This window comes from Pantoea sp. SM3 (assembly GCF_000963995.1).
GTDB classification, from domain to species: Bacteria; Pseudomonadota; Gammaproteobacteria; order Enterobacterales; family Enterobacteriaceae; genus Pantoea; species Pantoea rwandensis_B.
Map to the genome: position 1 here is coordinate 230,686 of NZ_JZRD01000013.1, position 57,671 is coordinate 288,356.

The 57,671-nt window shown below is 52.5% G+C and carries 52 protein-coding genes, 1 tRNA gene, 3 pseudogenes and 1 riboswitch (2 of these 57 only partly in view); of the genes and pseudogenes, 27 read left to right on the top strand and 29 right to left on the bottom strand.

Features of this window, described 5'->3' with window-relative positions; genetic code table 11:
• Positions 1-28: the 3' end of a 2,5-didehydrogluconate reductase DkgA gene (gene dkgA / locus VI01_RS08490; RefSeq protein WP_045814792.1), read on the top strand. 800 nt of this gene lie to the left of the window's left edge; the window shows 28 of its 828 coding nt (coding positions 801-828); its start codon lies off the left edge, out of view; its stop codon occupies positions 26-28.
• A gap of 156 nt (positions 29-184) precedes the next feature.
• Here the strand turns inward: dkgA and ftsP are convergent, their stop codons facing one another.
• The 3 genes from ftsP to parC all read right to left on the bottom strand — a co-directional run bounded on the left by ftsP (position 185) and on the right by parC (position 4,771).
• Entirely contained in the window at positions 185-1,612 is a 1,428-nt protein-coding gene (gene ftsP, locus VI01_RS08495) for a cell division protein FtsP (RefSeq protein ID WP_038644703.1), read from the bottom strand.
• 109 nt (positions 1,613-1,721) lie between these two features.
• Positions 1,722-2,459, bottom strand: a complete 738-nt coding sequence (locus VI01_RS08500) for a 1-acylglycerol-3-phosphate O-acyltransferase (RefSeq protein WP_045814793.1) — start codon at positions 2,457-2,459, stop codon at positions 1,722-1,724.
• Between the two features lie 38 nt (positions 2,460-2,497).
• Positions 2,498-4,771: a DNA topoisomerase IV subunit A gene (parC, locus tag VI01_RS08505; protein ID WP_045814794.1), complete on the bottom strand. Its 2,274-nt coding sequence runs from the start codon at positions 4,769-4,771 to the stop codon at positions 2,498-2,500.
• Between the two features lie 411 nt (positions 4,772-5,182).
• On the opposite strand from parC, the gene VI01_RS08510 reads away from it, so the two are divergent.
• The 6 genes from VI01_RS08510 to VI01_RS08535 all read left to right on the top strand — a co-directional run bounded on the left by VI01_RS08510 (position 5,183) and on the right by VI01_RS08535 (position 10,647).
• Positions 5,183-6,745: a transcription antiterminator gene (locus VI01_RS08510; protein ID WP_045814795.1), complete on the top strand. Its 1,563-nt coding sequence runs from the start codon at positions 5,183-5,185 to the stop codon at positions 6,743-6,745.
• Positions 6,746-6,763: 18 nt separating this feature from the next.
• Entirely contained in the window at positions 6,764-7,234 is a 471-nt protein-coding gene (locus VI01_RS08515; RefSeq protein ID WP_034828413.1) for a PTS sugar transporter subunit IIA, read from the top strand.
• Positions 7,235-7,258: 24 nt separating this feature from the next.
• Entirely contained in the window at positions 7,259-7,573 is a 315-nt protein-coding gene (locus tag VI01_RS08520; protein ID WP_034828411.1) for a PTS fructose transporter subunit IIB, read from the top strand.
• Between the two features lie 11 nt (positions 7,574-7,584).
• Positions 7,585-8,676: a PTS fructose transporter subunit IIC gene (locus tag VI01_RS08525; protein WP_034828408.1), complete on the top strand. Its 1,092-nt coding sequence runs from the start codon at positions 7,585-7,587 to the stop codon at positions 8,674-8,676.
• Between the two features lie 9 nt (positions 8,677-8,685).
• Positions 8,686-9,537, top strand: a complete 852-nt coding sequence (locus VI01_RS08530) for a class II fructose-bisphosphate aldolase (RefSeq protein ID WP_045814796.1) — start codon at positions 8,686-8,688, stop codon at positions 9,535-9,537.
• 246 nt (positions 9,538-9,783) lie between these two features.
• The gene (locus VI01_RS08535) at positions 9,784-10,647 is read left to right on the top strand and encodes a ketose-bisphosphate aldolase (protein WP_045814797.1); all 864 of its coding nucleotides are present in this window, start codon (positions 9,784-9,786) and stop codon (positions 10,645-10,647) included.
• Positions 10,648-10,749: 102 nt separating this feature from the next.
• Here VI01_RS08535 and VI01_RS08540 read toward each other — a convergent pair whose 3' ends face one another.
• Both VI01_RS08540 and VI01_RS08545 read right to left on the bottom strand, forming a co-directional pair.
• On the bottom strand, positions 10,750-12,012 hold the full coding sequence (locus VI01_RS08540) for a hypothetical protein (protein WP_045814798.1): 1,263 nt from the start codon (positions 12,010-12,012) through the stop codon (positions 10,750-10,752).
• 188 nt (positions 12,013-12,200) lie between these two features.
• Positions 12,201-12,965 (bottom strand): transporter substrate-binding domain-containing protein, encoded by a 765-nt coding sequence (locus VI01_RS08545; protein ID WP_038644689.1) that lies wholly within the window; start codon positions 12,963-12,965, stop codon positions 12,201-12,203.
• A gap of 163 nt (positions 12,966-13,128) precedes the next feature.
• Here VI01_RS08545 and VI01_RS08550 point away from each other — a divergent pair, with 163 nt between their 5' ends.
• Both VI01_RS08550 and VI01_RS08555 read left to right on the top strand, forming a co-directional pair.
• Complete coding sequence (locus VI01_RS08550) at positions 13,129-13,710, top strand: NAD(P)H-dependent oxidoreductase (RefSeq protein WP_045814799.1); 582 nt, start codon at positions 13,129-13,131, stop codon at positions 13,708-13,710.
• Positions 13,711-13,741: 31 nt separating this feature from the next.
• Positions 13,742-14,050, top strand: coding sequence for a putative quinol monooxygenase (locus VI01_RS08555; RefSeq protein ID WP_038644686.1), 309 nt, complete (start codon positions 13,742-13,744; stop codon positions 14,048-14,050).
• Positions 14,051-14,082: 32 nt separating this feature from the next.
• On the opposite strand, the gene VI01_RS08560 is transcribed toward VI01_RS08555, so the two are convergent.
• From VI01_RS08560 to nudF, 6 genes are all read right to left on the bottom strand, one after another.
• Positions 14,083-14,982: a LysR substrate-binding domain-containing protein gene (locus VI01_RS08560; RefSeq protein WP_045814800.1), complete on the bottom strand. Its 900-nt coding sequence runs from the start codon at positions 14,980-14,982 to the stop codon at positions 14,083-14,085.
• Positions 14,983-15,047: 65 nt separating this feature from the next.
• Positions 15,048-16,943, bottom strand: coding sequence for a DNA topoisomerase IV subunit B (gene parE / locus VI01_RS08565; RefSeq protein ID WP_045814801.1), 1,896 nt, complete (start codon positions 16,941-16,943; stop codon positions 15,048-15,050).
• Positions 16,944-16,990: 47 nt separating this feature from the next.
• Entirely contained in the window at positions 16,991-17,572 is a 582-nt protein-coding gene (gene yqiA, locus VI01_RS08570) for an esterase YqiA (protein WP_045814802.1), read from the bottom strand.
• A 3-nt stretch (positions 17,573-17,575) separates the two neighbouring features.
• On the bottom strand, positions 17,576-18,403 hold the full coding sequence (cpdA, locus tag VI01_RS08575; protein ID WP_038644678.1) for a 3',5'-cyclic-AMP phosphodiesterase: 828 nt from the start codon (positions 18,401-18,403) through the stop codon (positions 17,576-17,578).
• A gap of 37 nt (positions 18,404-18,440) precedes the next feature.
• Complete coding sequence (locus VI01_RS08580; protein ID WP_034828381.1) at positions 18,441-18,866, bottom strand: DUF1249 family protein; 426 nt, start codon at positions 18,864-18,866, stop codon at positions 18,441-18,443.
• Positions 18,863-19,498: an ADP-ribose diphosphatase gene (nudF, locus tag VI01_RS08585; protein ID WP_045814803.1), complete on the bottom strand. Its 636-nt coding sequence runs from the start codon at positions 19,496-19,498 to the stop codon at positions 18,863-18,865. Before nudF ends, VI01_RS08580 begins: the two co-directional genes overlap by 4 nt.
• Before the next feature lie 212 nt (positions 19,499-19,710).
• Between nudF and tolC the strand changes: the two genes are divergently transcribed.
• From tolC to VI01_RS08600, 3 genes are all read left to right on the top strand, one after another.
• Positions 19,711-21,183 (top strand): outer membrane channel protein TolC, encoded by a 1,473-nt coding sequence (gene tolC, locus VI01_RS08590; protein WP_038644675.1) that lies wholly within the window; start codon positions 19,711-19,713, stop codon positions 21,181-21,183.
• A gap of 141 nt (positions 21,184-21,324) precedes the next feature.
• Positions 21,325-22,014, top strand: coding sequence for a DUF1190 family protein (locus VI01_RS08595; protein WP_038644673.1), 690 nt, complete (start codon positions 21,325-21,327; stop codon positions 22,012-22,014).
• An 8-nt stretch (positions 22,015-22,022) separates the two neighbouring features.
• Entirely contained in the window at positions 22,023-23,186 is a 1,164-nt protein-coding gene (locus tag VI01_RS08600) for a glutathionylspermidine synthase family protein (RefSeq protein ID WP_045814804.1), read from the top strand.
• Between the two features lie 37 nt (positions 23,187-23,223).
• On the opposite strand, the gene ygiD is transcribed toward VI01_RS08600, so the two are convergent.
• Both ygiD and ribB read right to left on the bottom strand, forming a co-directional pair.
• Complete coding sequence (gene ygiD, locus VI01_RS08605) at positions 23,224-24,009, bottom strand: 4,5-DOPA dioxygenase extradiol (protein WP_045814805.1); 786 nt, start codon at positions 24,007-24,009, stop codon at positions 23,224-23,226.
• 220 nt (positions 24,010-24,229) lie between these two features.
• A complete protein-coding gene (ribB, locus tag VI01_RS08610) occupies positions 24,230-24,886 on the bottom strand; it encodes a 3,4-dihydroxy-2-butanone-4-phosphate synthase (protein WP_034828370.1) in 657 nt (218 codons plus the stop codon).
• A 111-nt stretch (positions 24,887-24,997) separates the two neighbouring features.
• A riboswitch (FMN riboswitch) is annotated at positions 24,998-25,147 on the bottom strand.
• A 171-nt stretch (positions 25,148-25,318) separates the two neighbouring features.
• On the opposite strand from ribB, the gene VI01_RS08615 reads away from it, so the two are divergent.
• A complete protein-coding gene (locus VI01_RS08615) occupies positions 25,319-25,624 on the top strand; it encodes an accessory factor UbiK family protein (protein WP_034828368.1) in 306 nt (101 codons plus the stop codon).
• A 240-nt stretch (positions 25,625-25,864) separates the two neighbouring features.
• Here the strand turns inward: VI01_RS08615 and hldE are convergent, their stop codons facing one another.
• The 3 genes from hldE to VI01_RS08630 all read right to left on the bottom strand — a co-directional run bounded on the left by hldE (position 25,865) and on the right by VI01_RS08630 (position 31,619).
• Complete coding sequence (hldE, locus tag VI01_RS08620) at positions 25,865-27,289, bottom strand: bifunctional D-glycero-beta-D-manno-heptose-7-phosphate kinase/D-glycero-beta-D-manno-heptose 1-phosphate adenylyltransferase HldE (protein WP_045814806.1); 1,425 nt, start codon at positions 27,287-27,289, stop codon at positions 25,865-25,867.
• 129 nt (positions 27,290-27,418) lie between these two features.
• Entirely contained in the window at positions 27,419-30,277 is a 2,859-nt protein-coding gene (gene glnE / locus VI01_RS08625; protein ID WP_045814807.1) for a bifunctional [glutamate--ammonia ligase]-adenylyl-L-tyrosine phosphorylase/[glutamate--ammonia-ligase] adenylyltransferase, read from the bottom strand.
• Positions 30,278-30,308: 31 nt separating this feature from the next.
• Entirely contained in the window at positions 30,309-31,619 is a 1,311-nt protein-coding gene (locus tag VI01_RS08630) for an inorganic triphosphatase (protein ID WP_045814808.1), read from the bottom strand.
• Positions 31,620-31,823: 204 nt separating this feature from the next.
• Between VI01_RS08630 and VI01_RS08635 the strand changes: the two genes are divergently transcribed.
• Entirely contained in the window at positions 31,824-32,447 is a 624-nt protein-coding gene (locus tag VI01_RS08635; RefSeq protein ID WP_034828360.1) for a TIGR04211 family SH3 domain-containing protein, read from the top strand.
• A gap of 140 nt (positions 32,448-32,587) precedes the next feature.
• On the top strand, positions 32,588-33,820 hold the full coding sequence (locus VI01_RS08640; protein WP_045814809.1) for a multifunctional CCA addition/repair protein: 1,233 nt from the start codon (positions 32,588-32,590) through the stop codon (positions 33,818-33,820).
• Between the two features lie 17 nt (positions 33,821-33,837).
• Here VI01_RS08640 and bacA read toward each other — a convergent pair whose 3' ends face one another.
• Both bacA and folB read right to left on the bottom strand, forming a co-directional pair.
• Positions 33,838-34,656 carry an undecaprenyl-diphosphate phosphatase gene (gene bacA, locus VI01_RS08645; protein ID WP_038644661.1) on the bottom strand — a complete coding sequence of 273 codons (819 nt, stop codon included), beginning with the start codon at positions 34,654-34,656 and terminating at the stop codon, positions 33,838-33,840.
• 191 nt (positions 34,657-34,847) lie between these two features.
• On the bottom strand, positions 34,848-35,207 hold the full coding sequence (gene folB / locus VI01_RS08650) for a bifunctional dihydroneopterin aldolase/7,8-dihydroneopterin epimerase (RefSeq protein ID WP_045814810.1): 360 nt from the start codon (positions 35,205-35,207) through the stop codon (positions 34,848-34,850).
• Between the two features lie 107 nt (positions 35,208-35,314).
• Between folB and plsY the strand changes: the two genes are divergently transcribed.
• Entirely contained in the window at positions 35,315-35,911 is a 597-nt protein-coding gene (gene plsY / locus VI01_RS08655) for a glycerol-3-phosphate 1-O-acyltransferase PlsY (protein WP_045814811.1), read from the top strand.
• Between the two features lie 30 nt (positions 35,912-35,941).
• Here plsY and tsaD read toward each other — a convergent pair whose 3' ends face one another.
• On the bottom strand, positions 35,942-36,955 hold the full coding sequence (tsaD, locus tag VI01_RS08660; protein WP_045814812.1) for a tRNA (adenosine(37)-N6)-threonylcarbamoyltransferase complex transferase subunit TsaD: 1,014 nt from the start codon (positions 36,953-36,955) through the stop codon (positions 35,942-35,944).
• 278 nt (positions 36,956-37,233) lie between these two features.
• Here tsaD and rpsU point away from each other — a divergent pair, with 278 nt between their 5' ends.
• The 3 genes from rpsU to rpoD all read left to right on the top strand — a co-directional run bounded on the left by rpsU (position 37,234) and on the right by rpoD (position 41,518).
• Positions 37,234-37,449 (top strand): 30S ribosomal protein S21, encoded by a 216-nt coding sequence (gene rpsU, locus VI01_RS08665; RefSeq protein WP_001144069.1) that lies wholly within the window; start codon positions 37,234-37,236, stop codon positions 37,447-37,449.
• Positions 37,450-37,567: 118 nt separating this feature from the next.
• Positions 37,568-39,313 (top strand): DNA primase, encoded by a 1,746-nt coding sequence (gene dnaG / locus VI01_RS08670; protein WP_045814813.1) that lies wholly within the window; start codon positions 37,568-37,570, stop codon positions 39,311-39,313.
• A gap of 360 nt (positions 39,314-39,673) precedes the next feature.
• A complete protein-coding gene (gene rpoD, locus VI01_RS08675) occupies positions 39,674-41,518 on the top strand; it encodes an RNA polymerase sigma factor RpoD (protein WP_034828348.1) in 1,845 nt (614 codons plus the stop codon).
• A 48-nt stretch (positions 41,519-41,566) separates the two neighbouring features.
• Here the strand turns inward: rpoD and VI01_RS08680 are convergent, their stop codons facing one another.
• The 3 genes from VI01_RS08680 to VI01_RS08690 form a co-directional block, all read right to left on the bottom strand.
• Positions 41,567-42,325, bottom strand: coding sequence for a substrate-binding domain-containing protein (locus VI01_RS08680; protein WP_045814814.1), 759 nt, complete (start codon positions 42,323-42,325; stop codon positions 41,567-41,569).
• An 88-nt stretch (positions 42,326-42,413) separates the two neighbouring features.
• Complete coding sequence (mug, locus tag VI01_RS08685; RefSeq protein WP_045814815.1) at positions 42,414-42,929, bottom strand: G/U mismatch-specific DNA glycosylase; 516 nt, start codon at positions 42,927-42,929, stop codon at positions 42,414-42,416.
• Positions 42,926-43,513, bottom strand: coding sequence for a TetR/AcrR family transcriptional regulator (locus VI01_RS08690; protein WP_045814816.1), 588 nt, complete (start codon positions 43,511-43,513; stop codon positions 42,926-42,928). Before VI01_RS08690 ends, mug begins: the two co-directional genes overlap by 4 nt.
• A gap of 136 nt (positions 43,514-43,649) precedes the next feature.
• On the opposite strand from VI01_RS08690, the gene VI01_RS08695 reads away from it, so the two are divergent.
• From VI01_RS08695 to VI01_RS08705, 3 genes are all read left to right on the top strand, one after another.
• A complete protein-coding gene (locus tag VI01_RS08695; RefSeq protein ID WP_045814817.1) occupies positions 43,650-44,432 on the top strand; it encodes an SDR family oxidoreductase in 783 nt (260 codons plus the stop codon).
• Between the two features lie 203 nt (positions 44,433-44,635).
• Positions 44,636-44,711: transfer RNA gene (locus VI01_RS08700), tRNA-Ile, on the top strand.
• Between the two features lie 515 nt (positions 44,712-45,226).
• Complete coding sequence (locus tag VI01_RS08705; RefSeq protein ID WP_231638484.1) at positions 45,227-46,258, top strand: SIR2 family protein; 1,032 nt, start codon at positions 45,227-45,229, stop codon at positions 46,256-46,258.
• A gap of 189 nt (positions 46,259-46,447) precedes the next feature.
• Here the strand turns inward: VI01_RS08705 and VI01_RS08710 are convergent, their stop codons facing one another.
• The gene (locus tag VI01_RS08710; protein WP_013510553.1) at positions 46,448-46,666 is read right to left on the bottom strand and encodes an ogr/Delta-like zinc finger family protein; all 219 of its coding nucleotides are present in this window, start codon (positions 46,664-46,666) and stop codon (positions 46,448-46,450) included.
• A 144-nt stretch (positions 46,667-46,810) separates the two neighbouring features.
• Between VI01_RS08710 and VI01_RS25720 the strand changes: the two are divergent.
• Positions 46,811-47,110 (top strand): annotated as a pseudogene (locus VI01_RS25720) (capsid portal protein); the annotation flags it as partial.
• A gap of 98 nt (positions 47,111-47,208) precedes the next feature.
• Here the strand turns inward: VI01_RS25720 and VI01_RS08720 are convergent.
• Complete coding sequence (locus VI01_RS08720) at positions 47,209-48,768, bottom strand: hypothetical protein (protein WP_045814820.1); 1,560 nt, start codon at positions 48,766-48,768, stop codon at positions 47,209-47,211.
• Between the two features lie 786 nt (positions 48,769-49,554).
• On the opposite strand from VI01_RS08720, the pseudogene VI01_RS08725 reads away from it, so the two are divergent.
• The 3 genes and pseudogenes from VI01_RS08725 to VI01_RS08735 form a co-directional block, all read left to right on the top strand.
• Positions 49,555-50,198 (top strand): annotated as a pseudogene (locus tag VI01_RS08725) (tyrosine-type recombinase/integrase); the annotation flags it as partial.
• A gap of 37 nt (positions 50,199-50,235) precedes the next feature.
• On the top strand, positions 50,236-50,850 hold the full coding sequence (locus VI01_RS08730) for a hypothetical protein (protein WP_045814821.1): 615 nt from the start codon (positions 50,236-50,238) through the stop codon (positions 50,848-50,850).
• Positions 50,851-51,195: 345 nt separating this feature from the next.
• A pseudogene (locus tag VI01_RS08735) lies at positions 51,196-51,552 on the top strand (Presumed portal vertex protein); the annotation flags it as partial.
• Positions 51,553-51,582: 30 nt separating this feature from the next.
• Here the strand turns inward: VI01_RS08735 and VI01_RS08740 are convergent.
• The 3 genes from VI01_RS08740 to VI01_RS08750 all read right to left on the bottom strand — a co-directional run bounded on the left by VI01_RS08740 (position 51,583) and on the right by VI01_RS08750 (position 54,468).
• Positions 51,583-51,882 carry a DUF1493 family protein gene (locus VI01_RS08740; RefSeq protein WP_045814823.1) on the bottom strand — a complete coding sequence of 100 codons (300 nt, stop codon included), beginning with the start codon at positions 51,880-51,882 and terminating at the stop codon, positions 51,583-51,585.
• 832 nt (positions 51,883-52,714) lie between these two features.
• Positions 52,715-53,419, bottom strand: coding sequence for an MgtC/SapB family protein (locus tag VI01_RS08745; RefSeq protein WP_034828565.1), 705 nt, complete (start codon positions 53,417-53,419; stop codon positions 52,715-52,717).
• Positions 53,420-53,724: 305 nt separating this feature from the next.
• On the bottom strand, positions 53,725-54,468 hold the full coding sequence (locus VI01_RS08750) for an HAD-IIB family hydrolase (RefSeq protein ID WP_045814824.1): 744 nt from the start codon (positions 54,466-54,468) through the stop codon (positions 53,725-53,727).
• Between the two features lie 142 nt (positions 54,469-54,610).
• Between VI01_RS08750 and ddlA the strand changes: the two genes are divergently transcribed.
• A complete protein-coding gene (gene ddlA, locus VI01_RS08755; RefSeq protein ID WP_045814825.1) occupies positions 54,611-55,705 on the top strand; it encodes a D-alanine--D-alanine ligase in 1,095 nt (364 codons plus the stop codon).
• Positions 55,706-55,873: 168 nt separating this feature from the next.
• Here ddlA and VI01_RS08760 read toward each other — a convergent pair whose 3' ends face one another.
• Together VI01_RS08760 and VI01_RS08765 are read right to left on the bottom strand one after the other, a co-directional pair.
• On the bottom strand, positions 55,874-57,298 hold the full coding sequence (locus VI01_RS08760) for a GGDEF domain-containing protein (protein WP_045814826.1): 1,425 nt from the start codon (positions 57,296-57,298) through the stop codon (positions 55,874-55,876).
• Positions 57,299-57,592: 294 nt separating this feature from the next.
• A protein-coding gene (locus VI01_RS08765) for a SulP family inorganic anion transporter (RefSeq protein ID WP_045814827.1) crosses the window boundary here: on the bottom strand, positions 57,593-57,671 show its 3' end. The gene runs 1,397 nt beyond the window's last position; 79 of the gene's 1,476 nt are visible here — the last part of the coding sequence; its start codon lies beyond the right edge, outside the window; its stop codon occupies positions 57,593-57,595.

Genomic DNA, 57,671 nt, shown 5'->3' on the forward strand with positions numbered 1-57,671 from the left:
GCCGGATCCCGAGAACTTTAACGGGTAAGTCGGCACAGTTTAACCGCCAGGCGGATACGGCTAGCGCGTGCTTGCCTGCATTGGCTTCACAACAGGCGTGCGGTCATGTGTGGATCGCTATGCATCGTGACCCTGTCAATTTGACGGTCTCTTGTAAGGTGCGCATCGCTGCGCACCTTTTTTCTTAAGGGACGGGATTGACCTGTAGCTGCCCCGCCGTGCCGCGATCGGCTAACTCCAGCGTCTGGCTGTAGTAGACAAACGGGAAGTGATCCGACGAACTCTGCGGGAAGCTCACCAGCAATTCGACATCACCATCCACCCACACCGTATCTTTCCAGCCCCGATCCTCGCCCATCGGCTGTGCGCCATTGACGCTCTTGATCAGGAACATCACGCCCTGAATATGCAGCGACTGCGGGCGATCGGCATGGATAATCCAGCGTTCAAAGGTGCCCTGCTGCACCGTGGTGTCGATGCGGCTCATGTCCCAGAGTGCGCCATTGATGCCCGGCACACTGTCGCCAATGCGGAATTCGCGCGTGCGCACCGCCACACCATCCAGAATCTGATCCGCTAATAAGCGCATCGGCAGATTGTCGGTAACCAGCGGCAGTAAGCCGGTCGGGCGCAGGCTCAGAACCAGCGTGTTGGCGAGAATGGAGGAAGGTTCAAACAGACCGCGCAGGCGATCCATCAGGCCCGCCGCAGTCCCTGCCGTAATTGAGACTTCATCGCCCTGCGACATATCCACCAGCACTTCACGGCGTTCACCGGGTGCCAGCGACAGCGTTTGCACCGCAACGGGCGCAGGCAGGAAGCCTTGATCGCTGGCAATCACGGTAAACGGACGATTATCCGAGAAGCTCAAATCAAAGCGACGCGCGTTCGACGCATTCAACAGTCGCAGACGCACCCAACCACGCGACACCTCGACATACGGATTCTGCACGCCGTTGACCAGCAACGTATCCCCGAGGAAACCGCCGTCTGAGGGTGGGTTATAAACCGGCGTGGCAAAGTTATCGAGACGCTTGTCCTGGATAATCAGCGGGAAGTCATCAACGCCATAGTGCTTAGGTAACGGCAGCGCTTTGCTGACGTCATCTTCAATCAGCCACATGCCCGCCAGGCCGTTGTAGACGTGTGGCGCCATACGATTTGGCGTATTGGCGTGATACCACAAAGTCGATGCACCCTGACGAACCGGCAATACCGGCGCCCAGTCAACGCCGGCTGACATCATGCGCGGTGCACCGCCCATTAAGGCGCCCGGCACCTGCAATCCGCTGACCGTCATCGCTACCGGTTCGTTGAGACGGTTGCTGTAAATCAGCTTCACATCATCGCCGCTGTAGACGCGCACCGTGGGGCCGAGATACATGCCATTAATGCCCCAGACCGGCACTTTATTGCTATTACCGCTAAATGACCAATGGCTGCGTTGCAGCGTCAGAAAGAGCGGCTGGCCACGGCGAGATTCAAGCAGTGGCGGAACAGGAAGCGGCACATCGCCCATCGGGGCCGCAGCGTAGGCGGCATAAGGCATGCTACTGGTCGCCAGCGCAACACCGGCGGAAAGCTGAATAAACTGACGTCTGCTGCAAGACATAAAACTTCAGACCTTTTGAGCGGGGCGTGAAGACGCCGTGTCCATGTTGTTCTTGTTAGTGAGTTTTTGCTGTGATGAGCACGGGGCAGAAACTCTGCCCCGTGGATGGCTAGAGTTTACCGTTTTTTTCGCGTTCGGCGACTTCGGCGTTCAATTCTTCCAGCTTAGCAGACATTAATTCGCGGCAGTGGGTGGCTAATTTGCGCACCGAGGTGGTTTCAAACTGCCTGGTGTCCACTGGCGGCAGCATTTCAACAATCACCAGGCCGTTGTTCCAGCGATTAAGTTTCACTTTGCCGTGGGTATTCGACACCACCACAGGGATGATCGGCACACCTGCTGCTACTGCAGCATGAAACGCACCGGTTTTAAACGGCAGTAAACCACGGCCACGGCTGCGGGTGCCTTCCGGGAACATCCAGAATGAAATCTTCTTTTTATTAAACTGCTCGACCAGTTCACCGATGGTGCCATGCGCTTTGGCACGGTTATCACGGTCAATCAGCAAATTACCGGTCAGCCAGTAGAGTTGACCAAAGAACGGGATCCACAGCAGGCTCTTTTTGCCGACGGTGACCGTGGTCGGCTGCACGATCTTCGCCGCCGTGATCATGTCGTAATTGTTCTGATGGTTGGCAATGTAAATCGCATTGCCATAGTTCTCCGCGTCGGCGGGTTTGCGCAGTTCGACTTTGACGCCAAACACCGTCGACAGGCGACCAAACATATGGCCGAACGTCGCCACATGGCGGGGATTACGCGGTGAGAACAAACACCAGATACTGCCGAAGATGCACACCAAAATCGAATAAACGATAACAATAATCGTGCGTAAAATTAGTAACATAGCTTCCTCAAGTTGGGCAATCCATTGCCTGGTCAGTCTTATTCTTCGCTACTGGCGTCACTTTTCGGGCGCGCTGGCGCGTTCACTTCCACGCTATCAATGCGCTGCAGGCCTCGCGACACGCTGCCACGACGACCGCGATCGGCACGCACTTTTTGCAGATCCTCATCACGCATGATCAGCTTACGTTTGCCGACATACAGAGTGATCGAACTGCCCGGCGGCAGAATCAGCAACCACTGCAGCTTATCCACGCCCGCAGCGGCATCCGCTGATGGAATAGAGATGATTTTATTGCCTTTGCCTTTCGACATCTGTGGCAGATCGCCCACCGGGAACATCAACATACGTCCGGCCTGGGTAATCGCCAGCAGCATATCATCGCCCGAATGCACCGCCATTGGCGTCATCACTTTGGCATTGTCTGGCAACGTTAGCAGCGCTTTACCGGCGCGGTTGCGCGAAATCAAATCGGCAAAGGTACAGATAAAGCCGTAACCCGCATCGGAGGCCATCAACAGTTTCTGGTCGTCCGCTTCCATCAGCACCTGTTCAAACGCGGCACCTGGCGGTGGCGTCAGTTTGCCGGTTAGCGGCTCGCCCTGCCCGCGCGCCGACGGCAACGAGGTCGGATCCAGCGTATAACTACGGCCGGTGGAGTCGATAAAGGCCACGGGCTGATTGCTCTTACCGCGGGCGGCGGCGAGGTAACTGTCACCGGCTTTGTAACTGAGACCGGTTGGATCGATATCGTGGCCTTTGGCGCTGCGCACCCAGCCCATCTGCGACAGCACAATCGTTACCGGCTCGGCACTCACCAGCTCAGTTTCGCTCAGCGCTTTAGCTTCTTCACGCTCATGCAGCGGCGAACGACGATCGTCACCGTAGGTCTGGCTGTCTGCCAGCAATTCTTTCTTCAGCAGGTTACTCATCTTGCGTTCGGACGCCAGAATCGCCTGCAGCTGATCGCGCTCTTTCTCCAGCTCCGCCTGCTCACCGCGAATCTTCATCTCTTCCAGTTTGGCGAGATGGCGCAGTTTCAGTTCAAGAATGGATTCGGCTTGCGTGTCGCTGAGTTCAAAGCGCGACATCAGTACTTGCTTAGGCTCGTCCTCGGTACGGATGATGTGAATCACTTCATCAATGTTGAGGAACGCCACCAGCAAACCTTCGAGGATATGCAGGCGGCGCAGCACGCGCTCTAAGCGATAGTTCAGGCGGCGCGTCACGGTATCGCGACGGTACACCAGCCATTCAGACAGGATCTCCAGCAGGTTTTTCACCGCCGGACGGTTATCCAGTCCGATCATATTCAGGTTAACGCGATAGCTCTTTTCCAGATCGGTGGTGGCAAACAGATGATTCATCACCTGCTCCACATCCACGCGATTGGAGCGCGGCACAATCACCAGACGCGTGGGGTTCTCATGGTTGGATTCATCACGCAGATCTTCCACCATCGGCAGCTTTTTATTGCGCATCTGGTTGGCGATCTGCTCCAGTACGCGCGCACCGGAAACCTGGTGCGGCAGTGCCGTGATCACCACATCGCCGTCTTCTTTCTTCCATACCGCGCGCTGACGGATCGAACCGCGCCCGCTTTGGTAGATCTTACGGATCTCGCTGCGCGGCGTGATGATCTCGGCTTCGGTCGGATAATCCGGGCCCTGCACAATATCCAGCAACTCATCCAGCGTGGTGTTGGGTTTGTCGATCAGCTTCACCGCCGCTTCCGCCACTTCACGCAGGTTGTGCGGAGGAATATCGGTGGCCATGCCCACGGCGATACCGGTGGTGCCGTTCAGCAGGATGTTCGGCAGACGCGCCGGCAACATCTTCGGCTCCTGCATGGTACCGTCGAAGTTGGGGATAAAATCCACCGTGCCTTGTCCCAGCTCGCCCAGCAAAATCTCGGCATATTTGGACAGGCGTGACTCGGTGTAACGCATCGCGGCGAAGGATTTGGGATCGTCCGGTGCACCCCAGTTACCCTGTCCATCCACCAGCGGATAGCGATAGGAGAACGGCTGTGCCATCAATACCATCGCTTCATAGCAGGCGCTGTCGCCGTGCGGATGGTATTTACCTAATACGTCACCCACGGTACGGGCAGATTTTTTGAATTTGGCGCTGGCGTTGAGCCCCAGTTCCGACATCGCGTAAACAATACGACGCTGCACCGGTTTCAGACCATCGCCGATATACGGCAGTGCGCGGTCCATGATCACGTACATGGAGTAGTTCAGGTACGCGTTTTCCGTAAATTTGTGCAGGGCAAGACGCTCTGCACCATCCTGCGTCAATTCGCTCATTAAGCTCGCATCCTCACTTCGTGGCCCGCAACGGCGGGGCATCCGGCGCTCATTTGGCGAGGATAGTACCTTATTCGTGCGAGTTAGTCACAGGGAAGCCAATGACCGCAGGCAGAATCGTATGGCCTTAAATAACGTGATATCGGTTGGAAAATGAAAAAGGAATGAGAGCAATATCACAATTAATATCCCAATTAATATGTGAGCAGGATCGCAATTAATTATTAACGATTTCAGGTGTATTAAAGCTGTCCGTAATCATGGACAACATTTAGTATTGTTGCTTACACCGTCCTTTCCTAAATTTATACTCCATAAGACATCAATATTGCGCTCCTGATTTCTGGCATGAAGAAATAGCTAACGAGGAAATAATCTTAAAAACGCTTTGCCAAAATAAAGGGTGACCGAATGCAAATACTGACTTCGCGACAACACCGTTTAGTCAAACTGCTGTTGCAACATGCTGCACCGCAGCCGATCAGAGAATTAGCCCTACAGTTGGGCGTGTCAGAAAAGACGATTCAGCGCGACTTGCAGTGGCTGGAAAGCTGGCTCGGTAGCTGGTCACTGACGCTGGAGAAAACCCCAGGCCGCGGCGTGCGTTTGCGGGTTGATGATATCCAGCAGCGCCTGCAACTGGAGCAGCAACTCAACGGCGATGAAAGCAGCGCCGATGCGCTGGGGCAAAACAGCCGCAGAGTAAAAATTGCCTCGCAGTTGCTGAGTGACGCGCCGCGTGCAACCTCTATCAGTAAGCTGTCGGAACGCTATTTTATCAGCCACGCCTCGATTGTGAATGACCTGAAGGTGATTGAAGAGTGGCTGCAGCCGCTGGGTTTGACGCTGCAACGTGGGCCAGGTGGCACCCATATTGAAGGCAACGAACAGGCGCTGCGTCAGGCAATGGTCTCCCTGATCAATGATGTGATGCAGCAAAATGTTGCCGGTACGCCGCTGTTGCCGCGTCTCGATCCTGGCAGCCAGCAGGCGCTGGTGCATTATTTTGGCGATGAGGATGTGGCTTTTGTGCAGACGCTGCTGCAACAGATGGAGCAGCAACTCAGTTACCCGCTAGGCGATGCCTGGTATCTGAATCTCTGCACTCATATTCTGATCATGATGCACCGCATGGCGCAGGGGAATGCGCTGGCACTGGCAACGCTGGCCACAATGCAGGATCTCGATCAGCGCATTTTACTGATTGCCCAGCAAATGGTGACGCAGATTGAACAGCGGATGTGCTGCGCCCTGCCCGCCGATGAAGTGGGTTTTATTTATCAATATATCGTGTCATCCGGCATTGTGGTGGAAGAGCGCGGCGATAATGCGCCGATGCATAATCAATTCTCCACCGCAGAGTCCGTAAAAATAACCTGTGAATTAATTGATCGTTTCGCAGCCTTTATTCAGCAAGATTTAGCGCAGGACCGATTATTATTTGACGGCTTACTGGTGCATATAAAGCCACTATTAAATCGACTCAAATATCACATTCATATTCGCAATCCGCTGCTGGAGGATATTCAGCAGGAAATGAAGGGCATATTTTCGTTAACGCAACAGGCGATGCAATTAACCGCTCGCACTTATGGGCTTTCGCCAGTGGCTGACGACGAAATCGGTTATCTCTGCGTGCATTTCCAGGCCGCGCTGGAGCGGCAAATTGCCCATAAACGCATTCTGGTGGTGTGTTCCAGCGGCGTGGGGACATCGCATCTGCTGAAGAGCCGCATCTTGCGGGCGTTCCCTGACTGGGAAATTGCGGGTGTGGTCTCCGCCAGCAATCACGCCGCGTTTTGTCAGAACCAGACGGTGGATTTAGTGATCACCACTATCCATCTCAACGCCGGGCCTATTCCGGCAGTGTATGTGAGTGCATTTTTTAACGATGACGATATCCGGCGGGTGACTGACGCCATGATTGGCAGCCAGCTGCCGGACGGCGCGCACTGCGCGTTGGCTGAACATTAATTGAATGAGGTAAAACCCATGGACATTTCCCGCATTCTGACGCCACGCCGCGTTAACCTGGCGCTCACCGCCACCACCAAAGAAGAAGTGATCAACGAACTGACCGATCTGCTGTATCAGGACGGCGCCATCACCGATCGCGCAGCCTTTATTGAAGATGTCTGGCTGCGTGAAGCTGAAGGCTCAACTGGGTTCGAAAACCACGTTGCCATTCCGCATGGCAAGTCTTCCGCCGTCCAACACACCACATTAGCCATTGGTCGTACCCAGCAGGATATCCCCTGGGAGACGCTCGATGGCAGCCAGGTGCGCTGCATCATCCTGTTCGCGGTGCGACTGGAAGATCAGAACACCACCCATATTCGCCTGTTGTCGCAGGTGGCCAGCGCGCTGGCCGATGATGAGGTGATTGCCCAACTGCTGGTGGAAAACGACCCCAGCAATATCATCCGGCTGTTTAGCCAGTACGCCGAAACCGACCTCTGTTAATCCCCTAACTCTTTGAGGTGACACATGAATATCGTCTGTGTAGCGGCCTGCACCGCAGGCATCGCGCATACCTATATTGCGCGTGAAAAACTGATCAAAGGCGCTCATGCACTGGGCCACACCATCCACGTTGAAACCCAGGGCACCATTGGCACTGAAACCGCGCTGACGCGTGAAGACATCGCCGCCGCTGACGTAGTGATCCTCGCCATTGATGTGAAGATCAACGGCGAAGAACGTTTCCAGGGCAAACCCATTGTGCGAGTGAAAACCGAAGTGGTGATCAAGTCACCGGTGAAATTCCTCGAAAAAGTGGCGGATTCACTGGCGCGTGCCTGAGGAGATCCATCATGAACGACAACAAACGTCAGTACGGACAAGAGATCAAAGGCCATCTGCTCACCGGGATCTCCTGGATGATCCCGCTGATCGTCGCCGCCGGGATCTGTATCGCACTCGGTCAGGTGATTGGCGGGCCGGATGTCGGCAAGCAAACCGGCACTATCGCCTGGATGCTGAATCAGATCGGCGGCTGGGGCATGGGGTTGATCGTGCCGCTGATCAGCGCGGCGATTGCCTACTCGATCGCCGATCGTCCCGGCTTTGCGCCAGGTTTGATCGTCGGCTTTATCTGCGGGCAGATCGGCACCGGTTTTATCGGCGGTATGCTCGGCGGCTTCCTGGTGGGTTACACGGTATTGCTGTTGCGCCGCACCATTAAGCTGCCGCAGTCGATGCAGGGGTTGATGCCAATTATGGTGCTGCCGGTGTTGAGCACCATCATCGCCGGGCTGTTGATGATGACCTTTATTGGCCAGCCGATAGTCTGGCTGCAAAAGGCGCTGATTCATCTGCTGGAATCGATGCAGGGCGGATCGAAGTTTGTGCTGGGTGCGGTGCTGGGCGCGATGGCGACCTTTGACTTCGGCGGCCCCATCAACAAGACCATGTCGCTGTTCGCCGACGGCATGCTGGTCGACGGAATTTATGGCCCGGAAGCAGTGAAGTTTGTCGGCTCAATGATTCCACCGTTTGGCATCACGCTGTCGTATCTGCTGACGCGCCATAAGTACACCAAAGCGGAGAAAGAGGCGCTGAAAGCCGCCTTCCCGATGGGTATCTGCATGATCACCGAAGGGGTGATTCCGATTGCGGCGCGTGACCTGCTGCGTGTGGTCGGCAGCTGCGTGGTGGCCTCTGCCATCGCCGGTGGGCTGATTATGGTGTGGGGCGTGGAAGCACCGGTGCCGCACGGCGGGATGTTTGTAGTGCCGCTGTTCACCAAACCGCTGATGTTCTGTCTGGCGCTGGGAATCGGCACCGTGGTGTGCGGCGTGATGCTGTCGCTGATGAAAAAACCGGTGACGCAGGCAGATGAAGAGTTCGATGACGTGGAAGCCCCTGGCGTCCGCGACGAAGAGATCAAATTTACACTGGAATAAGGAGCCACCATGTTTGCCATGATGAATGACCTGATTCAGGCCGCCGCTAAACAGCAGTATGCCGTGCTAGCGATCAACTGCTTCAACCTTGAAACCGCGCGGGCGGCGATTCAGGCCGCCGAGCAACAGCGCGCACCGCTGATATTAAATGTCTATCAGGGCCACAGCACGCACTTCCCACCTGCCGTCGCGGTGCCGCTGGTGCAGGCACTGGCGAATGCTGCCACGGTACCCGTTGCGCTGGCGCTGGACCACGGCAAGGCCTTTCCGCTGATTGGCCAGGCATTTCGCGCCGGCTTTACCGGCCTGATGATCGATGCCTCTGCCGATCCGCTGGCCGAAAATATTCGCCAGACCGCAGCGGTAGTGAAGATGGCGCACACCGCTGGCGTTTGCGTCGAAGGCGAGTTGGGGCATATCGCCGATGCACCCACCTATGAGCTGGCGGATGCGTCGGTGAAGATGACGCAAGTTGCCGACGTGCTGCCGTTTATTGAGCAAACCGATATCGATTTGCTGGCGATTTCGGTGGGCACTGCGCACGGGCTCTACCCGGCGGGCGTAAAGCCGAAGATTGATTTCCAGCGTTTGCAGGAGCTGCATGCGGTCTCAACACGCCCATTGGCACTGCATGGCGGTTCGGGCACACCCGCCGAGGATATTCGCCGCGTCAGTCAGCATGGTGTGGCGAAGATCAACGTCGGCGCCGCAGTGTTTGATGCCGGTAAAAACGCGGTTGAGCAGGCGCTGAAACAGCATCCGCACGCGGAACTGGCCGATCTGCTTGGGCTGATGGAATCCGCCTGCCGTGAAGTGGTGATTGAGTATCTGAGCTGGTCGGGATCGGCTGGCAAAGCGTAGGGCGCGGACGCCATAAATGGCACCCCTACGGGGCCCCGTAGGGTACGCGTGGAAAAGAACACTCGTGATTTGACGCATTAAACACGCACCTGAAAAGCCGCTTCGATCATCGCGATGTAAAGCAGCGGCAAGATACAGCGCGATAAGTCGCGCAGCAACAGGATGCAGAAGCATTTCCCTTTTTATCCATCATCGGGTCGGCGCACGCGTCGGCTCTGGTAAAACTCACGTTGAGGAAATATTAACATGTTGATTTCAATGAAAGAGATGTTGGCACCGACTCGTGAACACCGCTTCGCCATCGGCGCTTTTAACGTAGCAGACAGCTGCTTTATTCGTGCTGTGGTGGAGGAAGCCGAGGCCACCAATACTCCGGCGATCATCTCGATTCACCCGAGTGAGTTGGAGTTCGTGACCGATGAATTCTTTGGCTATGTGCGTGAACGTACGCTGAAAAGCAAAGTGCCCTTCACCATTCACCTTGACCACGGCGCATCGATTGCGCAGGTGCTGCGCGCCATCCAGTGTGGATTCACGTCGGTGATGATCGATGGATCGCTGCTGCCGTACGAAGAGAACGTGGCACTGACCAAAGAGGTGGTGAAGCTGGCGCATTCGGTAGGCGTGTCAGTGGAAGGTGAACTCGGCACCATTGGCGATACCGGCACCACCGTGGAAGGCGGCGTCAGCAAAGTGATCTATACCGAACCGGCGCAGGCAGAAGATTTTATCCAGCGCACCGGCGTCGATACCCTGGCGGTAGCGATTGGCACCGCGCACGGTATCTATCCAAAAGATATGAAGCCGGAACTGCAGATGCATATTCTGAGAGATATTGCTCAGCGCACCGATATTCCGCTGGTATTGCACGGGGGTTCTGCTAACCCGGATGCGGAAATTGCTGAAGCGGTGACCCTCGGCGTGGGCAAAATCAATATTTCCAGCGATATGAAATACGCCTACTTCGCCAAACTGCGCGAAATTCTGGCGCGTGAAACCTGGTGGGATCCCAACGTGATTTATCCGGAAGCCATTACTGCCGCCAAAGCAGTGATTCGCTACAAGATGAATCTGTTTGGTGGATTGGGTAAAGCGAGTTTGTATCGCTGAGTACGTTTGGGAATTAAGACAATGATGGGCGGCCTGAAGGCCGCCTAAATAAATTTCCATTTTAGCAGGAAGATATTACTTACATAAATCACATTCAGTTATTTATTTAATCAAGTGAAGTAATCTAATAAGATTATTGTTATAGCTGGTTTTTATTTTTTCAAGATAAATGGGATCATTAAGTTCAGTGTCCCATTGCATAGCATCGCCTTTTTGGAAAGCATGACAGCGGCTGGAGTAATGCTTAAGCTCTGTGACCCTAAGTTGGCTGCTAGAAAGATCGCTAATATTCTCTCTCATACTACGCTCCCGAAAAGCCAGAATCTCAACAGGGCAAATTAACTGCACATTACCTAATGAAAAAACCGGCACACCAGTAATGAAAAATCGCTGAGGAATTTTAGAATATGTTCGCGTATTCCATTCATTCCCAGGGAAAAGTGCAGGTGAAAACTTATCGTTTGAAATATAATAGTGATGTGCATGCCAATCAGTGATACCAACCAAACGCAGAGATGAATTAACCACAACATCTGAAAAAGATCTGAATACGGTGAAAATAATAAAAACAACAAAAATCATCGCAAGAAATATATCTCTAAACTTGTAGAAATAACCTCGTTCTTGTGACGCAGAAAACCATGCAACTGCAGGTAGCATAGTAAATACGGATATTATGATTACCAGCAGCATAACCATGCCTAGCTGTGCGTAATCATTATGAATTTCGCCGAAGTCTAATCGTGGGAAAATAAATAATAACGGAAAAATTTGCACCCAAGCTGGAGCAAGTAAGATAGCAGATAAGAGAAACTTTTCGACAAGTTTTCTATGGAATGGAATATAGGTCTTAGTGATATTCAAATCTTCAAAATTAGAAGATTTCAACAATTTTTTCGATAGCATGCGATAGGAATTCGCCGCTGTTAACATCGTCGCTACAACGAATGATAAAAAATGAAGGTAACCATTATCAGGCCATTTTTTTTCAAAACATAAAAATAGAAAGAAAAACCCACACCAAAATAAAATGCTATTATATACACAGATAATTGTAAGATGAGACCCAAACCCTTTGTAAACTCCAATTTCCTTTTGGTATAACTTAAAGGAGAAAATCGTTACAAACGAAGAGGATACAAATAAAGAAAAGAACATAACCATAATTAAAAATGAGAAAATAACGATAACTATCATTGATGGTATGTTATTGATGACATCAAGAAATACGTCTTGACGACCCAAACTGAAGAGATAAAACCAGACAATGAAAATGGCAACAGTACTGATGCCAATAGATGATTTCAATGCTAGATATAGGCCTTCCTTAATACTGACCTTTAAATTTCTAATTATGTCTTCCATGTACCCCTCCAAATCAGAAAAAAACACCAACTGCTAATGATTAGATCAAACCAATTAAAAACATTAAATATAAGACCCCGCGGACCTCGGAGCCTTATAATAAAATATTTTATGAAATTTTAGAACTATAGCCCACTACTACATAACCTTGGGATTTTAAGGCTCACACCTAATTTTTAGGGTGGTAATTATTTAGCAATACCCAACCACTGCGAAGCAATCTGCGCATATTCGCCGGTGGCGGTGCTGAGATGCAGCCACTGATCGACGTACAGTTTCCAGCTCATATCGTCACGCGGGATCATGTAGGCCTTCTCACCATATTGCATCGGTTTATCCGGGTTGATAGCGCACAGCGTCGGGTAGTGCTTCATCTGGAATAATGCTTCGGACGCATCGGTGATCATCACATCGGCTTTCTTATCCACCAGCTGCTGGAAAATACCGACGTTATCGGCCAGTTGCAGTGTCGACTGCGGCAAGTGGCTGTGCACAAAGGCCTCATTGGTACCACCAGCCGGTTCAATCACCCGCACACTCGGCTTGTTGATCTGCGCGACGGTTTGGTATTTGTCTTTATCATCACAGCGCACCAGCGGGATTTTGCCATCCACACCCAGCGGCTCGGCAAACCAGGCAATCTGCTGACGTTTTAAGGTCACGGACACGCCACCCAGCGCGATATCACACTGCTTCGCCACGAAATCGTCACTCATGGTTTTCCAGGTGGTTGGCACCCACTGCACTTTGGCGCCCAGACTGGCCGCCAGTGACTGCGCCATGCTGATATCCAGCCCTTCATACTGCCCATCGCTGCGCAGATAGCTGTAAGGTTTGTAGTCGCCCGTGGTACAGACTTTCAGGGTTTTACTGCTACGAATTTCGTCGAGGTGGGATTGCGCCGACGCAGCGCCACTCACCAGAAGTAATGCACTCAGTATCGCGGTTTTCATGATTTCTTCTTTTTTATGTTGATGTCGGTTTGCGCGCGGATTGTTGCATAGCCCTGCGCATTGTTGCTTTATTAGCAAAAGTCTTGTGATCAATCACGCATTTTTTTGTTCCGCCTGCGCGCGTAGAGTGTGCGCCATCAACGGGAAACAGAGCGAATCATCCATGAGCAATATTTTAATCATCGACGGCGGAAAAACCTTTGCCCACTCGAAAGGCGAACTGAACCATACCCTCACAGAGGTGGCGGCCAGCCAACTGCGCGATTTGGGCCATAACGTGGTGGTCACCCTTGCCGACAGCGACTACAACGTGGCAGAGGAAGTGCAAAAATATCTCGACAGCGACGTGGTGATCTATCAAATGCCTGGCTGGTGGATGGGCGAGCCGTGGACGGTGAAAAAATACATTGATGACGTGTTCACTGAAGGTCATGGCTCACTGTATGCCAGCGATGGCCGTACGCGCAGCGACGCGGGCAAAAAGTACGGTTCTGGCGGTTTGATTCAGGGCAAAAAATACATGCTGTCGCTGACGTGGAATGCGCCGCTGGAGGCGTTTACCGATCCTGAGCAGTTCTTTGAAGGCATAGGCGTGGACGGTCTCTATCTGCACTTCCACAAAGCCAACCAGTTCCTCGGTATGGAAGGTTTACCGACCTTTATCTGTAACGATGTGATCAAGATGCCGGACGTACCGCGCGATATCGAACGTTATCGGACTCATCTCAGCCAGATCTTTGCTTAACTGTAAGCACACCGGGAAAAGAGGAAGCGCTATGTTAACCGTCGTTGCAGAAATTTGCGTCAAGCCAGGCCGCCGTCATGTGGTGCTGGAAGCCATTAAGACACTGATCCCTACCGTGCTGGAAGAGGAGGGTTGCCATCAGTACGACGCGCTGGTTGACCATCAGGCGCAGGTGCCGTGGAAGCAGAATTCACCGGATTCGATCTTTATGCTGGAGCAGTGGGAATCACTGCGCCATCTTGAGCAGCATCAGCAGATGCCGCACATGGACGCGCATCGCGCCACGATCAAAGATGATGTGGTGGACGTGAAAATCCTGGTGTTAGAGCCAGCGCGTTAATCGCCCAAGCCTCTGCCTGTGCAGGGGCTTTTTTATAGCAGGCGATCTTGCTCTATTTTTTCGCGCAGAAAATCGAGAAAACAGGTAATGCGCGAGGTAAGGGACTGGTTGCGGTAATACACGGCGTGAACCGGCAGACGCCATTCGCGCGTTTCCTGCTCCAGCACCTGCACTAAATCGCCCCGCTCGCGATCTTTGCGGCTGACAAAATCAGACAAGCGTGCAATACCCTGCCCTGCCAGCGCCAGTTGACGTAAGGTTTCTCCGCTGGAGGCCGACAGGGTCGGCTTAATTTGTAAGAACTCACCTTCACGCTGCCACACTGGCCAGACGTTATGCGCATCCAGCTGGCTGAATCCCAAAAGCTGATGGGCTGACAACGCCTCAACCGTTTCAGGCTCGCCATGCTGTTGCAGATAAGCCGGGCTCGCCACTAAGCGCGTCGCGCTGCTGCCCAGCACGCGGGCACGCAGCGTGGAATCACGCAACTCCCCGACGCGAATCGCGATATCGGTCTGCTGCTCCAGCAAATCGATCATGATGTCGTCGGTGTTCAACTCCAGCTGAATCAGCGGGTAACGCTGTCGAAATTCCGCCACCAGCGGCACAATCACATGCAGCATAAAGGGTGCGTTGGCATTGATGCGCAATCTGCCGGAAGGAATATCGCGGCGCTGGGCAATCTGCTCTTCCGCCAGTTCTACCGACGAGAGGATCTGGCGCGCATGATCGAGGAAGATTAACCCTTCCTCAGTGAGTGCGAGACGCCGCGTGGTACGGTGCATCAGGGTGGTTTGTAATTTGCTTTCCAGCCGACTCAGCGCCCGGCTGATACCAGAACTGGTTTGATCGAGTTGCTCGGCCGCCGCCGTGATTGAGCCAGTATCCACCACCGCCACCCAGGCGCGCAGTTCTTCCAGTGTGATTTTCACGTTCCTTTCCCCGTAAAAATTTGGCTTGGCCTAAATAATCTGGGACGCCGTAGCGTCCCAGGTCATCAAGCTTCCAGGTCGGCGAGGTCGCCTTTTTCCTGTAGCCAGTTACGGCGGTCTTCAGAACGTTTTTTCGCGAGCAGCATGTCCATCACGCGCAGCGTCTGCTCAACATCATCATCGCTGACCGTCAGCTGCACCAGACGACGGGTGTTAGGGTCGAGCGTGGTTTCACGCAGCTGCAGCGGGTTCATCTCACCCAGACCTTTGAAGCGCTGCACGTTCGGTTTGCCTTTCTTACGCTTCAGCTGCTCCAGCACGCCCTCTTTCTCGTCTTCATCTAACGCGTAAAAGACTTCTTTGCCGAGATCGATGCGATACAGCGGTGGCATGGCGACATAAACATGGCCATGTTGCACCAGCGAGCGGAAGTGCTTCACAAACAGCGCACACAACAAGGTGGCGATGTGTAAGCCATCGGAGTCCGCATCCGCGAGGATACAGATCTTGCCGTAACGCAGCTGGCTCAGATCTTCACTGTCGGGATCGATACCGATCGCCACTGAAATATCGTGCACTTCCTGCGATGCCAGCACTTCGTCTGACGACACTTCCCAGGTATTGAGGATCTTACCCTTCAGCGGCATGATCGCCTGATAATCACGATCGCGCGCCTGCTTGGCCGATCCACCTGCGGAGTCCCCTTCCACCAGGAAGAGTTCGGTGCGATTCAGATCCTGTGCGCTACAGTCTGCCAGTTTGCCCGGCAGTGCCGGTCCGCTGGTGAGCTTTTTACGCACCACTTTCTTGGCCGCGCGCATACGGCGCTGAGCACTGGAGATCGCCAGTTCGGCCAGCATTTCGGCGGCTTGCACGTTCTGGTTCAGCCACAAGCTGAAGGCATCTTTCACGATAGCCGAGACAAATGCCGCGCACTGACGCGAAGAGAGACGCTCTTTGGTTTGACCGGCGAACTGCGGATCCTGCATTTTGACCGACAGCACGTAGGCGCAGCGATCCCAGATATCTTCCGCAGACAGTTTTACACCGCGTGGCAGGATATTGCGGAACTCGCAGAACTCACGCATCGCATCCAGCAAGCCCTGGCGCAGACCGTTGACGTGTGTCCCGCCTTGCATGGTGGGAATCAGGTTGACGTAGCTTTCCATCAACAGCTCGCCACCCTCAGGCAGCCACAGCAGCGCCCAATCCACCGCTTCAACATCACCCGCAAAGCTGCCGACAAACGGTTTTTCCGGCAAGGTGGGGAGGCCGTTGACTGCTTCAGCTAAGTAATCAGAGAGGCCGCCATGATAGAGCCAGGTCTGCTCGGTATCATTGACCTTGTCTTTGAACACGATCTCCACGCCCGGACACAGCACCGCTTTGGCTTTCAACACATGCGTCAGGCGCGACACCGAGAAGCGTGGGCTATCGAAGAAACTCTCATCCGGCCAGAAATGCACGCGCGTGCCAGTGTTACGTTTGCCGACCGTGCCGGTCACCGTCAGATCCTGCACTTTATCGCCATTTTCGAAGGCAATATCGTAGACCTCGCCATTACGGCGCACGGTGACTTCAACACGTTTTGACAGGGCGTTGACCACCGAAATCCCCACGCCATGCAGGCCGCCGGAGAACTGGTAGTTTTTGTTGGAGAATTTACCGCCTGCATGCAGACGGCAAAGAATCAGCTCAACCGCTGGTACACCCTCTTCCGGGTGAATATCCACCGGCATACCGCGACCGTCATCGATAACTTCCAGTGACTGATCGGCATGCAGGATCACTTCCACGCGTTTGGCGTGACCAGCCAGCGCCTCATCGACACTGTTATCGATCACTTCCTGGCCCAGATGGTTTGGGCGCGTGGTATCGGTGTACATCCCCGGACGACGACGCACCGGTTCAAGGCCGGTTAAGACCTCAATGGCATCGGCATTATAACTTGATTGGCTCATCGTAACTGTCTGATTAGCAATAGGAATAGGGGTCCATCTCGCAGCAATCAGGGAACATTTAGTCCCAGAAAATCAATGATCTGCGCAAAATGGCGTTCGAATCCGATATAAGCATGATTGCCACCCTCTTCGACCATTTGGCGGCATGCGCTGTAGTATTCCAGCGCCTGGCGGTAATCGAGCACTTCATCGCCGGTCTGTTGCAGCAGCCAGAGTAAATCGGGCGCTTCGAGAGGGTCAATCTGCATGACTTTCAGATCGTAAATGTGGCGTGACTCTAACACATATTGCTGGCCGGTGTAGGGATTACGGTTCTCGCCGAGATAATCCACCAGCAGCTCAAACGGCCTCACCGCAGGATTGACCACCACCGCAGGCAGCATAAAGCATTGCGACAGCCAGGTAGCGAAGTAGCCCCCGAGCGACGATCCCACCAGGCCAAGTGGCTCACCGGCGTACTGCATCACCAGCTCTTCCAGCATGCTGGCGGCTTCGGCGGGAAACGTGGGCAGCTGTGGCACCAGCACGTTGATGTGCGGATGCTGTTGCGCTACCCACTGCTGCAGTTGTGTGGCTTTGGCCGATTGCGGAGAGCTGTTGAATCCGTGCAGATAGATCAGCGCCGCCATCGCTTAGTAGCCCTCGGAATCTAAATCGGGGCGGAACAGATCGCTTTGCAAACGATTCACTTCGGTTTCCAGTACGCCGTCGGCCTTCAGGGTTAACCAGCGCCAACCCGGTGCCACGTCATCGATGGCGAAGTTGGTGCAATGCGGTTTGAACTGCACGCAGGTCGAAGGAGAAGCCAGCACGCGACGACCATGCCAGTCGAGATCTAATTCCTGATGAATGTGGCCACACACCAGATTACGCGCACGCGGGAAGTGTTGCAGCACCGCTTCTAATTGATGGGGATTGCGCAGGCTATGCTGATCCAGCCAGGTACAGCCGGAAGCGAGCGGATGATGGTGCAGCAGCACCAGCGTATGGCGCTCAGGATGCTGGCGCAGCGCCTTGTCGAGCCACTCGAGTTGGTACTCGCTCAACATGCCATGCGGCACACCAAAGACCTGGCTATCGAGCAGCACCAGCTGCCAGTGTTCGCCCAGCAGCACATGTTTATCGGAAGCGATTCCGGCATCGGCAAGTGTATTGACCATCGCGGGCTGAAAATCGTGATTCCCCGGCAGCCAGACACACGGCTTTGGCAGGCGTGAAATGCCCGCTACAAAGTGTTGATAAGCTTCGACGGTGTGATCCTGGGCGAGATCGCCGGTGGCGATAATCAAATCATAATCGCGCTGTTGTGCCATGATGGCGTCCAGCACCGCATCAAAACTCGACCAGGTATTTACCCCAAGCAGCGATTGATGTTTTCCTGCAAAAAGATGGGTGTCCGTGATTTGTAAAATCCTGATATCGGCCCCATTTGCCGCAGGAAGAGTAAGCAGGCTATCCAAAGCGTTTCCTTTCTCTCCACGCCATAGTTGTATGCTATCAGCAGACCGGCACTGCTACAGCACCGTGCGCCAGACAATAGCGCAACCAATCTGCAAGAAACTGGTTAATCTGATGTTTTTCATCGCGCTGATGCAGTTTTTTATTAGGGTAATCATAGCGCGCTTTGAAACGATAGATCTGCTGAGTGGAACACACTTCAGCGACCATCGCATCATGGTACAGCCGAACGGACATGGATGGCAGGCTCCAGTAGCTCACTGCCGGGGCCACCTGGCGAATCTCCACCAGCGTGGTATAACGCGTCGACTCTTGAATAGTCAGCTGATAACGGGCGCCGCTCACCTGATAGATCACCGACGCGCCTGCCTCGTCATCACGCGGCAGCAGGCGACGCAGTTGGGCGAAATTGGTTTCGCACAATCGCATCATTTCGGGAAAGTCAGGGGTATAGCGCTGTTTCATTTTAGCTTCCACTCTTGTCGTAGTTTTTCATGGTGCAACGCCAGCCATTGCAGGGCGATGACAGATGCCGCGTTATCAATAATCCCCTCTTCCACCCAGCGATAAGCCTGTTCGCGGCTCACCACATGGACAAGAATATCCTCATTCTCTTCCTCCAGCCCGTGATTTCCCTCTGCCAGGCTGGCATCCACTTCGCCCACCAGCACCGACAAACGTTCAGACGTTCCGCCTGGGCTGGCTAAGTAATTCACTATCGGTTTCACACGCCCGACCTTGAGGCCTGCTTCTTCTATTGCTTCACGTCGCGCCACATCTTCCGGCGTTTCACCGGGTTCAATGATACCGGCCACCATTTCCAGCAGCCAGGGCGTTGGGCTGGAATCATAAGCCGGGATGCGAATCTGTTCGATTAGCACCACTTCGTCGCGTAAGGGATCATAGGGTAGCAGCACGGCGGCGTGTCCGCGCTCAAAAACTTCGCGTACCACCTCACCGCTCATCTCGCCATTAAAGCGGCGATGCCGGAAACGGTAGCGGACAATGGAAAAAAAACCATCGTAGCGTGTATCGCGTGCAATAATTTCTACATCGTTTTTTGTGAAAGTCACAGGGGATTTTTTTTCACCCGCCATCATCTGGTTCCTTATGCAGATTGGGATGGAGCGAAGAAAAGCCAACCCTTGTGCTCCGTCCGAGTGGTTCTTTCTGAATTATTTACGTAAATTAGGGGAAGAAGGCACGTTCAGCCAACTTATCTCTGACGCCGCCTCTGTAGAATCGGCGATTATTTTTTGGCTTACCTGCAGCACTACCAGTGCAATTTGCTGCAACAAAAGGAATGCAAATGAAAAAACTGCTCCCACTTTTTATTGGGTTGAGCCTGGGCGGATTTAGCCTTGCCAGCCAGGCAGAGAACCTGTTGCAGGTTTACCAGCAGGCGCGCCTTAGCAACCCGGATCTGCGTGCTTCTGCCGCTGACCGTGATGCAGCCTTTGAGAAAATTAACGAAGCGCGTAGCCCTTTATTGCCACAGCTCGGTCTGGGCGCAGATTATACCTATAATAATGGTTACCGTGACAGCAGCGGTCTTCATTCCAACACGACCAGCGCTTCTCTGCAATTAACACAAACCATTTTCGATATGTCGAAATGGCGTGCGCTGTCGCTGCAGGAAAAAACCGCCGGAATTCAGGATGTCACCTATCAGGTCGCACAACAGGATCTGATTCTGAACACCGCAACCGCTTATTTCAACGTGTTGAAGGCGATTGATACCCTTTCTTACACAGAAGCGCAGAAACAGTCGATCTACCGCGAATTGGATCAAACCACCCAACGCTTCAACGTGGGTCTGGTGGCGATCACTGATGTGCAGAACGCCCGTGCGCAGTATGACAGCGTGCTGGCCAACGAAGTGACCGCGCGTAACAACCTCGATAATGCGGTGGAATCGCTGCGTCAGATCACCGGTATGGATTATCTGGCACTGGCTTCACTGAATATCGATCGTTTCAAAACCGCACGCCCGGATGCCGTTGCTTCCTTGCTGAAGCAGGCTGAAAGCCGCAATCTCAGCCTGTTATCTGCACGTTTGAGCCAGGACCTGGCGCGCGAGCAAATTCGCTCTGCTGAGTCGGGTCATATGCCAACGCTGGATCTGACGGCCTCTACCGGTGTGTCTAACAGCAAATATGGCGGCAGCCGTGCTAACCAGAGCGCTGGCACCACTGACTCCATCACGGGTTCCAACCAGGTTGGCCTGAGCTTCTCCCTGCCGCTGTACAGCGGTGGTTCGGTGACCTCGCAGGTGAAACAGGCGCAGTACAACTTTGTTGCCGCCAGCGAGCAGCTGGAAGGCGCACATCGTAGTGCAATCCAGACCGTGCGTTCTTCGTTCAACAACGTTAACGCGTCTATCAGCAGCATCGATGCTTACAAACAGGCCGTTGTGTCTGCTCAGAGCTCATTGGATGCGATGGAAGCCGGTTATCAGGTGGGTACCCGTACCATCGTTGATGTGCTGGATGCGACCACGACCCTGTTCAACTCTAAGCAGCAGCTTTCTGATGCGCGTTACAGCTACCTGATTAACCAGCTGAACATCAAATATGCGCTGGGTACCTTGAATGAGCAGGACCTGCAGCAGCTGAACAGCACGCTTGGCAAGGAAATCACCACCGCTCCAGAAGTGGTGGCACCGGAAAACAGCCAGCAGGCTTCACGTGTCGATAATGGTCCGAAAACTTCGGCACCTTCAGCCGCCGCGAAAGCGCGACCGGCTGCCGCACACAGCAGCGGAAATCCTTTCGGTAATTAATCCCTTAAGGGGCCGCTTGCGGCCCCTTTCGCATTCAAACGTATAACAACGTAAAGATCCCCCAGCCATCCGGCTTCTCGCTTCATTTTCCACCACTCATCACCTATCCTAAGCCCCACCTTTGGGCACAGGATGAAAATAATGAAACGGACTAAACATATTCGTCATGCCGCTTTTCGTAAAAGCTGGCAGGCACGCCATTTAACGCCAGTTGCACTCGCGGTGACCGCAGTGTTTATGCTGGCTGGCTGCGAACAGAGCGATGAGACAGTATCGCTGTACCAAAACGCGGATGATTGTGCGAAAGCTAACCCTAGCCAGAGCGCGCAATGTACCACTGCATATAACAATGCGAAGAAAGAAGCCGAACGCACCGCACCGAAATACGCCACGCGCGAAGATTGCGTCGCAGAGTTCGGTGAGAATCAGTGCCAGCAAACACCTGCTCAGGCCGGTGTCGGCACCACTAACAATGCCGAAGCGCAGCAGAGCGGTAGCTTCTGGATGCCGTTGATGGCCGGTTACATGATGGGGCGCATGATGGGCGGCGGCGCGGGCTTTGCGCAGCAACCGTTGTTCTCACCGAAAACCCCGAACAGCCCGGCTAACGGTCAGTTTGTCGATGCTTCAGGCAAAAACTATGGTGCCGCGACCTCAGGCCGTAGCATGAACGTGCCGAAAACCGCCATGGCACCTAAGCCAGCGACCACCTCCACCATCACGCGTGGTGGCTTCGGTGAGAGCGTTGCGAAACAAAACACTATGCAGCGCAGCAATGCCACCAGCACCAATCGCAGCAGCACTGGCAGCAGCCGCTCGATGGGAGGCTAAGCCGCAGTATGCAACGTATTGCTATCAGCGAACGTCCGGACTGGCGCGAAAAAGCCAACGAATATGGCTTCCAGTTTCACACCATGTACGGTGAACCTTACTGGTGTGAAGACGCTTATTACCAGTTCACCCTCGCACAGGTTGAGCAATTAGAAGATACCACCGCTGAACTGCATCAGATGTGTCTGCAGGCGGTGGAAAAAGTGGTGAACAGTGATGAACTGCTCACCCGCTTCTGCATTCCCAAACACACCTGGGACTTCGTACGAGACTCGTGGAAGCTGCGTCAGCCGTCGCTCTATTCCCGTCTGGATTTAGCCTGGGACGGTAAAGGCGATGCCAAGCTGCTGGAGAATAACGCCGACACGCCGACCTCTCTGTATGAAGCGGCCTTTTTCCAGTGGATCTGGCTGGAAGATCAAGTCAATGCGGGCAACCTGCCACAAGGCAGTGACCAGTTTAATAGCCTGCAGGAAAAGCTGATTGAGCGCTTTGCCGCGTTGCATCAGGAGCACGGTTTTAACTGGCTGCACTTTGCCTGCTGCCGTGATACCGAAGAAGATCGTGCCACAGTGCAGTACATGCAGGATTGCGCCACCGAAGCCGGCCTGCCGAATGAATTCCTGTATATCGATGATATTGGGTTGGGTGAAAGAGGCCAGTTTACCGATCAGCATGACCAGGTGATCAGCAACCTGTTTAAGCTTTATCCGTGGGAATTTATGCTGCGTGAAGTGTTCTCCACCAAGCTGGCAGATGCCGGTGTGCGTTGGTTGGAACCGGCGTGGAAAAGCATTATCTCGAATAAAGCGCTGCTGCCGCTGCTGTGGGAAATGTTCCCTGACCATCCCAATCTGCTGCCCGCCTACTTTGCCGACGACAAAAATGCCCCGCAGATGGACAAGTACGTGGTGAAACCGCTGTTTTCACGTGAAGGTGCCAATATTCGCATCATCGAAAATGGTCAGGAGATCGCCCGTGCTGAAGGTCCGTACGGCGAAGAGGGAATGATCATCCAGCAGTTCCATCCGTTGCCGAAGTTCGGCGACAGCTACACCTTGATCGGTAGCTGGCTGATTGACGATCAACCCGCTGGTATCGGCATTCGTGAAGATCGCGCGCTGATCACTCAGGATCTGTCACGCTTCTACCCGCATACCTTTATCGAATAAATGCTGTGCCGCCCGTCAGACGCGGGCGGCCAGTTGATTAACTTACCTGCACCGAAAGCATACTGATTGCGCCCATCTCCATCCCTTCCACCGGAATGCTGATCGACTCTTCAGCTGCACGCGCACCGAGAATATACAGCAACGGCAGATAGTGTTCTGGCGTTGGGTTGGACATCTCTGCACCTTCGTGCTGCAGATAATTCACCAACGGATGATCTGCTGCTTCACCGGCAAAGCTCAAATTCTCACGCACAAATTCATTGAAGCTTTCTGCCCATGGATAGCTTGTGGCGGCACCCTGCCAGCGCAGCATACGCAAGTTATGCACCACGTTACCGCTGGCGACGATCATCACGCCTTCGTCACGCAGTGACGCCAGTTTGCGACCTAATTCGAAGTGCCATTGCGCCGATTGCGTCCCATCGATACTTAACTGCACCACCGGGATATCGGCTTGCGGATACATTTTTGCCAGCACGCCCCATGAGCCGTGATCAAATCCCCACTCCTGGTCGGCATGGACGTCAATCGGTGCCAGCAGATCGATCACTTGCTGTGCCAGCTCTGGCGAGCCCGGAGCCGGATAACGCACATCAAACAGTGCCTGCGGGAAGCCACCAAAATCATGGATGGTGCGGGGATTATGCATGGCCGTCACCGCCGTACCGCGTGTGTACCAGTGTGCCGACACTGCGAGAATGGCGCGCGGACGTGGCAATGTTGCACCCAGATGCTGCCATGCGCGGGTATAGGTATTGTCTTCCAGTACGTTCATCGGACTGCCGTGACCCAAAAACAGGGCGGGCATACGGTTGTGGCTCATGATGGTTCCTCTGACGAAAGTGTCGCTTTATTAGCCGCTACGATACGCGCTTTCGTGCCGGGATTAACGCTGATAACTGTGATGATCTCTATCAGGAAATTTGAATAAGAATTTGTGCGGTGGATAGGCGGTGAAAATGGGGTTTAAAAACGTACTTAAGCGCTATAAAAAATCCGCAGCCTGGAGAAGCTGCGGATTTTTTGGTGACGATAACTGAGGCTTAGCTTGCCTGGCGCGTTTCACGCTCGCGGCGATAAGCCACCAGATCTTCAATCGTCACGACCGGCATATCGTGTTGTTTGGCAAACACAATCGCTTCTGGCGCATGCGCCATGCTGCCGTCGTCATTGGTCAATTCACACAGCACACCGGCGGGTTTGAAACCTGCTAACGTCACCAAATCGATGGTGGCTTCAGTGTGACCACCACGCGTCAGCACACCACCTTCGCGCGCGCGCAGCGGGAAGACATGGCCTGGACGGTTGAGATCGCTCGGCTTCGCGCCATCTGCCACAGCGGCACGAATCGTGGTGACGCGGTCAGCGGCAGAAACACCGGTGGTGACACCTTCCGCGGCTTCAATGGTGACGGTAAAGCCAGTGCCATAAGAGCTGGTGTTGGTTTCTACCATCATCGGCAGATCCAACTGCTGGCGGCGCTCTTCAGTGATGCACAGGCAGACAATGCCGCTGCCGTGGCGAATAGTCAGTGCCATTTGCTCTACAGTCATGGTTTCGGCGGCAAAGATCATGTCACCTTCGTTTTCACGATTTTCATCGTCGAGCACCATCACACCGCGACCGTTACGCAGCGCATCGATGGCGCGTTCTACACGCTGTTCCGGCGTGCCAAATTCAGAAAGAAGCGTCTGATTCATGGTAAAAAACCTTATAAAAAATATATGAGTTACCAGAACCAGGGCGTGCTTAGGAGTGCGCAAATAATACACATGGCAAAAACGTGACGCGGGCGTAAGCCCGGCTGATGTCGTTACCCTCTCCCATCCGGACTCTAACCGTCGGCCCCGGAATTACACCGGATCTGCTGACCTTTCACTTTGCAGCGAAAGCGCTCGCGGGCTTTCAGCCGAAGCTGATTTACCGCCGGTGGGGAATTTCGCCCCGCCCTGAGAATAAGCGAGGTCACTATAACGCCAATCATCTGGACGGGCAATCGACAAAAGCGCAAATGCTTTTGCATTTACTGCGATGCGGAATTCAGGTTTAACCTTTTCGTTTCAGGCATTACACTTAACCTTTGTTGAGTCGGAACACGTGCTGTTATCAGCCACCGCAACCAGGAAATCATCATGATCGACACGAAAAAAATTGAACAACTGGCTCGCCAGGTCCATGAAGCCATGCCAAAAGGGATTCGCGACTTTGGCGACGATGTCGAAAAGAAAATTCGTCAGGTATTGCAGGCGCAGTTAACCCGCATGGATTTAGTTAATCGTGAAGAGTTTGATGTGCAGACGCAGGTACTGCTGCGCACGCGTGAGAAGCTGGCCGCACTGGAACAGCGCCTGGCAAAACTGGAAAGTGAGAGCCCAGCCGCACCGGCACCCGCGGTAGTGACACCGGATCCGGCGGGTAAAATCGACACTCCGCAGTAAACCACTGACTCGCCGGGCGTATATCGCTTGCCAGCACCCGTTGAGCATACATTGCTCGCAGACAATAACAGGCGGCCTTTTGGCCGCCTGTTGAGTTAGTATCCACTTGCCCTACGCTCGCCGTGAGTGGCTGCGAATCGTCTGAACTCTCAGAGTTTGCCGTTAGTGGCTGCGAATCATTGGAAATCCCAGTGCTCGCTTGTAGTGACGGCGAATCATCTGGGATCTCAGTGCTCGCCGTTAGTGGCTGCGAATCGTCTTGATGATGTTAGTGGTGGAGATACCGTCTTCGAAGTTCAGCACCCGCACGTCACCGCCGTTGGCCCAAACCTCTTTACTGCCCGCAATATCTTCCGGCTTATAATCGCCGCCCTTCACCAGCAGATCCGGTAACACACCCGCAATCAAACGCTGTGGCGTGTCTTCTTCAAACAGCACCACCCAATCCACTGCTTCCAGCGCACCGAGCACGATCATACGGTTTTCCTGCGGGTTAACCGGACGGGTTTCGCCTTTCAGACGTTTGGTGGAAGCATCACTGTTTACCGCAACAATCAGACGGTCGCCCAGCTTACGTGCGTTGGCAAGATAGGAAACGTGGCCCGCATGCAAGATGTCGAACACGCCGTTGGTCATCACCACTTTCTCACCGCGCTGACGCGCCAGCGCCACCGCTGCTTTAAGCTCGGCTTCGGTCATCACACCAAACCCGCTGTCGGGACGAGCATGAATGGCATTTTCCAGCTCAACGGTGCTCACAGTTGAAGTCCCGAGTTTGCCCACGACCACGCCCGCTGCCGCATTGGCAAGGAAACAGGCTTCTTCCAGGCTGTCTCCGGCCGCCAGCACGGCGGCCAGCACGCCAATAACGGTGTCACCTGCACCGGTGACGTCAAACACTTCCTGCGCCTGCGTCGGCAGATGCAGCGGCGCTTTGCCCGGTTGCAGTAACGTCATGCCGTTTTCAGAGCGGGTGACCAGCAGCGCGGAGAGCTCATAATCGGCGATGAGTTGCATGCCGCGGCTCACAATCTCTTCCACGGTTTTGCATTTACCGACCACGGCTTCGAACTCAGACAGGTTAGGCGTCAGCAAAGTCGCACCGCGATAGCGCTCAAAATCCGTGCCTTTCGGGTCGATCAACACCGGCACGTTGGCTTCACGCGCCAGCTGAATCATGGTTTGCACGCTGCTTAACGCGCCTTTGGCGTAATCTGACAGCACCAGTGCACCGGCCTGCGCCAGCGATTGACGCATACGATCGTGGATAGGCTGTGGATCAACCTGCTCGAAACCCTCTTCGAAATCGAGGCGGATCAGCTGCTGGTTGCGCGAAAGCACACGCAGTTTGGTGATGGTGGGATGGCTTTTCACCGCGACAAAATCACAGTCGACTTTGACCTTTTCCAACGTCTCGCTCAGCACACGTGCCGCATCGTCTTCACCCGTCAGGCCAATCAAACGCGAGCCCGCACCCAGTGCAGCAATGTTCATCGCCACGTTGGCCGCGCCGCCAGGACGCTCTTCGATGGTATCGACTTTCACCACCGGTACCGGGGCTTCAGGCGAGATACGGCTGGTTGGGCCATACCAGTAGCGATCTAACATGACATCGCCAACAACCAGCACAGCGGCTTTGCCAAAAGCGGGCAGCGTTACTTTCATTCCAAAGACTCCAGACTACGGTCAAAATTATGCGCGGATAATAACATACCCCGATGATACTTCGAGCCACAGGTGCGTGGGCTGCGCGCCTTCCTGTATGCCGGGTCACTAAGGGGGCGAAGCGTTATTTTACGCTTCCGCGCTATCAGATTCGGTGGCAGCCAGCCAGCGTTGCCAGCTGCGATGCACGGCAGCCCGCTCAGTAGCAAAAGATTCCGGCGCAACGTGCCCCGGCAGCTCCTGCAATGCGAGATGATGCAATGCATCACGCAGCGTGACATATGCGTGAGTCAGCGCCTGCGCTTCCTCTGCATCCATGATCTCCTGACGCGCCATCAATTCAAAAATTCGCACATTGTCCGACCAACGCGTCAACGCAGGCTGCTCTGCCGCGTAGCCTAAGACAAGATATTGCGCGATGAATTCAATATCGGTGATGCCGCCTTCATCGGTTTTGATCTCCCAGCGTCCTTTGTGTTTGTTGCTAAGATGGGCACGCATTTTCTCGCGCATCTCTCGCACTTCTTTTTGCAGTGCAGGACGCTCACGCGGCAGGCAAAGAATGCCGCGACGGATGTCATTGAAACGATCGCAGAGCGCCGTCTCACCAAACACAATACGCGCGCGCACCAGCGCCTGATGTTCCCAGGTCCAGGCTTCATTACGCTGATAATCATCGAAGGCGGCAAAGGTACTCACCAGCATGCCCGCCGCGCCAGAAGGACGCAGGCGCGCATCGACTTCATACAAGATGCCAGAGGAGGTGCGCGTGCTAAACAGATGCATTACACGCTGCGCCAGCCGCAGGTAGAACTGGCGGCCATCAATCACGCGTTCGCCATCGGTTTCCGCATCGTCCGGGCAGTCATGCAGGAACACCAAATCCAGATCCGAGCTGTACCCCAACTCCCAGCCGCCCAGTTTGCCATAGCCGACCACGGCAAAACCGCGCTCGCTGTCGCTGGTGAGGTGCGAAGGACGTCCATAGCGCTGCACCATCATTTGCCACGCTTGCTGCACCACCGATTCGATAATGGCTTCTGCCAGCCAGGTTAAGTGATCGCTCACTTTCATCACCGGCAGCGTTTCAGCGATATCGGCCGCGGCAATGCGCAGATGCTGCGCCTGCTTGAACTGGCGCAGCGCTTCCAGTTGCTGTTCCTCATCATCGGTGGGAATGCGCAGCAGATACTGGCGCAGTTCATCACGATAGGCATCGGTAGCCGTGGGTTGATACAGCGTGGCGGGATCGAGCAGTTCGTCCAGCAACAGCGGATAACGTGCCAGCTGGCTGGCGACCATCGGCGAGGCGGCACACAGGCGGATCAGATGGCGAAGTGCCCCGTGATATTCCGTCAGCAGCTCCAGATAGGTGCTACGCGTCAATACACCGAGCAGCAGCGGTGTCAAACGGCCCAACACCACATCAGCATCTTCACGTGGACAGACTTCGCTCAGCAGGCGCGGCATCAGTTGATCAAGCGCCAGACGCCCACGCGGGCCGATGGTACGGCGGCTGACATCCTGGCGGAAACTGTTCAGCGATTCGAAGAGCGCATGACGTTGCGCTTCGTTCAGCTGTGGCACAACAGGAATGAGATCGCTCTCCTCCAGCGTGTCCTGCCACAGACCAGCAAATTCTGCCAGCTGCGGTTGATCGTCCACGTCTGGCGCATCATCACCAATGAGTTCATCAAAGATGCTGCGCACCCCCGCCATCTGCTGTTCAAGTTGCACCATCAGCGCATCCCAATCCGCCGCGCCCATCGCCCAGGCTAAACGCTGACGATCAAGCGGGTTTTCCGGCAGGGTTTGCGTCTGCTCATCATTGATGCTTTGCAGCAGATTTTCCAGACGACGCAGGAACAGATAGGCCGCACGCAAATGTTCCACCTGCGCCGGACTCAGCAAAGCCAGTTCACCAATCGCCTGTAGCGTTGGCAGCAGGGAACGGAGCTGAAGTGAGCGCTCACGTCCACCACGAATGAGCTGGAACACCTGTACGATAAATTCGGTTTCGCGAATGCCGCCTGCGCCGAGTTTGATGTTGTCTTTCAGGCCACGGCGCCGCACTTCACGGGCAATCATGCCTTTCATGTTGCGCAGCGACTGAATCACACTGAAATCGATGTAGCGGCGATAGACGAACGGCCGCAGCATCTGCTGCAACTCCTGGCTCCAGTGGCCCTGATCGTCGCCCATCAGGCGCGCCTTAACCATCGCATAGCGCTCCCAGTCACGCCCCTGCTCCTGGTAGTAATCTTCCAGCGCAGCAAAACTCAGCACCAGCGGGCCACTGTCACCAAACGGGCGCAGGCGCATGTCCACGCGATAGACGAAACCATCCACGGTCGGCTGATCCAGCACTTTGATCAGGCGCTGGCCCATGCGGGTAAAGAATTGGGCGTTATCGAGTTCACGACGGCCACCTTGCGTCACGCCGTTTTCCGGCCAGGCAAAGATCAGGTCGATATCGGAAGAGAAGTTGAGTTCGCCGCCGCCCAGCTTGCCCATGCCGAGGATAAGCATGGGCTGCGCTTCACCGGCTTCATTGCACGGCGTGCCGAAATCGCGGCTGCAATCCTGCCACACCCAATCACGAGCGGCAGCGATGAGAATCTCCGCCAGCGTGCTGAGTTGCGTCAGGCTCTGTTCGGTGCTGGCGTGTTGTAGCGCCTGCATCCACGCCATACGCACCAGCATATGGCGGCGGAACAGACGCAGTTCGCGCATCAGGGAAGTTTCATTTTCCACGCCCGCCAGCGCCTGTTTCAGCCAGGTGCTGTAGTGCTGCCACTCATCTGGTGCAGGCGGTTGCTGCTGGAGTTGTTGCCACCACTCCGGATGCTGCTGCAGGTTATCAACGATAAAGTCACTAAAGGTTAGCGCGCCCGCCTGCTCTGCCGTAAAGGCGGAAGGCGGCATATTCAGGCGCTCGGCCACGTTAGCTAACTGCGCCTGCATCAGCGCCGGTAACGGTAACAACATCTTCCCTCCCTGATTCGATTGTGCGTCCGGCTTAGCGTTTCACTCCGCTATTCAGCCAGAACGGCGATGGCCGAATGGCCAGATTAACCAGTTGAATCAACCCGCGATCCTGCTGGATGCGGATCGCATGCTGCAGTTCCTGCCAGCCTGCCAGCCAGACATTCACCTCTTCCGCTGGGTAAGCCCCTGCCAGCAGATGCACCGCTAGCAGCTGGCGATTCAGGCGCGTGGATTTGTCCTGGAATTCGTTAAACAGCTGCACATCGACGAAGGTCTCACGCAGATCGGCAGCAATACGGCTGAGCATGATGTCGCTGAAGCGTTTGAACGAACCCTGCAGCTTGCTTTTGCTCTTATCATCCAGCCAGTTCTGCCATTGTGACTCCACTAGCCAGTGAGTAAGTGCTAACTGAGCACCAACAGAGACAGGCGAGAAACAGGCGGTTTCCGCATCAATTTCCGCATCCGCTAACAGCTCATCCAGACGCGTCAGTTTCTGACGCAGATCGCTGCTCGCTTTGCGCGGTACCAGCGCACCAAACAGCGAAAACGCCTGACGCAGGGTTTCCAGCGCATCCATCACCGCTTCTTTGGCATCGGCATTTCCGCGCAGCCAGACTTCTTCGTGGTACTGCCACTGATTAAGACCAGCGGTCATCGCATTGACCATGCCCTGCTCTACGGTGGCTTTGGCGCCGATTTTTTGCAGCGCTAACGCACGCAGTGGACGGGCAGGATTGCCCTGAGCCAGCTGATAACCGCGCGCCGCTTTGCTCAAACTGCCCAGGCGCAGGCCGCCAGCGGTGATCAAGGCTTCTGCGAACTGCAGCATGTCGGCACGCTGGCCGCTTTTCAGCTCCAGCTCAACTTCATACAAAGGCTCGCTCAATTCGCCTGCGGCGACGTCTCCGCGATCAAACGCCACTTCAATTTCGCTCTCACCAAACTGCACCAGCCAGGCTTCACGCTGGAAATGGGTGCTGAACAGCGGTTGCAGGCGCTGCTGTAATGCCGCGACATCGGTGCCTTCTGGCCAGATTTCGGCCGGCAGCTGGGCGATATCCAGCGTAGGCTCAGTGAGGTCGACGTTATATTCCGGGCGCTGATGCAGACCGCCGACGGTTTTTCCGGCGGCCTTCAGCGTCATCTCATAACGCTGATCGACACCGCGGATGCGCAGGCCCATATCCCAACGACGTAGCTGATTGTCATCGGTCTCAAAATAGATGTTAGTCAGCTCGCGTGCGGCGAAGTGCTGATGTGGCCACGCGGCAAGGGTTTCACCGAGTTTTTCGGCGGCTTGTGGTGTGGCAATGAACTTTAATTCGATTTCGATGGTCATAATTTTTTATTCAATACGCTGCTGGCACTTACGAGTTTAATCTGGCGAAGAGTAATGCACCGGAAGCCCGCTGTCTCCGCTTTCTTGTGCTTTTACGACCCTTTTCGCACCAGATTGAGACCAGGATAGTTCTCATTCAGATTTTTGAGAAGCGTCTCCAGACTGTGCCGGTAATTTTACGCCATTAAGAAAAAACGACATCGAATGAAAAAAATCACACTTGCTGCCCTTTCTTTGCTGGCATTTAGCGCCATCGCCCCCGTTCATGCTGCTGACGAAAAGCGTTATATCTCCGATGAATTATCCACTTGGGTACGCAGCGGTCCGGGCGATCAATATCGCTTGATTGGCAAGCTGAATGCCGGAGAGGAAGTCACCCTTTTGCAGGTCAACAACGATTCCCAATATGGTCAGATTCGTGATGCCGAAGGGAAAACCAACTGGATCCCACTGTCCCAGTTGAGTGCCGAACCTAGCCTGCGCACCCGCGTGCCGCAGCTGGAGCAACAGGTCAAAGATCTCACCGCTAAGCTGGCGAATATCGACAACAGCTGGAATCAGCGCACCTCTGAAATGCAGAGCAAAGTGGCGAACAGCGACGGCACCATTGACGGCCTGAAAGCGGAAAATCAGAAGCTGAAAAATGAGCTGATTGTCGCGCAGAAGAAAGTCAGCGCCGCGAACGTCCAGCTGGATGACAAACAGCGCACCATCATCATGCAGTGGTTTATGTATGGTGGCGGCGTGTTGGGTGTCGGCTTGCTGCTTGGTTTGGTATTGCCGCACATGGTGCCACGCCGTAAGAAAAACGATCGCTGGATGAACTAAACCACCACGCCGATTTGTTCTTTTCTTCAAGGGGATCGTAAGATGCCCCTTTTGGCGTGCCCGATATTTAGCCAAAGTATGCAACAATAACGCAACATGCGTGCACGGCGCGCAGAATACATTGCCTCTGGAGTGGTTGAGTGAAGACGTTTCTGGTCGGTGGCGCGGTGCGTGATGCCTTACTGCGTTTGCCGGTAAAAGATAGAGATTGGGTGGTGGTCGGTGCCACACCTGAAGCGATGCTGGCACAAGGTTATCAGCAGGTGGGCCGGGATTTTCCGGTTTTTTTGCACCCACGCAGTCGTGAAGAGTATGCACTGGCGCGTACCGAGCGCAAAAATGGCAAAGGCTACACCGGTTTTGTCACACAATTTGCCCCGGACGTGACGCTGGAGCAGGATTTGCAGCGCCGCGATCTCACCATCAATGCCATTGCGCAGGCCGACGACGGCAGCTTAATCGACCCTTATCGCGGGCAGCAGGATTTGGCGAATCGCACCCTGCGCCATGTCTCCGCCGCCTTTAACGAAGATCCACTGCGCGTCCTGCGCGTGGCGCGTTTCGCTGCCCGTTTTGCCCACCTCAATTTCCGTGTCGCGGATGAAACTCAGGCCTTAATGCGTGAGATGGCGGAGAGCGGCGAGTTAGCTGACCTCACGGCCGAACGCGTGTGGAAAGAGACCGAAAAAGCCCTGCTGACCCGCAATCCGCAGGTCTATTTTCAGGTATTGCGTGACTGCGGTGCGTTGCAGGTGCTGTTCCCGGAGCTGGATAACCTGTACGGCATTCCGGCGCCGATCAAATGGCATCCCGAAATTGATACCGGCGTGCACGCGTTAATGACGCTGACGATATCTGCCGCCCTTTCAGATGAGTTGGACGTGCGCTTTGCCACGCTGTTCCACGATGTCGGTAAGGCGCTGACGCCGCAGGAAAAATGGCCGAGCCATCATGGTCACGGTTTAGCTGGCGTCCCGATTGTCGAAGCACTGTGCCAGCGGCTGCGCGTACCCAATCAGGTGCGCGACCTGGCGTTAATCGTCACCGAATTCCACGATATCGTCCACACCATTGAGCGTCAGTCAGCGGAGTCATTGGTGGCTCTGTTTGATCGCATTGATGCGTGGCGCAAGCCCGATCGCGTAGAGAAGATGGCGCTAACCAGCGAAGCCGACGCGCGTGGCCGCACCGGAATGGAAAGCCTGGCCTATCCACAAGGCGATTATTTGCGTCAGGCGTTTGCACTGTCTCAGGCGGTGCCGACGAAGGATGTGGTTGCAGCAGGTTTTAAAGGTCCAGCCGTGCGGGAAGAGTTGACGCGTCGTCGGGTGATGGCGGTACAGGAAGGGTTGATCAACGTGCGGCCAGCATAACTGGCCGCACGCCGCGCTTACATGAAGATGGCGTAAACCGCCGCCGCCACGATAAAGCGATAGATAGCGAACGAGACAAACGAAATACGCTTAATCAGTTCCAGGAACACTTTGATGGCCAGCAGCGCTACGATAAAGGCGGTCACGAAGCCGACGGCGAACATCGGGAAATCCTGCATCGTCAGGAAGCCCATGCTCTTGTAGAGATCCAAGCCGGTCGCACCAATCATCATCGGCACCGCAAGGATGAACGAGAACTCCGATGCGGCATAACGACTCACGCCCATCAGCATACCGCCAGAAATGGTGGCACCCGAACGCGAGAAGCCCGGCCACAGCGCCAGACACTGGAAGCAGCCAATCATAAATGCCTGGCGGTAAGTGATATCATCGATACCTACCGCTTTAGGCTGTTTCGGCTTGAAGTACTCAGCGACCAACAGCAACACACCACCAACGACCAGCGCGTACATCACGTTAATCGGATTAAACAGGCTTTTGATTTGATCGTGGAGCACCAGACCAATCACCACCGCGGGAACCATACCTAACAGGATGTGAATCAGCGTCAGTTTCCCGGTTCCGGTGCCTTCATGCGGCTCCTTACCGAAGTGAATACCAATCAGTCCGAACAGGCGGCGCCAGAACATCACCACTACCGCTAAAATTGAACCCAGCTGAATGACAACTTCAAAGGTTTCAGCTTTATCACCCTCAAAACCCAACAGATGGCCAACAATGATCATATGGCCCGTAGAAGAGACCGGCAGGAATTCCGTGAGGCCTTCCACAACCCCCAGGATTGCAGCAACCCAAAGCTGGTGAATATCTGCCATCAAAATTTTTCCTCTATCCGTTTTAAACAGTAAAAAGGCGGTCGCAAGGTGCTACCGCCTAAAATTATGCCTGCGCCACGCTGAAGGAAACCTTAAGAAAATCGGCAACTTCGCGTCCGTTAGCGCAACGGCCTCAAGTGAGACACAACATAATTTGGTTTGGTTTCATTGTGATGGCAATCACGGATGATTTATTTAGGAATAGTCCCGCGCTCAATACGCACGCCAACGGTCACTGCCTGGGCCACCGCGCCAGGTTTCCCGACCTTGATACGTACACCGGGAGTTTTGAAACGATTCATCAACAGATCGGCAATTTCCTCCGCCACGCGTTCGACTAAGGCAAAGCGCTGGCCCTGCAGATGATTGAGGATAACCTCGGTGACATCGGCATAGCTCAGACAGTCGTTCACATCGTCACTCACCGCGGCACGACGGTTGTCCCACGCCATTTCGACATCGAGCACCAGCTTCTGCTGCATGCCCTGTTCCCAGTCGTAAACGCCAATGGTGGTGAACACGGTGAGTTGTTCTATAAATACGATATCCATGATGTCAGTCTCTGTTTTTGGCTAAGCCGGATACCACTTCCGGCGGATTATGCGTATTATCCACGCTTATCGAGAACAAAACGACCCAAAAGGAACGGTACGACGCTATGAGTGCTATCGCGCTTGGTATGATTATTTTCGCGTATCTTTGCGGCTCGATTTCCAGTGCGATCCTGGTTTGTAAACTCGCGCGCTTACCCGATCCGCGTACCGCTGGCTCCGGCAACCCAGGCGCGACCAACGTGTTGCGCATTGGTGGCAAAGCCGCTGCGGCTGCGGTACTGATTTTCGACGTGGCAAAAGGGATGATTCCGGTATGGATCGCCTATCTGCTGCACGTCACGCCGATGTATCTCGGCTTGACCGCGATTGCTGCCTGCCTCGGCCATATCTATCCGGTGTTCTTCCGTTTTCGTGGCGGTAAAGGCGTGGCGACGGCGTTTGGTGCGATTGCGCCGATTGGCTGGGATTTGACGGGATTGATGACCGGCACCTGGCTGCTGACGGTACTGCTGAGCGGCTACTCCTCGCTGGGTGCGATAGTCAGTGCGCTGATCGCGCCGTTTTACGTGTGGTGGTTCAAACCCCAGTTCACCTTCCCGGTTTCGATGCTCTCCTGTTTGATTCTGTTGCGCCATCACGACAACATCCAGCGCTTGTGGCGCGGCCAGGAAAATAAGATCTGGAAGCGGAAGAAGAAATAAAAAAACCGGCGCGATGCCGGTTTTTTCGTTTTAGATGGCGGGCAATTCTGCCAGTGGCCAACGTGGCCGGACGCTGACGCCCAATCCACCACGCGTACCGCCTTTCAGCCGCACCATGCCCGCATAGGCAATCATTGCGCCGTTATCGGTGCAGAACTCCGGACGCGCGTAAAACACCTCACCACCGCGTTTTTGCATCATCTCGGCCATGCGCTCACGCAGCGTGCGGTTGGCGCTGACACCACCGGCAATCACCAGGCGTTTAAAGCCGGTCTGATCCAGCGCGCGTTTGCACTTGATCATCAGCGTATCCACCACTGCATCCTCAAACGCACGAGCGATATCGGCACGCGCCTGCTCATCGCCGTTATGTTCACGAATGGTGTTAGCGGCGAAGGTTTTCAAACCCGAGAAGCTGAAATCCAGCCCTGGGCGATCGGTCATCGGGCGCGGGAATTTGAAGCGACCCGGCGTGCCCTGCTGCGCCATGCGTGACAGCATCGGCCCGCCTGGATAATCCAGACCGAGCAGTTTGGCGGTTTTATCGAAAGCTTCACCCGCCGCATCGTCAATCGATTCGCCCAGCAAAGTGTATTCACCAATGCCAGTGACGCTGATTAACTGCGTGTGACCGCCGGAGACCAGCAGTGCCACAAACGGAAACTCCGGTGGATTCTCTTCCAGCATCGGTGCCAGCAGATGGCCTTCCATATGATGGACTGGCACGGCAGGCACATTCCACGCGAACGCCAGTGCACGGCCGACAGTCGCCCCGACCAATAGCGCACCGACCAAACCTGGACCGGCGGTATAGGCCACGGCATCAATGTCTTTTGCGGCTAATCCGGCTTCTTTCAGCGCAGCCTGAATCAGCGGAACGGTTTTGCGCACGTGGTCACGTGAGGCCAGTTCGGGCACTACGCCACCGTAATCGGCGTGCAGTTTGACCTGGCTATATAATTGATTCGCCAACAGACCGGACGCATCGTCATAAATCGCGATGCCGGTTTCATCGCAGGACGTTTCAATACCCAGAACTCGCATAGCTTTTATCACCCTCTTCTTGCGGCACGCAGTGTAGCACAGGCGAATCACACGCTGGACGACTTTGCCAGGAAAAAGTGTTTTTCTGTCGCACAAAGAGTGCGCTATACTCCACGGCCTGAAAAAACCGGCAGCCGCGATGGCATATGTCTCTGTTGGTTCTAAATTGTTCATGGTGCTTTACAACTCGGCTACGGCTGGAGTAAAATGCTGCACCATTTTAAAAGTGCTGGCGCCGCAGTCAGCAGCAAAACCGAATTTATCGAGGTAAGAGTTACATGCCGGTAATTAAAGTACGTGAAAACGAGCCTTTCGACGTAGCACTGCGTCGCTTCAAGCGTTCTTGCGAGAAAGCAGGTGTTCTGGCGGAAGTTCGTCGTCGTGAGTTTTATGAAAAACCAACGACTGAGCGTAAGCGCGCTAAAGCGTCTGCTGTTAAGCGTCACGCCAAGAAACTGGCTCGCGAAAACGCACGCCGCACTCGTCTGTACTAATTTCTTTCGGAAGTTCGCTTCCGCCGCGTGTTAAACGCAGACAGAGTCAAGTAAGAGGCCGTGCTTTCCGAAAGGAAGCGCGGCTTGTTGCCGTTTATGAGCTGAAAAACCGGGGCTTATGGCTGGACGAATTCCACGCGTATTTATCAATGACTTACTTGCCCGCACGGATATCGTGGATCTTATCGATGCCCGCGTTAAGCTGAAAAAGCAGGGTAAGAACTATCACGCGTGCTGTCCTTTTCATAACGAGAAAACCCCCTCTTTCACCGTAAGCGGTGAGAAGCAGTTCTATTACTGCTTCGGCTGTGGCGCCAAAGGTAACGCCATCGATTTCCTGATGAATCACGATCGTCTGGATTTCGTCGAAAGCGTTGAGGAGCTGGCCACGCAACACGGCTTAGAAGTGCCGTATGAAGCGGGCAACGGCCCCAGCCCGATGGAACGTCATCAGCGTCAAAGTCTGTATCAGCTGCTGGAAGGCCTCGACGGTTTCTATCAGCAAAGCCTGCGTAACCCGCAAGCGACATCTGCACAAAATTATCTCGCCACACGCGGTCTCAGCCAGCAAGTGATCGATCACTTCGCGATTGGTTATGCGCCAGCAGGCTGGGATAACGTGCTGAAACGTTTTGGTCAGCAGAAAGAAGACCGCGAATCCTTAATGGAAGCGGGCATGCTGGTCAGTAACGATTCCGGCCGCACTTATGATCGTTTCCGTGATCGCGTGATGTTCCCGATTCGCGATAAGCGTGGGCGCGTCATTGGTTTTGGTGGACGTGTACTGGGCAACGATACGCCGAAGTACCTGAACTCGCCGGAAACACCGATTTTCCATAAAGGCCGTCAGTTATATGGCCTGTATGAAGCGCAAAAGAATCATCCGCAGCCCGCGCGTTTGCTGGTTGTAGAAGGCTATATGGACGTGGTGGCGCTGGCGCAATTTGGCATCGATTATGCCGTTGCCTCGCTGGGCACCTCGACCACCGCTGAGCACATTCAGCTGCTGTTCCGCTCTACCGACACGGTGATTTGCTGTTACGACGGCGACCGCGCGGGGCGCGAAGCCGCATGGCGTGCACTGGAAACCGCATTGCCTTACATGAATGACGGTCGTCAGCTACGCTTTATGTTTTTGCCTGATGGCGAGGATCCGGACACGCTGGTGCGTAAAGAAGGCAAAGAGGCGTTTGAAGCGCGGATGGAGCAGGCTTTACCGCTCTCCACGTTTTTATTCGACAGCCTGATGCCACAGGTCGATCTGAGCACGCGTGACGGTAAAACCAAGCTGGCAACGCTGGCGCTGCCGTTGATTAGCCAGATCCCCGGTGAAACTTTACGCATTTATATGCGTCAGAATCTGGGTAATAAACTCGGCATTCTGGACGATAACCAGTTAGACAAGCTGATGCCAAAGCAGGCAGAAAGCGGCACTGCGCCAACGGCTCCCCCGTTGAAGCGCACCACCATGCGCGTGTTGATTGCGCTACTGGTGCAGAATCCGCAATTTGCCGCCATCGTTCCTACGCTGGATGGGCTTGAGCAGTCAAAAATGGCGGGTTTACCGCTGTTTGTGGAGTTAGTCAGTCGTTGTACTGAGAATCCTGGCCTGACGACCGGACAGCTACTAGAGTTATATCGCGGGACAGAATTTAGCCAGCCCCTTGAAACGCTGGCCACCTGGAACCACATGATAGTGGATGAAGAAGCAGAAGCCGTGTTCCAGGATTCACTGGCGAGTCTTTACGACTCAGCCCTTGAACAGCGCCTTGAAGCGCTTATCGCACGCGATCGTACTGAAGGCCTGAGCGCTGCCGAACGCCGCGAGTTCTGGGCCTTAAGCCAGGCATTAGCGAAAAAATAAGATTTTTACCAGACCAGAACGTTGAAGGCTGTTAAAGCCGCCGTTTTGGTTTGATCGTTCGGTCTACGCAGTTAGCGCACCGGAGCGAGAGGCGTTAACGTCGCAGCCAGTTTTAACGCTGCCAGCGCACAGCAACCGGAGCGTACTGAAGTACGTGAGGATTGCGAGCACTGCCAGAGTTAAAAATGGCAAGTAAGTTAGCCTCGAAAGAAAGAATTCAGCGGCTTAAGTGCCGATATATGAAGGGTCGATACCCTGGCCGCGTTGAAGGCAGCGGCAAAAGAACAACGCCTTCACTGTTATAGTTGGCTCGCTGCCGACCGACACCAATCTAATTAACAGAAGTGTGGATACCGTCTTATGGAGCAAAACCCGCAGTCACAGCTTAAGCTGCTTGTCACCCGTGGTAAGGAGCAGGGCTATCTGACCTATGCTGAGGTCAATGACCATCTGCCGGAAGATATCGTCGACTCCGATCAGATCGAAGACATCATCCAGATGATTAACGACATGGGTATTCAGGTTGTTGAAGAAGCACCTGATGCCGATGATCTGATGCTGAATGAGAACAGTACTGATACTGACGAAGATGCCGCAGAAGCTGCCGCGCAGGTACTCTCTAGCGTTGAATCTGAAATTGGCCGTACTACTGACCCTGTGCGTATGTATATGCGCGAAATGGGTACCGTTGAGCTGCTGACGCGCGAAGGCGAAATCGACATCGCTAAGCGTATCGAAGACGGTATCAACCAGGTTCAGTGCTCGGTTGCCGAATATCCGGAAGCCATCACCTATCTGCTCGATCAGTACGATCGTGTGGAAGCGGGCGAATCTCGCCTGTCTGACCTGATCACCGGCTTTGTTGACCCGAACGCGGAAGAAGATATCGCGCCAACCGCCACTCACGTGGGTTCTGAACTGTCTGAAGAAGACCGTAACGACGACGATGAAGAAGACGAAGATGGCGACGACGACAGCTCTGACGATGATAACTCCATCGATCCAGAACTGGCGCGCGAGAAGTTCAACGATCTGCGCACCCAGTACGAAACCACCCGTACCGTGATCAAAGCCAAAGGCCGCAGCCACGCTGATGCCGTTGCAGAAATCAATAACCTGTCTGAAGTGTTCAAACAGTTCCGCCTGGTGCCGAAGCAATTCGACTACCTGGTGAACAGTATGCGCGTCATGATGGAGCGCGTGCGTACGCAAGAGCGCCTGATCATGAAGCTGTGTATTGAAATCTGCAAAATGCCGAAGAAGAACTTCATCACGCTGTTCACCGGCAACGAAACCAGCCCAAGCTGGTTCAAAGCGGCGCTGGCCATGAATAAACCCTGGTCAGAGAAACTGCTTGAAGTTGAAGATGATGTGACGCGTTCACTGCAGAAATTGCAGCAGATTGAAGAAGAGACCGGCCTGACCATCGAGCAGGTTAAAGACATCAACCGTCGCATGTCGATCGGCGAAGCCAAAGCGCGTCGTGCGAAGAAAGAGATGGTTGAAGCAAACTTGCGTCTGGTTATTTCTATCGCCAAGAAATACACCAACCGTGGTCTGCAGTTCCTCGATCTGATTCAGGAAGGTAACATCGGCCTGATGAAAGCGGTTGATAAGTTTGAATACCGTCGTGGTTATAAGTTCTCAACTTATGCGACCTGGTGGATTCGTCAGGCTATCACCCGTTCTATCGCCGACCAGGCACGTACCATCCGTATTCCGGTGCATATGATTGAGACCATCAACAAGCTCAACCGTATTTCGCGCCAGATGCTGCAAGAGATGGGCCGTGAGCCAACGCCGGAAGAGCTGGCTGAGCGTATGCTGATGCCAGAAGATAAGATTCGCAAAGTGCTGAAAATTGCTAAAGAGCCGATCTCAATGGAGACGCCGATTGGTGATGATGAAGATTCACATCTGGGCGATTTTATCGAAGACACCACGCTGGAGCTGCCGCTGGATTCTGCTACCTCAGAAAGCCTGCGTTCAGCCACCCACGACGTGCTGGCGGGTCTGACTGCGCGTGAAGCGAAAGTCCTGCGTATGCGTTTCGGTATCGATATGAACACCGACCACACGCTGGAAGAGGTTGGCAAACAGTTTGACGTTACCCGTGAGCGTATTCGTCAGATCGAAGCCAAGGCGCTGCGTAAGCTGCGTCACCCAAGCCGCTCTGAAGTGCTGCGTAGCTTCCTTGACGATTAATCCTCGTTAAGACGAAAAACCCCGGCTTGCCGGGGTTTTTTATTGCCTTCAAAACGGCGTCAGCCCTTTTTCCTGCATCATTTTGCGCGCGTTATCGCTCTGCAAATACTTCACAAACTGCGCTGCCGCCTGCTTCTGCTGGGTGCTACGCGTAATCACCGCACCGTACAAAGTATCCTGCTGCACCGCCGGCGGGATTAACCCAACAATGGTAATCCCCTTCACCGCCTGCAATTCACTGTTCTGCTGGAAGCCCAGCTCCGCTTTCCCCTGCGCCACCGCTTCACCCACCGGCGTGGCGGGGATCACTGACACTTTGCTGGCGGTCTTCGGCCCCAACTCCAGCTTGCTCAGCATCTTGCCTTGAATATATTTGCCGCTGGCACTGTCTGATATCGCGATGCTGGAGGCTTCCGTGAGGACCTGTTTGAATTTCGCCACTGTGCTGATATCCGGCGGCGACATGCCCTGCTTCACCGCCATAGCGATATAAGAGTGCGCCAGCACCTGATGGCTGTTGCTATCCACAAATTTGGCCTGCTCCAGCGGCTTGATGGCGTAATCGACCATCACCAGCACATCGGCATTATCCTGACGCTTCAGACGATTAGGGATAGCCCGTGGCGTATCGCCCATCGAGGGTGCCGCTTCCAGCTGTAGGGTATTGCCGGTTTGCTGCTGATAATCCTGCTTCAGGCTCTCTATTACCGGATACATGCCACCGGAGCTAAATACTTTCAGCGTTTCCGCTTGTGCCGTCTGTTGCGCCATCACCAGCAGCGCCGCTAACGCGATTGTGCGTTTCATCTTCCCTCTCTTTATTTGCCATAAAGATTTGGGTTTAGTCAGAAACCACAGATTGAACAACTTCAGGTCCGCGTTAAGCGGAGCACGCTCACGCGTTATTCTGTAACCAATCATGAAGTTGGCGATAAGCTGCCGCCATCTCCTCTATCGTCGCGCGGTTCAAACCGCTGGGATTGGGCAGCACCCATAAGCGCGTTTCACCCAAGGTTTGCAGCTGCTCGCCCCACTCCACTTTGCGCTGTCGGAACGCCTTTTGGAACGCATCTTTGCCCAGTACCGCCAACGCACGCGGCTGATAGCGTAAGATCTTCTCCTGCAAACGCGCCCCGCCATCGCGCAGCTCATCACCCGCCAACTCATTGGCCTGAATGGTGGGACGCTCAACCAGCATAGTGATGCCACAACCGGTTTCCAGCAGCCGCTGCTCCTGTTCCGGTTTCAGCAATTCGCGGGTAAAACCGGCCTGATGGATCACCCTCCAGAAGCGATTAGCCGGATGAGCAAAGTGGAAGCCGGTGTGCGCCGATGATTTGCCCGGATTGATACCACAAAACAGCACCTGCAAATCCGGCGCAATAATGTCCTGAATATCGTGCTCGCTCATGCGCTCTCCAGCCCTGCCCTTTGCTTCACTGAGCGACGACTCACCGCCAGCATATTGCGCGCTTCCTCATCATCCGGACAGGCACGCGCCAGCGCCACCGCACCGACCATTTCGGCCAGCATGCTGACGGCGACGTCATCAGCCTGAGGATGATGCATTTCGTTGAGGGCCTGCGCCAGCCGTTGCCGCACTGCATCGCGACGTTGCGAGAACAGCGTGCGTGTTTCAATCGGCAGATGGGCAATCTCACTCACCAGCGCAGGCATTGGACAGCCTTCTCCCGGCGTATTGCGATGATGCTCAGAGAGATAGTTATCGATCAGTTGTGTCAGTCGCTCGGCGGGATCGACCAGGCTGGTGATGGCCGCAAAGCGCTGCGCCGAATCAGCAAACATCTCGGCAATCACCGCCTCAACCAGCGCTTCTCGCGAATCAAAGTGGGCGTAGAAGCCGCCGTGAGTTAAGCCCGCGCGCTTCATCAGCGACGCCACGCCAATGCCTTCGGTACCGCATTCGCGCATCACCACCGCTGCCTCATCCAGTATGCGCTGCCGCGTGCGCGCCTTGTGGCTTAGCTTTTCCATCTCTCACCATCCTGCTCATCGTTAATGGCAATCAGTGTAATTATTACGATCATCATATTCCAGCTTGACGAAAAATATGATGATCGTCATATTAAGTTCCATCAGATATGACAACCATCATTTACAGGAACCGACCATGACACAACAACTGGCTTTGATTACCGGCGCATCCAGCGGCATTGGTGCAACTTACGCGAAACAGCTGGCCGCACGCGGCAGCAATTTGATTCTGGTGGCGCGTGATGCCTCACGGCTTAACCAGCTGGCGCAATCGCTGCAAGAGGCACACGGCATTGACGTCCGCGTGCTGGCAGCGGACCTCACGCAAACGGATGATCTGGCTAAAGTGGCACGTGAACTGCGTGACAACCACGACATCACGATGCTGGTTAACAATGCGGGAATGGTGGTGGAAGGTGAATTTACCGACGCCGATATTCAGCCGATTCAAACTATGCTGTCACTCAATATCATCGCGCTGACCGAACTGGCCCACAGCGCTGCACAAGCCTTCCGTGCACGTGGGCAAGGCACCATCGTAAACATCGCTTCAGTGGTTGCACTGGTGCATGAGGTGATGAATGGCGCCTACAACGCCAGCAAAGCCTATGTGCTGTCACTGACGCGCAATATGGACCGCGAGTTAGCAGGCAGCGGCGTGGTGCTGCAAGCCGTGCTGCCCGGCTTCACGCGGACGGAGATCTTTGATCGTGCCGGGAAATCGATTAATGACATCCCGGCTGAGAAGATGATGGAAGTCGAGGATCTGGTCGCGGCAGCCTTGAGCGGTCTGGATGCGGGCGAACTAATTACTATCCCTTCCGTGGAAGAGATGAGCCTGTGGCAGAAGCTTGATGAAGCGCGTGGCGCGATGATCCCGTACATCTCATTGAATAAGCCCGCATCACGTTATCTGTAAGCTTTGGGCGTTGCTGAGGCAAGGTGCGTGGTGTGCCTTGCCTCATAAAAACAGCAATGGCTGGGTGTGGGCTGAGCGTTGATATGCTGTGAAAAAGGATTTTTGCTTGGAGATCAATGACTCAGATATTGTTCTAATTTTCACCAACCGATTGACGAACGCTGGATCACCCCTCCGAGATACTTTATAATCCCCGCTCCGCTGGCCCCTTAGCTCAGTGGTTAGAGCAGGCGACTCATAATCGCTTGGTCGCTGGTTCAAACCCAGCAGGGGCCACCAAATTTAGTGATGTAAATCATGCAGTTAAGCCACCTTTTGAGGTGGCTTTTTTGTTTCTCGCATTCACCATTGGCAGCAAAATGGCAGCACTTTTTTTAACTGCCATTTTTTCTCTACTACTGAGAGTAAAAAAGCAGCAATCGTAAGTTTGATAAAGCCCAAGTGCGGTGAACACATGATGAATCACATGCATTTCTTACATCTACTCTACCGGACGGGTAGAACCTATAACACTTAAAGATGTTCAATCGTGCATTTACAGATACGGTTGCTTACAATCACACTATTAGTTTATAAGTCCGTATATGACCACACCTATGTAGATTTTTAATGAAAATTTATATACAGCATATTGAATTATTGCTTGATAAACGTTAGTTTGGTTGATAGAAAATCATTAGAAAATTTACCATGCCTATTCCTACGTAAAACAAAAAAATATTGACTTGAATTTATTTCAACCTAGCCACCTAGAGTGAATATCTTTACCAGAAACATCACATTTTAAATAAAGCATGATTATTAACTCTGCATTGCATCGTCTTGAATTGCGCTACCCAGCATTATTCCCACAAGAGGCACTAATAATGGCAAGGAAATTAATAATATTTGGAAATGGTCTTGGTATGGCATTAGATCCTGCTCACTTCTCATTAAATAGAGCATTGACAGAAATTTGGAATCGGCCTGATTTTTTGACTGATGCCCAAAAGCAACTTATTGAGCGTTGTCTCCAGAGACAGGGGCCTCCAGAAGGAGAACATGAAATGGATACGCTTCATCAAGTTGTTACGTATTGCAAAGCTCTAACTCATATTGGAGAGGGGGATGTTCACTGGCTTACTGAAGATGGAATAAATTTCCCTGATATTACCGCTAAGTATATCCATAAAGTTGCAACCGAATTACATAATTACGAAAATTTTTTACCTCATCAATTTGAAGATTCACTCGTCCAATTTGTAAAAAATACACGCAGTCATATTGCGACATTAAATTACGATAAATTATTGTACAACTCATTTATTGATAACGGTATTTTTGATGGATACAGTGGATATCTAGTTGATGGTATGTTAAGAAGTGGATTTTCTTCAGATGCCTTAGAACGTAGATTTGGCAATAGATTTGGCTATTATTTACATTTGCACGGCTCACCTCTTTTCTACAACTGGAATGATAATGTATATAAATGTTCACGTGCTGAACTAACACTTAATGAAGATGAGGCCAGTGAACATATAGTTTTGACTCACATTAGAAGAAAACCTTCAGTAATTGCAGCATCTAGTGTTCTTTCTACTTACTGGAAATATTTGCAATTTACATTGCATGAGTCGCAAGAAATCATATTATTCGGATACTCTGGTTTGGATGATCATCTAAATATGCTTATTCGGCCTTACCTGGATTCTAAGCCTTTAAGAGTGATTGAGTGGAGCGGTGCAGGCGAGCAAAATGCACGTGAGACATACTGGCAGAATTTGTTAGGGTCTAGAGTTACTGTCACAAGACTAGACAATATCACTGAGTTTATAGATTGGTAGTATGATGACAAATAAAAATTGAGCGTAGACGACCAAATATCATGAATATTGAATAAATATTTTATGAAAATAATTTCCCTGCGCTGTCCAAAAATAAAACAATCACCAAACTTTATGCTCATTTGAAAATGAGATTAGACAACCATTATATAGCCCGCACTCTACGGGCTATTCAAAACATCACATGAATTATAACCACAGCGGTTGCTGCTGATTTCTTCCCGGATGCGGCGGCACCGGTTTAACGCTACCCGGTTTCATAATGATCTCAGACACTGTCTCATGCGATTTAAACGTACAGCTGCAATTAATGTTCTGGCACTGGTTATAACGTTCTTTAGTTGTTGCTGATACCTGAAAGCTGCTGCGGGTATGTGCGGCGTTCCCGCACAAAGGGCAATTCATCATAATGTTTTCTCCAGAACCCAATTGAGATAAATATTACTCAATTTAACCATTTTGAGATAGCACTATTCCATTTCAAGTGAATATATTTTCACTTCAAGTTCAATGCTGGTCGTGTAGCCGTTCTCCGCGGTCAGTCCATACGTTATCCGCCAGGCAATGAAAAGCGCCAAGGGGCCGGACAACTTCCGCAATTTGTTTATGTAATCGTCGAACGGAAAGAAAGACGGGATTCAGATAATCCCACTGTCAGAAGTGGCGGCTAAGGATGAGTTTCTAAATATCAAGAACGTGAGTCGTGACGACATGATGGCCGCACACCGTGTACCGCCGCAGATGATGGGGATTATACCCAACAATACCGGTGGATTTGGCTACGTGGAAAAAGCGAGTAAAGCATTTGTAAGAAATGAATTAATACCCCTGCAAAAAAAATCGAAGAACTAAATAGTTAGTTCAAAGACAATGTAATAAATTTTAATACGTATAAGTTCGACTAAGTATTGAAACGGAAATTTAGAGGCACCTTTTAGGCGCCTCTAAAATTAGCCAGCATATAAAAGTCTTTTCTTTCTAATATCTTCACTAAAAGTTTTCGAGTTCAAGTCTATTAAGTCTAAATCTCTAACCTTCCTAGAAGCAGTATATTGACTCGTATCTAACATGTATGCTTCAAATACAAGTCCATCGGCGCCTTTCTTAAGAGTTACCCTTGACTGAACTAAATGCACCAATCTTAGGTCTATTAATTGGTTGATGGCTTCTCTTTCCGGGCCTGTCATTTTTATATCGACCAAGAATATATTGCATTTTGCATCATTAATGCAGAATGAAACTAATTTGGTGAAAGCATCTTCTAAAGCTATACGATCATCGTCAGCATCTAATTTGAACTCTTCACGTTTAATGTCGCCATATTCACCGGTTGCAAGGTTAACATCCTCGGCACCTATGCGCGGTCCTCTGTGATGCTCAGGACCTCTTTCACGAGCATGATTTATAGCTTTAGTAAAAATCCCAATAAAATCACGAGTTACCCCACCAGAGGCAATGATCAGCCTATCAATTGCAGTTGTATTCAACAGACCATTAACAGTAATAGGGGGGGTCTCATTCATTAAGTTTGCGAGAATCTTTTGCATGAAAGTTTTCAATGTTGAAAATTTCTCTAAAGAAATATCAATATTGATTTCTTTGGCATCATCTCCTAATTTTACACCCGTTGGCGGATCAGTGTGGACGTACCATTCACTTCTATGTTTAATTGTGCCAATCTTAAGCCAAAGCCCATTCCCTTTAGCTATACGATGGAAATAATCGATAACTTTAGCTTGATCACTTCTTCTTATATGGTATAAGTCATCAAGTATAAGGTAGGCTGGCCCTTCTGACAAAATTGAAAGCTTATTAAAGAAACGTTGGAATTTTAAAATGTTTTGATGCAAGTACTCAGTTTTAATAGATTTGTAACCTTCACTTTTCTCAAGTGTTGCACCGCCACCCTTTTTAAACGCCCCACCTAATTCAATAGGGCTGTTTTTAATTCCAGCAGAGCCAGAAACTTCATAGCTCCCTGTTGAAATCTTTTTACTCTGAATGTCGACTTCTTCAGGTTGTAAAAGTTTATTCTCTAAATCGGAAATTATTTGCTCTAATTCTTTAATAACTTCTTGTGTGCCCTGTTTTTTAAATGGTTTTCTTTCGGGAGCTCGCCCAAAAAAACGGTTCCAAAAAGTAGTTTTGGTTGCAGGAGTTAGGGCAGCTGTTTCTAACCAAGTATGAAATTCTTGCAAACTTTTAATCAATACACTGATAAGAACATCAGGGTAAGAATGACCTTTAAAAGTTTCCATATCAACGAAAGATATGGGCCGCCTATCAATAGTAAGGTCAGCAACAACTTTTCTTAAGAGTGAAGATTTTCCTGAGCCTCGTCGTCCAAAAATCAAGCTGTGTTGCTTGGCCTTTGATTGAGCTAAAACACCCGGAGCTGGCTCTATAAATCGCTTAACATTTTCTGGCGTAGCTCTCATCGCCTCATCACAAAGTATTATGAGGTTATCCACCTGCTCAAGCCTCAGCTGAGAAAGATCATTTTTAGACATATCAACATCCCTTTAGGAAAAATCCCAACCTACCAATCATTCAAATTTTCATCAACATTTTTGATCTAAGCTCCCAGCGCGCGCTCGTACCTCCGCCACGCCTGCCCGCTTTGCGTAGTGGTTTTCATGCACTGCATGACATAAGTAAAAGCCCGCCAGAACAGGCGGTCCGAGAGAGATGCGATCCTTTTTGGGTCATGCGAATTCATGCAGCATAGACATGCACGCTCGCGCTAGTCATTAGGACCATGCATCCCTACTCTAATTGATGCATTGACCGACTGTATTCATGGTTACGTAACCGCGCCATAAGCTTATCAGTTAGCTCTGCAACCCGCTCAATTGCCATGCTCTTTTCTAACTCTGCGCAGTCACTCACAGCAACAATTTTCAAAAAAACAAATCAATGTGCTGGGACTTCACCGACTCCAAAAGAAAATCCTGCATGTTGCCTCCCACTCAACAATTAACTGTATATAAATACAGCACATAAAACTCACAATAATGTGAAACTCTTTTTTATCTTTCAATGGGATTGCTCCAGATTCTCACCGGTCCAATTTAGCCTCCTTAAGCCTTCCATTCTGGTAAAAAGCCGCCTCCTCGCCCCCGCATTTAGGCTGCATCCTCTGGAAAGGAGGCTAATTTCTTCCTCGTGCCCCTCAAAACCACGGGCTTTTAGTTCCAGCTCTAACCGTCGGCGTTCCGCCGATCTGCTGGAACTGACGAATGCACCAGCGCGATGCCCACGCGCAAACGGCCTTCGCCATATCACGCATGTTGGAGCCGGTTACGCCTCGTACGGTAAATTTAGAGCTGGCGTATTTCAGGGCGATGTTTAATGAGCTGCGCCGATTGGATGAATGGACCGCGGCAAACCCATTAGAGAACGTGCACGAGTTTAAGATTAATGAATCTTAGATGGCGTATCTCTCCATTGAGGAAATCAGAATCTTGCTTACTGAGTGTGACAACAGCAGATCTAAAGATCTGACGACTATTGTGAAAACCAGCCTGGCAATAGGAGCACGATTAAGGGAGGCCGAAGGCTCAAAGGGCAACCAAATCCGCGCCGGTCAGATCATATATGTGAAAACTAAAGGCAAGAAAAGCCGCGTGGTGCCGATAACTGAAAAATTACAGGCTGATCTGCCATCAAGTAGGAAAGCGCAGGTACTCTTTAAACCATGCTATTAGCGTTTCGCAAAGCCATGTAACGGGCCGGCATAGAAACACCTGCTGGGCAGTTGACGCACGGTCTAAGTCACACCTTTGCTTCATCATTTCATGATGAACGAGGGAATATCCTTGTGCTTCAGGTAATTTTGGGACATACATATATTAAAGTCACAATGCGCTATGCACACTTTGCACCGGATCATCTTTCAGAAGCGATGTTATTCAATCCATTACAGCAGATGGATATGTGACTTAAATCCCTAATAGCTATTTAGTTATGGAGAGAATATGCCGACAATCGGAGAAAGAGTTAAGTACGCAATCGACCACATGGATCGCGGAGAAACCTACGCAGCATTAGAGCATGCTTGTAATGCTCTTGATGTAACATCACAACGATACTACGAGCAAAAAAAGAGTAGTCGTAGTTATTTCAAAAATATCATCAAAAAATATTCTTGGCTGATTGAGTTTATGTCTCTTGGAGGAATAAATCTCGATGAAACTACATTTGACAACTTTCCAATCATCGAGGGTGTACGTCAACCAATTCTAAATCCAGATTTTTCAGATTTAATGTATCATGTTGTAAGGTGTGGTCTTATTCATAATGATTCTTTATCAAACGGATTTTCATTCCATAAAGAAAAAAAGGTTTTTCTCGCACAAAAGACGATTATATTTCCTGAGAGTGTAGTTTGGGGAATACTTTCAATTTCTATCTTTTGCCCTATAAATAAAGACCAAACTACTGCACCAGGCTATTGGATAGGATTTTTTGAAAATCGGTTAGTCATTAACGATTTTTGGGGTAATGAGGGCATAGCACATCACCTTGCTAACAGATATCCCCTTCCAAGAGTAACTTTGACCGATTTATCCAAACTCAATAACGATCAGTAGGTTCAGAAAAATTGGCAGCAAAGTGGCAGCAGAGCACAACGCTATGTGCCACTTTTCATCAATATCTGTTCTTTATACAACCACAAAAAATCAATAGCTTAATTATTTATCTCACTTCAAATTGGTACTCATAATCGCTTGGTCGCTGGTTCAAACCCAGCAGGGGCCACCAAATTTAAGAATTTGAAACAGTAAGTTAAGACACCTTCTACGGTTTTTATTTGTTTTGGTGTTTTTCGGTGACGATGAAATGGCGAAGGATTTTTACCACCACTACCTCTAAAGCTGGTATTCAGAGCTTATCCTTCTCTCCGCCTTGGCACAAAATGATCACCTGCTCATCCAATGCGTGACACGGAAGGGATCGGTAGCTTCCGCAACCTGTTCATCTACGCGCCCAACGGAAAGCCGGACGGCATCAAGACTCTGCCGCTCAGTAAAGTGGCGACGAAAGATTATTTCTTTAACATTAAGAAGTCCAGCCACCATGTTTTGCTATGTTCGCACCGCGTCCCACCGCAAATGGTGAGCACCATCCCTGACAACACTGGTGGGGTTGGTGACGCGGTAAAGGCATCGCAGATTCTCGTCCGAAATGAGTTGATGCTACTGCAAGAGCCTCTTAAGGAAACCAGTAACTTGCTGCGCGAAGAAGTGATCACGTTCAGCCATTATTCGCTGGAAGCGACCGCAAAAAGCTAAAGATTGAACGCTTAGCTTTACAGGCGTTAATTATTTACCCAGCCAGCGTCCGGCCTGAGCAGACTCAATCAACAAACGGATAGTAATTGGATCATGTGGTGCCGAGAAATCTTCCGGGAAATACTCGTTAAACTTGATCGTGCTGGGGTTGATGCCGAAACTGTCAGCGTACCGTTCAAACAGTTCATAAGCGTCAATGGGATCCATGCGAAAGTCGTTGTTAAGGTCAGTATCAAGCCCAAGCTTATAACGTCTTAATGTGAACAAACTTTTTCCGTTATAATCTTCAACCAGCGCAAATACAGCCTTCTCTATATCCTCGTTTACCATATCTTGTCTTCCTTATGGGCAATACGATTATATTTTACAATAGTTTTCCAGCCTATCTCCGCCACATCAGCGGGCAGATACAGCCAGCCTTCGTGGCTACTAATATAGGCAATGCCCATTACCTAACGCTAATACGGAGCATCAGGATTAAACTGTCGCTGGAGCCAGTTGGGCACCTCTTCAAGTCATCTCAAATGACTCTACAATGCCCGTTATACCCGTGACGATTCAGCAAATCTACCGATCCGTAGCTAGCTTAACGGCTATTGAAACGTGTTAAACTGTGCAGAAAATTGAGCAACGTCTTGAAAAGTATCAAGCGTAGCCAAAAATTATCGGTTTAGCGCGCTAATTCGGAAAATATCGTAAATCAGATGTATCATCGACGTATAGTTACCCAAAACTCAGCCTGAATAGCCTTCTAAAAACACGCTTTATGCCAAATAACAAACGGTAACCTCACAAAGATAGACTAAAAATTCAATGCCATGAATATTGGTAAGCACTATTAAGAGGAAATAATGGGATGCTTTATACGAGATTTTTGAAAAAATGAAGAGAGCATTTCTATGGTTAATTCAGTCATTTATCTACCTCATACCCCTCGCGGCTGTAGTAGCAGGGATCTACATTTTCGTCCGCTACATTCCAAATTACGCGACCTTCCTTAGCATATCCTGGGTGATCGTGGTTTCCTTCATCTACATAAAATACAACAGATGGTATTGAATATTTCCAACACCATCTGTCAGCACTCTCTTCTAAATCCCAACCCGAATCATCGATGATCGAGCTTCCCACATGTGAAGGGGCGAAACCGTAACCTAGCCCATCACTCCCCTTCCAACCCGCAAACCTGCCACCTCACCGAACTCACGCCCTTCTCCAGGCTAATCCGTCCCACCAAACTCTCCAGCTGATCCGTCATACTCGGTTTCCCCAGCACTTCCGCATTCACCTCCATACGATGAGGCGGATTCATATCCTCGCTGTGCAGTGATTGCAGACGTAACCCGCTGCCGCCGAGGCTATGCAGCATCAGACTGCGCACCTGCACTTCATCCTGTGCCAGACAGATAATTTGCACCTTGTAGTGCTGCACCACTTCTTCCGCAGGCACCAGGCTCTGGCGATTAATCCCTTGGGCCAAATCGCGCAGCAGAATGTTGGCGCACAGAATCACCATGCAACCTATCGCTGCTTCCAGCAGCAATCCCATGCTACACAGTACGCCCACGGCGGCAGTACACCATAGTGTTGCAGCAGTATTCAGGCCGCGTACGTTGAGGCCGTCGCGCATGATCACCCCGCCACCGAGAAAACCGATGCCGGAGACCACATAAGCCGCCACGCGTGAGGCATCAGTCGCGATGCCGGGTACGCTTTGCGTCATCAAAACAAATAAACAGGCGCCAGTGCTGACCAGCGCGTTAGTGCGCAAACCGGTCATACGTTGGCGAAGCTGGCGCTCGCTGCCAATCAGCGCGCCCAGAACCAGCGCGACGGTGACGCGCAGTAAAAATATTTTCCAATCCATCATAAACCTCACTCCGCTGCTTCAGGCAGGCGGAACTTCAGGGGGGTGTAAATGGATTACAGCCGGTGCCGCTACCGCTGAAACTCAGCAGCATCACGCAAAAAAACAGGGGGAGATTCTGGAAGGAAATCCACCGTCTTAACGCACGGTTAAGACAGCATTGAAGGCTATCTTACCGCAGGGACCTTTTGTAATCGTTCGGGACAGGTGTCCAATGCAGTTATCCTCTTGGGGTAAAATTCGGCGCGATTGTAAACCTCGCGCCGGTTAATTGCTATCCAACTGCGCTTCTGTTTATCAAATGTTTACGCAGTTGCATCGCTCTCAAGCTGTATTAGCAGCTCAGGAATCGCCTCCATTTCGATGTAATGCGTGGCGTGAGGAAAATCCTTTTCCTCGCCGATAAATACGGCGACTTCCGCATGGCTAAGCATGATGAAATCATTTTGATCGTTACCAAACGCGGTATATTTCTCGCTGCCAATCAGCTCACTCAGGGCGCGGTATTTATTATTCCCCTGCGGTGTGATGTCATAGAAACCATCGCTACGATGGGTATGTACACTGACATTTTCAGCTTCAACTAATGCTAATACTGATGCTTTGTGTGCATCGGAAAGCATCAGGATTTTCGTCACGCCTTGTTCCATCAACGCCTGCTCGCTGATCTCTTCGCTGCTGAGCGAGCGAATGTATTCATGGAAAGGGTGCGTTCGGCTGGAGAACGAAAAACTCCATTCGCCATCCAGCACATAAGGGATGTCCAGAGCGGTCAGATGTTGCAAGACCTGCTTCACAAACGCGGGATTAAGTGTATGACTGGTTTTAATTTCACCCGCCTGATAGGCCATGCCGCCATTGCAGCCAATAAAGGTTGCCGTATGCAGTTCATCAGAAAGCATCGGCAGCATATCGCGCACAGGTCTGGCAGAGGCGAAAATTAACTGATGTTGTTGCTGTAATCTGGCAAGGCTTTGGCAGAGTTCGGCCTCCACTTTTAAGCCACCTTTTGAGATGGTGCCATCAATATCAAATACGTAAATACCCATTAAATCATCCTTAATTTGTTGGCCATCATTAGCCGTTGGCGAAAATATCACCTCCTGATTGCCATGTAAAACTCAGGCTGTCTGAGCTGAATCCGACCGTGCTATCTTACCCACTCGCTATACCGCAATCGGATCAAGACCAATGGCAAAACAACGTGTAGGAATCGTGTTTGGTGGCAAATCGGCCGAGCATGAAGTGTCGTTACAATCAGCAAAAAACATCCTCGAAGCCATCGATAAGAGCAAATACGAGGTGGTGCTGCTGGGCATCGATAAACAGGGCGAATGGCATCTGAATGATGCTTCCGGTTTCCTGCTGAATGCCGATAACCCGGCGCTGATTGCTCTGAACCGTTCTGGCGAAAATGTTGCGCTAGTGCCGGGCAGTGCTTCGCAGCAACTCATTACTCGCCAGCAGGCGCAGCCACTGTCACAGCTGGATGTGATCTTCCCGATCGTGCACGGTACGCTGGGTGAAGATGGATCGCTGCAGGGCTTGTTGCGCATGGCGAACCTGCCGTTTGTCGGATCGGATGTGCTGGGCTCGGCGGTGAGCATGGACAAAGATTTCACCAAGCGCTTGCTGCGTGATGCCGGCTTAAACGTCGCGCCGTGGATCAGCGTGACTCAGGCACAGCGTGCGCGTCTGGATGCGCAAGCCGTGGTCGATCAGTTCGGTCTGCCGCTGTTTATCAAACCGGCCAATCAGGGATCGTCTGTCGGCGTGAGCAAAGTGGATCACATCGACGATCTGGCGGCAGCACTGGATCTGGCCTTTACCTTCGATCGCAAAGTGCTGATCGAGCAAGGCATCAAAGGCCGCGAGATTGAGTGTGCGGTGCTGGGCAATGATGAGCCCGAAGCCAGCCCGTGTGGCGAAGTGGTGGTGCATGATGCCTTCTACTCGTACGACACCAAATACATCAGCGCCGACGGTGCACAAGTGGTGGTGCCCGCTGCCATCAGCGAGGAAGCCAGCGAAGCAATTCGTGCCGTGGCGATTCGCGCATTCCAGTCGCTGGAGTGCTTCGGTATGGCGCGTGTCGATGTGTTCCTGACCGAGAGCGGCGAGATCGTGGTGAACGAGGTGAATACCCTGCCGGGCTTTACCAATATCAGCATGTATCCGAAGTTGTGGCAGGCGGCAGGATTAAGCTACAGCGATTTGATTACGCGCTTGATTGAGCTGGCGCAGCAGCGCCATCAACAGAGCAGCCTGTTGAAAAGCAGCGTTTAACCATCAATTTCCAGGTGCGCAGCAATGTGCACCCTGCGACGGTAAAAAAACTTCGCCATTGATGGATGTCGAAACCAACTCGCATCAGGCAATTGTGAGGTCTTCATTAAGTTACAACCCAACATCAATCCACCTGGTGGTCGCCTCTCATGGCGACCATCACGCTCTTCACGCCACGTCATTCACCATGCTGCGCGGTTCCATCGCTGGAGAGGTTTGGTTACGGCCATTGCGTTTCGAGAGGTAGAGATTTTTGTCCGCGGCCGACACCAGGCGGTTAATCACGCCCGGCCATTCCCGCTCACTCAGCGCACTGCCGCGCGCCAGCCCTAAGCTGGCGGTGACCGTCACCGTGTTGCCCTGAATCCAGAACTTCTCTTTGACCATCGCCTGACGTATCGCCTCGGCCAGCTGATAAAGTTGCAGATGGCTGTAATCGAACACCACCACCACAAACTCTTCGCCACCAAAGCGACACACCATGCCGCGATTGCCCACCACGCGTTGCATGCGGCGCGCAATCTCTTCCAGCACGCCATCACCGGCATCGTGACCAAAGTTGTCGTTAATGGCTTTGAAATAGTCGACATCCAGCATCACTACGCCCGCTTCGCGCTGTAAGGAGAACGGCTCCTGTTTCAGGCTTTCATACAGGCCGGAACGCGACAGCAGCTGGGTGAGGAAATCGAAATTCGCCCGCAGCGCCAGACGATGATTGAGCTGGCGAATCGCATCCATGCTCACCGCCACCAGCAGCGGGCTGAGTGCCACGGTTGCCACACCCAATCGCGCCGAGGTGAGATGGCTGATCGGCAGCAGTGCATCATCGCCCTGAATATTCATTACGCCATGGGAAACGAGAACGATCTCAGTGATACCGGTAATCAGGATCACCAGGCTTGTAACAGGAATCGGTAACACGATGGCACACCAAATCAGCGCCGGCACCGGGAAGGTTAAGCTACCTGCCCCGCCAATCATCGCCCCCATAGTCAATGACAGCACCACCGCCGCCAGCGGCAACAGTTTGCCGGGATGCAGTAAGGTGCGCGCTGAAACGTTGCGCAATGAGCGCGCCAGCATCACCGGCAGCAGCATCAGGGAAGTCGAGAACTGCTCGCTAAACCAGTCGCCCCATGCCACCACAAAGCGCGCGTTGAAATCGATATCCTGCGCCCACGCGCCCCAGGTGGCGCAGGCTGCGGCACCAAGGAAACAGGCCGGGAAGATGCGCATGGCGTTGAACACCTGGCTGTTGGCCGAGGGCGGCTGCAGGTGTTTGATCAACATGCTGACCGAAACGAGGATAAACAGGATATTGGCGAAGTTCACGGTCACCGCAGGCAGCGCCCAGCCGGAGAACACCGTGTCGTTAAATATCATCGCGGCAAAGCACACCAAATAGCTGGACGTGGTATGCAGGAAGGGGTTGCGCACCATTAAACCGGCAATCAGCGCGTTCACCGGCCAAAACAGGGAGAACTCCTCCGGAATGCGCAGATGACTGCCGATAAAGCAGAAGAAAAGCGTAATCAGGAACAGCGAGAGTGCATTCTTTTTTAAATTATTCTCAGCAAACAGCTTAACGCGCATACGTCTGAACCCTGTAACCTGGAAATCGCTGCCTTCTGCCCACGGGCATCAGCAAGCATTTAACCTGAAATAACTGTGCGTTGATTCGGCAATTAAGCGAGTTTTCGTCATCCTACTCTGCGGCTGGGCCGCGCTCAATGAGCCGCATCGGCGAGATGTGAGCGCGCTAGCAGGGTTGAAACCCGAGAAACAAGGATGAGAGCTGCTGCAATTATGCCCTGCAAATAAAAAAATCGGATATCCGAGATATCCGATTTTTACGCTAAAAACCAGTTTTTAAGCAAAGCGTTATTGCTATTTCACCGCAACGGGCCACTGACTCAGACGAATACCACGATCGCGCGCGTTTTCGCCGAAATCCTGCAGTACCGCT

Bases quoted from the DNA above. Each gene is read 5' to 3' on its own strand.
- ftsP (WP_038644703.1), bottom strand. From the start codon at position 1,612: ATGTCTTGCAGCAGACGTCAGTTTATTCAGCTTTCCGCCGGTGTTGCG.
- VI01_RS08500 (WP_045814793.1), bottom strand. From the start codon at position 2,459: ATGTTACTAATTTTACGCACGATTATTGTTATCGTTTATTCGATTTTG.
- parC (WP_045814794.1), bottom strand. From the start codon at position 4,771: ATGAGCGAATTGACGCAGGATGGTGCAGAGCGTCTTGCCCTGCACAAA.
- VI01_RS08510 (WP_045814795.1), top strand. From the start codon at position 5,183: ATGCAAATACTGACTTCGCGACAACACCGTTTAGTCAAACTGCTGTTG.
- VI01_RS08515 (WP_034828413.1), top strand. From the start codon at position 6,764: ATGGACATTTCCCGCATTCTGACGCCACGCCGCGTTAACCTGGCGCTC.
- VI01_RS08520 (WP_034828411.1), top strand. From the start codon at position 7,259: ATGAATATCGTCTGTGTAGCGGCCTGCACCGCAGGCATCGCGCATACC.
- VI01_RS08525 (WP_034828408.1), top strand. From the start codon at position 7,585: ATGAACGACAACAAACGTCAGTACGGACAAGAGATCAAAGGCCATCTG.
- VI01_RS08530 (WP_045814796.1), top strand. From the start codon at position 8,686: ATGTTTGCCATGATGAATGACCTGATTCAGGCCGCCGCTAAACAGCAG.
- VI01_RS08535 (WP_045814797.1), top strand. From the start codon at position 9,784: ATGTTGATTTCAATGAAAGAGATGTTGGCACCGACTCGTGAACACCGC.
- VI01_RS08540 (WP_045814798.1), bottom strand. From the start codon at position 12,012: ATGGAAGACATAATTAGAAATTTAAAGGTCAGTATTAAGGAAGGCCTA.
- VI01_RS08545 (WP_038644689.1), bottom strand. From the start codon at position 12,965: ATGAAAACCGCGATACTGAGTGCATTACTTCTGGTGAGTGGCGCTGCG.
- VI01_RS08550 (WP_045814799.1), top strand. From the start codon at position 13,129: ATGAGCAATATTTTAATCATCGACGGCGGAAAAACCTTTGCCCACTCG.
- VI01_RS08555 (WP_038644686.1), top strand. From the start codon at position 13,742: ATGTTAACCGTCGTTGCAGAAATTTGCGTCAAGCCAGGCCGCCGTCAT.
- parE (WP_045814801.1), bottom strand. From the start codon at position 16,943: ATGAGCCAATCAAGTTATAATGCCGATGCCATTGAGGTCTTAACCGGC.
- yqiA (WP_045814802.1), bottom strand. From the start codon at position 17,572: ATGGCGGCGCTGATCTATCTGCACGGATTCAACAGCTCTCCGCAATCG.
- VI01_RS08580 (WP_034828381.1), bottom strand. From the start codon at position 18,866: ATGAAACAGCGCTATACCCCTGACTTTCCCGAAATGATGCGATTGTGC.
- nudF (WP_045814803.1), bottom strand. From the start codon at position 19,498: ATGGCGGGTGAAAAAAAATCCCCTGTGACTTTCACAAAAAACGATGTA.
- tolC (WP_038644675.1), top strand. From the start codon at position 19,711: ATGAAAAAACTGCTCCCACTTTTTATTGGGTTGAGCCTGGGCGGATTT.
- VI01_RS08595 (WP_038644673.1), top strand. From the start codon at position 21,325: ATGAAACGGACTAAACATATTCGTCATGCCGCTTTTCGTAAAAGCTGG.
- VI01_RS08600 (WP_045814804.1), top strand. From the start codon at position 22,023: ATGCAACGTATTGCTATCAGCGAACGTCCGGACTGGCGCGAAAAAGCC.
- ygiD (WP_045814805.1), bottom strand. From the start codon at position 24,009: ATGAGCCACAACCGTATGCCCGCCCTGTTTTTGGGTCACGGCAGTCCG.
- ribB (WP_034828370.1), bottom strand. From the start codon at position 24,886: ATGAATCAGACGCTTCTTTCTGAATTTGGCACGCCGGAACAGCGTGTA.
- VI01_RS08615 (WP_034828368.1), top strand. From the start codon at position 25,319: ATGATCGACACGAAAAAAATTGAACAACTGGCTCGCCAGGTCCATGAA.
- hldE (WP_045814806.1), bottom strand. From the start codon at position 27,289: ATGAAAGTAACGCTGCCCGCTTTTGGCAAAGCCGCTGTGCTGGTTGTT.
- glnE (WP_045814807.1), bottom strand. From the start codon at position 30,277: ATGTTGTTACCGTTACCGGCGCTGATGCAGGCGCAGTTAGCTAACGTG.
- VI01_RS08630 (WP_045814808.1), bottom strand. From the start codon at position 31,619: ATGACCATCGAAATCGAATTAAAGTTCATTGCCACACCACAAGCCGCC.
- VI01_RS08635 (WP_034828360.1), top strand. From the start codon at position 31,824: ATGAAAAAAATCACACTTGCTGCCCTTTCTTTGCTGGCATTTAGCGCC.
- bacA (WP_038644661.1), bottom strand. From the start codon at position 34,656: ATGGCAGATATTCACCAGCTTTGGGTTGCTGCAATCCTGGGGGTTGTG.
- folB (WP_045814810.1), bottom strand. From the start codon at position 35,207: ATGGATATCGTATTTATAGAACAACTCACCGTGTTCACCACCATTGGC.
- plsY (WP_045814811.1), top strand. From the start codon at position 35,315: ATGAGTGCTATCGCGCTTGGTATGATTATTTTCGCGTATCTTTGCGGC.
- tsaD (WP_045814812.1), bottom strand. From the start codon at position 36,955: ATGCGAGTTCTGGGTATTGAAACGTCCTGCGATGAAACCGGCATCGCG.
- rpsU (WP_001144069.1), top strand. From the start codon at position 37,234: ATGCCGGTAATTAAAGTACGTGAAAACGAGCCTTTCGACGTAGCACTG.
- dnaG (WP_045814813.1), top strand. From the start codon at position 37,568: ATGGCTGGACGAATTCCACGCGTATTTATCAATGACTTACTTGCCCGC.
- rpoD (WP_034828348.1), top strand. From the start codon at position 39,674: ATGGAGCAAAACCCGCAGTCACAGCTTAAGCTGCTTGTCACCCGTGGT.
- VI01_RS08680 (WP_045814814.1), bottom strand. From the start codon at position 42,325: ATGAAACGCACAATCGCGTTAGCGGCGCTGCTGGTGATGGCGCAACAG.
- mug (WP_045814815.1), bottom strand. From the start codon at position 42,929: ATGAGCGAGCACGATATTCAGGACATTATTGCGCCGGATTTGCAGGTG.
- VI01_RS08690 (WP_045814816.1), bottom strand. From the start codon at position 43,513: ATGGAAAAGCTAAGCCACAAGGCGCGCACGCGGCAGCGCATACTGGAT.
- VI01_RS08695 (WP_045814817.1), top strand. From the start codon at position 43,650: ATGACACAACAACTGGCTTTGATTACCGGCGCATCCAGCGGCATTGGT.
- VI01_RS08705 (WP_231638484.1), top strand. From the start codon at position 45,227: ATGATTATTAACTCTGCATTGCATCGTCTTGAATTGCGCTACCCAGCA.
- VI01_RS08710 (WP_013510553.1), bottom strand. From the start codon at position 46,666: ATGATGAATTGCCCTTTGTGCGGGAACGCCGCACATACCCGCAGCAGC.
- VI01_RS08720 (WP_045814820.1), bottom strand. From the start codon at position 48,768: ATGTCTAAAAATGATCTTTCTCAGCTGAGGCTTGAGCAGGTGGATAAC.
- VI01_RS08730 (WP_045814821.1), top strand. From the start codon at position 50,236: ATGCCGACAATCGGAGAAAGAGTTAAGTACGCAATCGACCACATGGAT.
- VI01_RS08740 (WP_045814823.1), bottom strand. From the start codon at position 51,882: ATGGTAAACGAGGATATAGAGAAGGCTGTATTTGCGCTGGTTGAAGAT.
- VI01_RS08745 (WP_034828565.1), bottom strand. From the start codon at position 53,419: ATGGATTGGAAAATATTTTTACTGCGCGTCACCGTCGCGCTGGTTCTG.
- VI01_RS08750 (WP_045814824.1), bottom strand. From the start codon at position 54,468: ATGGGTATTTACGTATTTGATATTGATGGCACCATCTCAAAAGGTGGC.
- ddlA (WP_045814825.1), top strand. From the start codon at position 54,611: ATGGCAAAACAACGTGTAGGAATCGTGTTTGGTGGCAAATCGGCCGAG.
- VI01_RS08760 (WP_045814826.1), bottom strand. From the start codon at position 57,298: ATGCGCGTTAAGCTGTTTGCTGAGAATAATTTAAAAAAGAATGCACTC.